Below are 55,123 nucleotides of genomic sequence, written 5' to 3'. Positions count from 1 at the left end.
CGTCGTCCGCGAACGTGGTGTGGGTCGCGGCCGGCCAGGAGTGGAAGGACGACGCCTGGTCCTGCCCGTCGTGCGGTGGTGTGATGCAGCGCCCCGGCGACGACTGGTTCTGCGGCGAGTGCGGCTTCCGCCGTCCGATGCCCAGCTGGGCGCTGTCCGGTGATCACGTCCTGGACCCGCACGGCAGCGCCTGGCCGATCAAGCTGCAGCTGCCCGGCCGCGCCAACAAGGCGAACGCCACCACCTCCGCCGCGGTCGCCGCCGCCTTCGGGGTGCCGCCTCAGGTGGCCCTGGAGCGGATGTTCTCGGTGCAGGCGGTGGCCGGCCGCTATGACGTGGTCACGTTCATGGAGCGCGAGCTGCGACTGCTGCTGGCGAAGAACCCGGCCGGCTGGCTGGAGACGTTCTCGCTGATCGACCCGCCGCCGACCCCGGTGATCATGTCGGTGAACGCGCGCGGCGCGGACGGTACGGACACCTCCTGGCTGTGGGACGTCGACTACACCCGGCTGGCCGGACACCCGCTCTTCGTGATCGGCGACCGCAAGCTGGACCTGGCGGTGCGGCTGGAGGTCGCCGGGCTCGACTTCCAGGTGTGCGAGAGCGTCGACGAGGCGGTGCGGATGGCACCGCCCGGCCGGATCGAGGTCATCGCCAACTACACGGCCTTCCAGGACCTGCGCCGTCGCGTGGGCAACTGAGCGCGATGCGCGGACAAGGACGAGCGAGAATGAGTGACAACAGCCTGCGCCTGGTGTGGGTCTACCCGGATCTGCTGAGCACGTACGGCGACCAGGGAAACGCCCTGGTGGTGGAGCGGCGGGCGCGCCAGCGCGGTCTGGACGTCCAGCGGCTGGACGTACGGTCCGACCAGCAGATTCCCACCTCCGGTGACATCTATCTGATCGGCGGCGGGGAGGACCGGCCGCAGCGGCTGGCCTCCGAGCGGCTGATCCGCGACGGCGGACTGTCCCGCGCGGTCTCCAACGGCGCGATCGTCTTCTCGGTGTGTGCCGGCTACCAGATCCTGGGCCATGAGTTCATCAACGACCTGGGCGAGCGGCAGCAGGGCCTGGGGCTGCTGGACGTGGTCAGCACCCGCGGCGAGGGCGAGCGCTGCGTCGGCGACGTACTGGCCGACATCGACCCGAAGTTGGGGCTGCCGCCGCTGACCGGCTTCGAGAACCACCAGGGCGTCACGCACCTGGGCAAGACCGCCCGGCCGTTCGCCAAGGTGCGGTTCGGCAAGGGCAACGGCGTCGGCGACGGCTACGAGGGCGCGTACAACGACACCGTCTTCGGCACGTACATGCACGGCCCGGTGATGGCCCGCAACCCGCACATCGCCGACCTGCTGATCAAGCTGGCACTGGACGTCAACGCGCTGCCCCCGGTGGACGACCGCTGGTACGAGGCGCTGCGCCAGGAGCGGATCGCCGCGGCGACCCAGCCCGCTTAACCCGCTTCACCCGGTTCATCCCCTTTTCGTACGCCCGCAGTCCCGCACTGCGGGCGTACGTGTACCCGCGGCCTTCGCGCTTGTAGGGTGAGCGGAATCCAACCGGACGACGGGGTCCGGGCCCCCGGTTGAGTTGCAGAGGTTTTTCGAGCAATGCGCATTGGTGTACTCACCTCCGGCGGCGACTGCCCCGGACTGAACGCCGTCATCCGCTCCGTCGTCCACCGCGCCACCGCCGATCACGGCGATGAGGTGATCGGCTTCCGCGATGGCTGGAAGGGCCTGCTGGAGGCCGACTACCGCAAGCTCGACCTCGACGCCGTCGGCGGCATCCTGGCGCGCGGCGGCACCATCCTGGGGTCGTCGCGGGTGCAGCCCGCCCACCTTCGGGACGGCGTCGAGCGGGCCCGCGGCCATGTCGCGGAGCTGGGCCTGGACGCGATCATCCCGATCGGCGGCGAGGGCACGCTCAAGGCGGCGCGGCTGCTGTCGGACGCCGGGCTGCCGATCGTCGGCGTACCGAAGACCATCGACAACGACATCGCGGTCACGGATGTGACGTTCGGCTTCGACACCGCGGTGGGCGTCGCCACCGAGGCGCTCGACCGGCTCAAGACCACCGCCGAGTCGCACCAGCGGGTGATGATCGTCGAGGTGATGGGGCGGCACACCGGCTGGATCGCACTGCACTCGGGCATGGCGGCCGGTGCGCACGCGATCGTGGTGCCGGAGCGGCCCTTCGACATCGATGAGCTGACGGCGCGGGTCTCCGCCCGGTTCGAGGCCGGCAAGAAGTTCGCCATCGTGGTGGTCGCCGAGGGCGCCAAGCCGCGCGAGGGCACGATGTCCTTCGACGTCGGCGGCAAGGACATCTACGGGCACGAGCGGTTCGCCGGCGTCGCCCGCCAGCTCTCCGTCGAGCTGGAGAACCGCCTCGGCAAGGAGGCCCGCCCGGTGATCCTGGGCCACGTCCAGCGCGGCGGCACCCCGACCGCGTACGACCGGGTCCTCGCCACCCGCTTCGGCTGGCACGCCGTCGAGGCCGCACACCGCGGCGACTTCGGGATGATGACCGCGCTGCGCGGCACGGACATCACGCTGGTGCCGCTGGCCGAGGCCGTGGAGACCCTCAAGACCGTGCCCTCGGAGCGCTACGACGAGGCGGAATGCGTGCTGTGACCCGGCGCTAGCCCCACGGCGCGCGAACCGCCCCCGGCCGCTGTGACGGCCGGGGGCGGTTCTACTCTTGTCGCCGGAGCATTGGTACGAATCAGGAGCGAGCGGATGGATCACAGCGGGCACGGCATGGACGGCATGAACATGGATCTGCCGCCGTTCACGCTGGGGCGGGGCCTGGAGTTCGGTGGTGATCCGTTCTTTCTGGTCGGCTGCCTGCTGGCGCTCGGGCTGTACGGCTGGGCCGTGGTCCGGCTGCGGCGGCGCGGTGACGCCTGGCCGACGGGCCGGATCGTCGGCTGGGTGCTGGGCGTGCTGACGGTGGCACTGTCGATGTGCACCAAGCTGAACGACTACGGCATGTTGATGTTCAGCGTGCACATGGTCCAGCACATGATCGTCAGCATGCTCTCGCCGATCCTGCTGCTCCTGGGGGCGCCGATGACGCTGGCGCTGCGCGCGCTGCCGGCCGCCGGGCGCGGCCGCAAGGGCCCGCGCGAACTGCTGGTGGGTCTGCTGCACAGCCGCTACATGCGGATCATCACGCACCCCGCGTTCACCATCCCGCTGTTCATCGCGAGCCTCTACGCGCTGTACTTCTCACCGCTGTTCGACTTCCTGATGGAGTCCAGGGCCGGGCACATCGGGATGATGGTGCACTTCCTCGCGGTCGGCCTGGTCTTCTTCTGGCCGATCATGGGCGTCGACCCGGGGCCGCACCGGCCCGGCTATGTGATGCGGATGCTGGAGCTGTTCGCGGGCATGCCGTTCCACGCGTTCTTCGGTATCGCGCTGATGATGGCGTCGGAGCCGATGGTCGACACCTTCGTCCACCCGCCGGCCTCCCTGGGCATCGAGGCGCTGACCGACCAGCAGGCCGCCGGCGGGATCGCCTGGGCCTTCAGCGAGATCCCGTCCGTCGTGGTGCTGATCGCCCTGGTCTACCAGTGGTACAAGTCCGAGGCGCGCCAGTCGCAGCGCGCGGACCGGGCCGCCGAGCGCAACGGCGACAAGGATCTGGCCGACTACAACGCCTATCTCGCCTCGCTCAACGCGCGGGGGCGGTAACGCGGGTCGCCCATCTGGCGGTACGGGCCGCGGCCGGGGACGATGGTCCCATGGCCGCGGCCCGTGGCGTGTGAGGGGACGAAGCGAGCACGCCATTCCGAGGCCGCCATGAGGAGGTTGCGGGTATGCCCGGATCTGCTAGGACGATGGCCGTGATGACGGTGGGCGGGCTGGTGGTGGCCACCGCCTACACCGTGGCGCTGGGGTCCAATGGCTGGCTCTGGTTCTCTTGGGTGGTGCTGGCGCTGGTGACGATCGGGGTCGTGGCGGCACGGCCGGCCTGAGCGCGCGGACGCGTCCAGGCCCCCGCGGTGTCTCTCCGGGGCCTGGAAGCCTTCAGAAGCCCTTGGGAGGCCCTGGAGCCCCTGGTGCCCTCAGAAGCGGAAGACGGGCCCGGTGGCGGAATCCATCGTGCAGAGGTTGGCGAACTCCTGGTGCCAGTCCACCGCGGCGCCCCGGAAGGTGCCCCGCGCGCTGACCGTGACCGGGGCGAACTGCTTGGTGCAGCCGTGCGGCTCGCCGGGCAGCGCGTCGAGGTCCCCGCGCGCCCAGGTCAGCGCGTTGCACGCGGCCAGGGCGTGCGGATGTCTGCCGTAGGTGTCCGGGCAGCCGAGCCGCACCCCGCGGATCCAGGTGTTGCCGTCCCCGGACACGGTCAGCAGCAGGCCCTGATCGGCTGCGGCCGGCTTCGGCCCGGCGGCGGCGGGCGGCTTCGGCTCGGCGGCGGCGGGCGGCTTCGGCTCGGCGGCGGCGGGCGGCTTCGGCTCGGCGGCGGCGGGCGGCTTCGGCTCGGCGGCGGCGGGCGGCTTCGGCTCGGCGGCGGCGGGCGGCGGCGGCTCGGCGGCGCCCGCCGGGGTGGGCAGGAAGGTGCCGGCCAGCGCCGCGGACACGGTGGCGAGCACGGCGGCGGGCAGGGCGGCACGGGCGGAGGTGTGTCGGCGGTGTCGGCGGCGCACGGGCATCGGTGTCTCCTCAGAACCCTCGGTGGGTTCAGGCCACCTCGCCCGGCGCCGGCGCACAAGCGGCCACGCCGCGAAGTCGCCCGTACGGGCCGCGGGGTGTCCGCAAAGTCCGTCGTCCGCCCGTAGGGCCAGGCGGGACCTTGCGGACGCGCCCGCGCACACGACAAGGTGACCGGCGGCGGAGGAGGCGGCTCCGCCACCGGTCACCGGACCGGGACTACCCGACGCGCTCGATCCGGGCGCGGCGGATCAGGAACTTGCCCTCCTCACGTACCTGCTCGAAGGCGGCGTTGTTGAGCAGTACGCAGCTGCCGGACGTCGAGGTCACGGACACGGTCGTCGACTTGTTGTTGTCCAGGTTGGTCACCTTCAGCTTCGTCCCGGCGGGGAACTGGTCGCTGGAGGCCGCCGGTGCGCCGCCCTCGCCGGAGAGCGTCACCGTCGAGCCGGGGCAGACCACGTCGCCGTCCCCGGCGGGCGGGGCGGCGGAGGCGGACGGGTCGTCGGACGCGGGCGGCTCCGCCGAGCCCGGCGGCTCCTCGGCGGCGGGTGGCGTGCTGGCGGCGGGCGGCTCCTGGGCCTGGGGTGGAGCGCCCGCGGCATCACCCCCGTCCGCTCCCCCGCTGCAGCCGGCGGCTTTCTGCTTGGCCTGGATCTCCTTGATCACGGCCTGCCGGTTGGCGATCCGCGCCGCCGACTGGGCGTCGGGGCGGGCCTGCTGATCGGCGATGAACTTCTGGTTGTTGCTCAGGGCGGTGGCCAGTCCGTCGCACGCCACCGATGCCTGGCTGGTGCCCGTCGTCGCGATGGCGATGCCGCCGACCAGCGCCGCGGCACTGACCCCGACGACGATCTTCTGACGACGCGTCACTCTTCTCTTTCGGGACATGTATGACTCCTGCCTTCGGCCTGGAACCTGGGGTTCAGGCTCGGTTGCCGGGCAGTACGGTGCGCCGGGTCGGCCTCGTTCAGGGGGAGTCGAAAGTTGTCCGCGGATGCCAAAGCGACGGTGGCGGCGGTCCGGCCGGCTCCGGTGGCCGCCGGGCGGCGTGATCCGGGCGGGGGTGTTACCACCGGCGGCGGTTGCCCATACACTCACCTCCCATCCGGGAGCCCTCGTGACCTGGAACGACGCAGCCCCCGAGACGATCCGACGGGAGAGGGAGCCGCCCCGTGTTCTATCAGGTGCTGAAGTACTTCCTGCTGGGGCCGTTACTGCGGCTGGTGTTCCGGCCGCGGATCGAGGGGCTGGAGCACATCCCGGAAGAGGGCGCGGCGATCATCGCGGGCAACCACCTCTCGTTCGCGGACCACTTCGTGATGCCGGCGATCGTGCCGCGCCGGGTGACGTTCCTGGCCAAGGCCGAGTACTTCACCGGGCCGGGTCTGAAGGGGCGGTTGACCGCGGCGTTCTTCCGCGGCGTCGGGCAGATCCCGGTGGACCGCTCCGGCGGCCGGGCCTCACAGGCGGCGATCTCCTCGGGGCTCGCCGTCCTGCGCAAGGGCCGCCTGCTGGGGATCTACCCGGAGGGCACCCGCTCGCACGACGGGCGGCTCTACAAGGGGCGTACCGGGGTCGCCTCGATGGCCATCCAGGCGGGGGTGCCGGTGGTGCCGTGCGCGATGATCGGCACGTTCGAGGCGCAGCCGACCGGCCGGCGACTGCCGCGAGCCATGCGGATCACGATCCGCTTCGGCGCGCCGCTGGACTTCTCGCGGTACGCGGGGATGGCCGACGAGCGCATCGCGCTGCGTGCCGTCACCGACGAGATCATGTACGCGATCCTCACGCTGTCCGGCCAGGAGTACGTGGACAAGTACGCGGGCGAGGCCAAGGCCGAGGCCCAGGCGCAGGCCCGCCCCCACGGGCGGCGCGGGCACGGCGGCGGGCAGGCGGGGTAGGTGGCCGGACCTCGGGGACGGGCCCGGGCGGCGGCTCCGCGGTGCGGAAACTCGGATGCCGAGCGGGCCTCCGGTTGGCAGAGTGGCGTCATGTACTGCGAGCTCAACGACGTCCCCGGCCTTCTGCGGAGAGCCGCGTGACGAACTGGATCACCACGCCCATCGAACCGCGCATGCTGCGCGGCGCCCTCGATGTGGAACACACCGCGCAGGGCCTGCTGCCGCACCGGCTGCCCGCCTGGGCCCGTAAGCAGTTCCCCGACGAGAACTTGGCGATGACCGAGGCCAAGCCCGCCGGGGTGCGGCTGGTCTTCCGGACCGGGGCCACCGTCGTCGAGCTGGACACGCTGCCCACCAAGCGGGTCTACGAGGGCGTTCCGCCGCTGCCCGACGGTAGGTACGACCTGCTCGTCGACGGCCGTCTCATGGGCCGGGCCACCGCGTCCGGCGGCAATGTGCAGACCGTCGACATGACCGCCCAGTCCGTGGTCACCCGGCCCGGCCCGGCGGGCACCGTCCGGTTCGACGCGCTGCCGGCGGGGGTGAAGGACGTCGAGATCTGGCTGCCGCACAACGAGATCACCGAGCTGATCGCCCTGCGCACCGACGCCCCGGTCGAGGCCGCGCCGGACCACGGACGCCGGGTGTGGCTGCACCACGGCAGTTCGCTCAGCCACGGCTCCAACGCCGAATGCCCGACGGAGACCTGGCCGGCGCTGGTCGCCGCCCGGGCGGGCGTGGAGCTGATCAACCTGGGGTTCGGCGGCAACGCGCTGCTCGACCCGTTCACCGCGCGTGCCATGCGGGACACCCCCGCCGACCTGATCAGCGTCAAGATCGGCATCAATGTGGTGAACAGCGACGTGATGCGGCTCCGTGCCTTCGGCCCGGCGGTCCACGGCTTCCTCGACACCCTCCGCGAGGGCCACCCGAGCACGCCACTGCTGGTCGTCTCCTCCGTCCTGTGCCCCGTCCAGGAGGACACCCCGGGTCCGCTCGCACCGGACTTCAGCGCCGGAAGGCTGCGGTTCCGGGCCGTCGGGGACCCGGCGGAGCGCGCCGCCGGTCGGCTGACGCTGAACGTCATCCGCGACGAACTCCACCGCATCACCGCGCAGCGGGCGACCGACGACCCCAACCTGCACTACCTCGACGGCCGCTCGCTCTACGGCGAGGCGGACTTCGCCGAACTGCCCCTGCCCGACGGGGTCCATCCGGACGCCGCCGGTCACCGCCGTATCGGTGAGCGCTTCGCCGAGTTGGCCTTCGGTGCCGGTGGGCCGTTCGCCGTGGCAGCCGACTGAGTGTCATGGCCCCCGGGCGGCAGGCTCGGGGCCTCGCCGCCCGGGGCCTGCCTGCCGCAATGCGGCGCACAGGGCCGATCCCAGCCCGTTCTACAGCGACCGGGTGATCCTCTCGCCCGGTGTGCCGGTGTTCCGGGACGACCGGGGCACGCTGTTGGAAGTGCCGTACGAGGCGGGGTTCGTGACGGCCGCGGCGCCCAACGCGGGAGTGATCGCACGGCAGCGGCCGGACGAGGCTGCGCGGGTGCCGGCGGCGCTGACGGCGCGGGCGGAGCGGGTGCTGGAGGTCGCGGCGGCCGGCGGGCACCGCCAGCTGGTGCTCGGTGCCTGGGGCTGCGGGGTCTTCCAGAACGAACCGGCCGATGTGGCAGGGGCGTTCGCCGCCGCGCTGCTCGCCGACGGCCGTTTCGCGGGCTGGTTCGACCGGGTGGTGTTCGCCGTGCTGGACCGCCGGGCGGACTCCCCCACCAGGGCCGCCTTCGCGGAGGTCTTCACGGTGTGACGCGCCGGGAGCGCGAGAAGGGGCGGCCCGGAGGGATCCCGGCCGCCCCTTCGTGTCATCGCTGCGCCACTACGGCGCGGCCGGAAGGTCGGCCGCACCCTTGGCGGCGGCCTTCGCCGTCGACTTGCCCGGCTTCGGCGTGGCGTGCGGGGCGCACGTCACGTCCTCGGCGTCGGTCTTGCCCTCCAGGAAGTAGGCGTCGACCCGGTCGTTGATGCAGGGGTTGACCTGCCCGGTGACACCGTGCGACCCGGCGTTCTTCTCGGTGATCAGACGCGAGCCCGCGAACCGCTTGTGCAGCTCGACGGCGCCACCGTACGGCGTGGCCGCGTCCCGCTCGCTCTGCACGATCAGCACGCTCGGCAGGCCCTTGCCGGTGGCGACCTCCACCGGGCGCTGCTGCTTGACCGGCCAGGTGGCGCAGGGCAGGTTCATCCAGGCGTTGGACCAGGTCATGAACGGTGCCTGCTGGTGGATGCGGGTGTTGTCCCGGTCCCACTTCCGCCAGCTGGTGGGCCACTTGGTGTCGGTGCACTCGACGGCCGTGTAGACGGCGTTGCCGTTCTCCGAGGCGATGTTGCCCGCGGTGTCCTTCAGGTTCGGACCGGCGTTCTCGACCAGCGGCTTGCTGTCACCGGCGAGGTAGGCGCTCCAGACCTCGGCGACCGAGGTCCACATCGAGTCGTAGTACGGCGCGTTCTGGAAGAAGCCGGTCAGCTCGGCGGGGCCGACGACACCACCGATGGGGTTCTTCTTCGCGGTCGCCCGCAGCTTCTCCCAGGCGGCCTGGACCTTCTCGGGGGTGTCCCCGATGTGGTAGGCCGCGTCGTTCTTGGCGACCCACTTCTTCCAGTCGCCCCAGCGGGTCTCGAAGGCGAGGTCCTGGTCGAGGTTCGCCTGGTACCAGACCTTCTCGCGGGACGGGTCGACGACACTGTCGACGAGCATCCGGCGGACATGGTCCGGGAAGAGCGTCGCGTAGACGGCGCCGAGGTAGGTGCCGTAGGAGACGCCCAGGTAGTTGAGCTTCTTCTCGCCGAGCGCGGCACGCACCACATCGAGGTCGCGGGCGGTGTTCGCGGTCGTCATGTACGGCAGGAGGTCGCCGCTGCGCTCGGCGCAGCCCTGTGCGTACTCCTTGGCGAGCTTGCGCTGGGCGCGCTTGTCCGCCTCGCTGTCCGGCACCGGGTCGGCCTTGGGGGCCTTGACGAACTCCTGCGGGTCCATGCAGGAGATGGCTGCGGAGTGGCCCACTCCCCGCGGGTCGAAGCCGACGAAGTCGTACGCCTTCGCGGTCTTGGCCCACAGCGGGTTCTTGGTGGTGATGCGGGTCGGGAACTTCATGCCCGAACCACCGGGTCCACCGGGGTTGTACAGGAGTGAGCCCTGTCGCTCCTCCTTGCCGCCGGTGCTGACGGCCCGGTCGACGGCGATCTTGATGGTGCGGCCGTTGGGCCGGGCGTAGTCGACCGGGACGGTGACATAGCCGCACTGGACGGGCGACTTCAGGCCCCAGTCCGCGGGGCAGTCCTGCCAGTCGATGCCCTTCTTGGCCGCGCGTGCGGCGGCGGTCTGAACACCGCGCGCTTCGGCCGTCTTGGTCTTCGGGTGCTCGCCGGCGCTGGCGGGCGTGGCGGCTATCGCTCCGGTGAGGAGCGCGCCGGTCACCAGGGTGCCGGCGGCGCCGAACGCTGCTTTTCTTCTCACGTGGTGGTTTCCCCCTGCTCGGTTGCCACTTGTGGCGGCGTTGATCACAGGTCTACGGAGGGATCCTGTCGTCTTACCGCCCCTCCTGAACAGGTTTGACCGGCAATTCTTTACCAAGCCGTAGGTTTTGAGGCCGGATGGGCCCTACAGGAGGAACGGCCGGACATCGCGGTGGAACCGCATTATTTCGGCCAAGGCGAGCGGTCGGTGGAACGAGGCGCAGGGCTCGGCACGCCGCACTCGGAGAGCCCCAACCGAAGCCGCACACGGGGCAGTTGACGTGCCGGAACGCGAACCGCCGCGAGGCCGGTCGGCTCGCATGCCGCCGCATTCCGGCGGGGCGGGGCCCGGCTCGATGGCCTCCGGAGGGCCACGCATGGGCGAGAACACGTCAATTGCCAGAGACCTGCCCAGGAGGCATGTGCCCAACGCGCACCTTCAGTAACCTTCCGTGAAGGCTCTCCCACACGCTGCCACAACGGGAGGGCTTCGGCGTTTTCGCGCCGTACCCGCCCCCGTCCGCAGCCGTCGCGAAGGAGTTCCGAAGTGCCGGGTATCGATCAGGTCTTGTCCCAAGCGATGGGGATCCCGGGCGTCCTGGGCGCCGGGCTGATCGACTGGACCAGCGGGCTGACGCTCGGCACCGCCGGACAGGCCCCGCACGGCGACCACGACGCGGCCGCGGCGGACACCGCCGATGTCGTGCAGGCCGTGGCGCGCAACGCCACCTTCGACACCGGCGGCGCGTCCGGTCCGGCCCTGGAGGACCTGATCATCACGGCCGCCGGCAGCTACCACCTGATCCGTTTCGTGCACACCGCCTTCGACAGCCAGACCTATCTCTACCTCTGGCTGGACCGTGCGCAGGCCAATCTCGCCGTCGCCCGGCTGCGGCTGCGCGACCTGGCGGCGGAGCTGGTCCCGTCCTGACACCGCTGCTCCGCCCCTCGCACGAACGGTTAGGGAACCAGCCATGGGCCTGCCCATACCTCCTCGCCCACCCGCCCCGGACGGGCTGCTCGACCGGTTCGCCGCGCAGCGCGTCACCGGCGTCCTGCGTGGCCCGCACGGCTCGGTCTACCTCCTCGACGGGGCGGTCACCTGCGTCGAGGGCGCCGCCGCACCCGGGCTCGACGTACGCCTCACCGCGGCCGGCAAGGTGCCCGAGCAGGGCTGGGGGCAGGCCGTGGACGCCGCCGGGCCGCAGCACCGCGTCGGCCAGTTCCTGGTCCGCGAGGGCTGGCTGACGCAGGGCGAACTGGAGATCTGCCATCTGGCGGCCCTCCTCGACGCCGCCTTCTTCGCCCTGCCGCTGCCCCCCGAGGCCACCTCCTTCACCCCCGGGACCGCCCATTGGCTGGGGGCCGTGCGCCAGATCAGCGCCACCGCCCTGCAGCAGGCGACGGCTCGCCGCCGGGCGCAGCTGGACCGGCTGCGGCCCTGGGCCGCGGTCGACAGCTCGCCGGTCGTGCCCGTACGCCCCAGCGGCCGGGCCCGCACCACGGCCGGGCAACGGCGGCTGCTGGAACGGGCCGACGGTCGGCACACCCCGTACGAACTCGCCCGCTCACTGGGCCAGTCCGCGTTCGTGACGCTGCTGGACATCCGCCGCCTGGCCGCGGCCGGTCTCGTGCGCGTGCCGTCGCCGGCCGCGCTCCCCCGGCGGCGGCCCGGGGCCTGCCTCGACGGGCCCCCGCCGGGCCCCGCCCACGGGCGCGACACCCCGACCTGGCAACTACCGGTACCGGATCTCCTCGATACCGCCGATCCGGATATTGCCCTCCTGATCCGATTGCGTACGGCGCTGGAGGAAAACCTGTGAACCCCTGCGCGCGAAGACCGTGCACGGCATGAGGCGCGCCATCAAAAGACTGGCCGCGAAAAGGAGACTGATGACGATCGAACCCCGGATACGGGACGAACTACTCACACTGCGGGATCAGGTGAGGCATTTCCAGGGCGGCATGGTGGCGAGCGTGGACGGCATGGTCATCGCCCACGACCTTCCGGACATCGAACCGGACGGTCTGGCCGCGCTCACCGCGGCGGCCATAGGGGTCGCCAAGCGCCTCACCGAGGCGACCGGTCAGGGGTCTTTCGAGGAGTCCCTGACACGCGGCACCGGTGGCTACATCGCCGCCTACTCGGCCGGCCGCCGCGCCGTCCTGACGGCCGTGGCCAGCCCGGACACCAACGTGGGCCGGCTTCATCTGCAGGCCCGCCGGGCAGCCGAACGCATCGGCGCCCTGGTCGACTCACCACCACGCCAGCAGTAGCGCCGCCACGGGACCTCCTTCAACGCACCCGTCCCATACGACCTCGACCCAACCCGGCACGCACCACGCAACAAGCAAACAACTCACCACGCACAACGCAGCAACACCTTCAAAGAACGGAAAGGTCACTCCCCTCATGGCTCAGATGGAATCCGCCCTCGCCGATGCCATGTCGACCATCGAAGGCGCCATAGGCGTCGCCCTGGTCGACTACACCAGCGGTATGGCGCTGGCCACGCTCGGCGACAACCTGGCCCTGGACCTCAATATCGCCGCGGCCGGCAACACCGACGTCGTCCGCGCGAAGATGCGCACCATGGAGATGCTGGAACTCCAGGGCTCCATCGAGGACATGCTCATCACCCTGACCGCGCAGTACCACATCATCCGTCCGGTCACCGGCAAGAGCGGCAGCGGCCTCTTCCTCTATCTGGTGCTGGACCGCAAGCGCGCCAATCTCGCGCTGGCCCGCCACCGCCTCGCGCGGCTGGAGGCCGACCTGGAGGTGTGAGCCTCACCCGGCGGCGGCGCCGCGGGCGGCCTCGTCCAGCAGGCGCCGCAGCCGTAGTGCGTCCGGGGCGAGGGCCGTGGCCAGCACCGCGTCACCGGCGAGCGGCGCCAGGACCCCCTGGCCCGCGCCGTCGGCGGACCGCTCACCCGCCTCCGCCCCGAGGAGCCGTACCTCGGGCGGCCCGGACTCCTCCTGCCGGTCCACCACCAGGAGTTGACCGACGGCCCGGTGGCCGCCCAGTACGGCCGGGGTGTCCCAGCCGGGGACCCCGGGCCCGTACGCGGTCTCCTGGTCGAGCAGGGTACGGCCGGCCCGGCGCACGGTGAGCCGGCTGCGCAACGTCCCGGTCTGCTCGCCGCTGCGTCCCAGGACCTGCTCCTCACGGAGCACCAGGCGTGCGGTGGGGGCCAGTTCGACGGTCGTGGTCATCCGCAGATCGCTGCCCGCGGCGGAGATCAGCGGCTCGGGCAGCCAGTCGAGCCGTGCGCCGTCGCCCACCGTCAGGTGCACGTCGTAGGTGGCCGGTTCGCCGGTGCGGCCGGGCAGCGCGACGGTCGCCGCGGCGGCCGTGATGTGCAGTGCGCTGCCCGCCTCGGCCGTGGCCTCGATGCGCAGCCGGTCGCCGCCGAGCGGTGCGCTCATGGCGCCGACGACGCAGACCCGGGCCTGGTCGCCGTGTGCGCGGATACGGCGCAGCGCGAGCGGGCCGTCGCCGTCGAGGACCGGCAGCCGGGTGGTGCCCGACCCGTCGTCGGAGCGCGCGACGATCCGGGCGGTGGCGCGCAGGCCGGCCGCCGGGACCGCGGTGGGCTGCGGCGGCAGCGCCTGCTTCGGGAGCGCGAGGGTCATGCCGGGCCCGCGGTCCACTCCGCCAGCCGGGCGCGGACCCAGTCCGATACCGGCTTGACGCCGTTCGGCGTCTTCAGTGCCGTGAAAGCGACGGGCAGTTCGCCACGCTGGGCCTTGGCGTCGCGAGCCATGCCTTCCAGGTCGACGCCGACGTAGGGCGCGAGGTCGGTCTTGTTGATGACGAGGAGATCGGCGGTGGTGACGCCGGGGCCTCCCTTGCGGGGGATGTCGTCGCCGCCGGCCACGTCGATGACGAAGATCTGGGCGTCGACCAGGCCCTTGGAGAAGGTGGCGGTGAGATTGTCGCCGCCGGATTCGACCAGTACGAGATCGAGGCCGCCGAGCGGGCCGAACGCCTCCTCCAGGTCCTCGACGGCTTCGAGGTTGGCGGAGATGTCGTCGCGGATCGCGGTGTGCGGGCAGGCGCCGGTCTCGACGGCCGTGATGCGCTCGGCGGGCAGCACCGCCTCACGGAGCAGGAACTCGGCATCCTCGCGGGTGTAGATGTCGTTGGTCACGACGGCGATGGACAACTCGTCGCGCAGCGCGCGGCACAGCGCGGCGACGGTGGCGGTCTTGCCGGTGCCCACCGGACCGCCCAGGCCGAGGCGCAGGGCGCGGCGCGTTCCGTCGGCGCGTACCGGGTCGGCGGCACTGTAGGTGTACCGCTCGGGGAAGGTGTCCTTGTGGTCGAGGTGCATACGGGCTCCGGGGCTTGGTGAGGGGTCGGGGGCAGGGTCTGTTGTGGCGCGTGGTGGTCAGGAGGCGAAGAGGCGTACCGGCCAGGCGGCGTGCTGCTGGGCGGTGATGTCCAGCAGGGGCGCGGAGGCGGCGGGCAGCGCGTCGACCCCTTCGGTGGGCACCCGCCGTGCCGCCTCGGCCGCCCGGCCGGCGACCTGATCGAGGTCGGCGGCCAGGTGGGCGAGCACCGCGGTGGCGTCGAAGGGGTCCAGGCTCAACAGCCGGACGGCCGCGGTGGCCGGGCCGCTGACGTTCTCGTACGCCACCGCGTACGCGGCGTCCAGCGGCTCCAGCCCCGCCGACCGCGCGGCCAGCCCGAGCACGACGGGCTGGTGGGCGCCCCGCGGCCGGGCCGCGGCCAGCGCGTCCAGTTCGGGTGACGGCCAGGTGGCGCGGGCGGCCCGCATCATCTGCCGCCCCAGCTTGCGGGCGGTGGTCCGCAGCGCGGGCACCGGTGTCCGGGCGTCGGCCGCGTCGTCCAGCGCGAGCGGATCGTGTCCCGCGGCGGCCGCGGCGGACAGCGCCGCCGCGACCAGGCCCGCGGTGTGCAGCCGCCCCCGGCAGAAGCTCTCCAGGCTCGCGGCGTCCTTGATGCGTCCCGCCGTGACGGCCGGTTCGGCGCCGCCCGAGTGGGCGTGCCCACCGGCCGGGAACCGTCCGTCGGCGAGGACCAGCAGCGCCGCCCGGCTCATCGGCGCCGCTCCGGTGTGTTGCGGGTGTGCTCTCCTGGTGCGTTCATGGCGGCGCTCAGAAGAGGAAGTACCGCTGGGTCATGGGGAGTTCGGCGGCGGGAGCGGGTTCGACCACTTCGCCGTCGATGGTCACCGTGAAGCGGTCGGGGTCGACATGGACGCGCGGCAGGGCGTCGTTGTTGCGCATGTCCGCCTTGGTCACGCCCCGGGTGCTGCGGATCGCCTCGTACGGCTTGGCCAGCGCGAGGCGCTCGGAGATGCCGTCCTCGATCGCCTGTTGGGAGACGAAGTTGACCGAGTTGCTGCCCGGGGCCCGGCCGGTGGCGCCGAACATCGGGCGGGGCAGGATCGGCTGCGGGGTGGGGATGGAGGCGTTGGCGTCGCCCATCTGCGCATAGGCGATCTGGCCGCCCTTGATGACGAGCTGCGGCTTGACGCCGAAGAACGCCGGGTCCCACAGCACGAGGTCGGCGAGCTTGCCGTCCTCGACGGAGCCGACGAGATGGTCGATGCCCTGGGCGATGGCCGCGTTGATGGTGTACTTGGCGACATAGCGGCGGGCCCGGTGGTTGTCCGCGCCACCGTCGCCGGGCAGGGCGCCACGGCGCCGCTTCATCACATGCGCGGTCTGCCAGGTACGCATCACGACCTCGCCGATCCGGCCCATGGCCTGGGCGTCGGAGGACATGATCGAGATGGCGCCCAGGTCGTGCAGGATGTCCTCGGCCGCGATGGTGGAGGGCCGGATCCGGGATTCGGCGAAGGCCAGGTCCTCGGGGACGGCGGGGTTGAGGTGGTGGCAGACCATCAGCATGTCGAGGTGCTCCTCGACGGTGTTGACGGTGTGCGGCCGGGTGGGGTTGGTGGACGCGGGCAGCACGTTCGGCTCGGACACCATGGCGATCATGTCGGGGGCGTGGCCGCCGCCGGCGCCTTCGACGTGGAAGGCGTGGATCGAGCGGCCGGCGATGGCGGCGAGGGTGTCGCCGAGGAATCCGGCCTCGTTGAGGGTGTCGGTGTGGATCGCGAGCTGGGCGCCGCTCTCCTCGCAGATGTTCAGACAGGCGTCGATGACGGCCGGGGTGGCCCCCCAGTCCTCGTGGATCTTGAATCCGAGGATGCCGGCCCGCAGCTGGTCGCGCATCGAGGCCAGGGACGTGGTGTTGCCCTTGCCGAGCAGCCCGACGTTGACGGGCAGGGAGTCCATCGACTCGAACATCCGGGCAATGTGCCAGGCGCCCGGGGTGATGGTGGTGGCCTTGCTCCCCTCGGCCGGCCCGGTGCCGCCGCCGACCATCGTGGTGACGCCGGAGGCCAGCGCCTCGTCCGCCTGCTGGGGACAGATGAAGTGGACGTGGGTGTCGATGGCGCCGGCCGTGAGGATCTTGCCGTTGCCGGCGATGACCTCGGTCTCGGGGCCGATGACGAGGTCGGGGTGGACTCCGTCCATCGTGTCGGGGTTGCCGGCCTTGCCGAGCGCGACGATCCTGCCGTCGCGGATGCCGACGTCGGCCTTGACGATGCCCCAGTGGTCGAGCACGACGGCCCCGGTGATCACGGTGTCGGGGGTGCCCTCGGCGCGGGTGGCGCGGGACTGGCCCATCGACTCGCGGATCACCTTGCCGCCGCCGAAGACCGCCTCGTCGCCGGCCCGTCCGGGTCCGCCCGAACGGTCCTCGGTGATCTCGATGACCAGGTCGGTGTCGGCCAGCCGGATCCGGTCGCCGGCGGTCGGGCCGAAGAGATCGGCGTACGCCCGGCGGGTCAGTTCAGCCATCGAGAGTGCCTCCGGTCTCGCCCCGAAGGCCCTCGACGATCCGCTTGCCACCGATGGGCACGAGTTCGACCTCGGTGGGAATGCCGGGCTCGAAGCGCACGGCGGAGCCGGCCGCGACGTTCAGCCGCTTGCCGTGCGCGGCCACGCGGTCGAAGTCGAGGCCGGGGTTGGCCTCGGCGAAGTGGTAGTGGGAGCCGACCTGCACGGGGCGGTCGGCCGCGTTGAGAACCGTCAGGCGGGTGAGGGGGAGGCCTTCGTTGAGGCGCACCGGCTCATCGGCGTGGAGGATCTGTCCCGGGATCATCTGCTGTGCTCCCGCCGTCAGTTGATGGGTTCGTGAACGGTGACGAGCTTGGTGCCGTCCGGGAAGGTGGCCTCGACCTGCACATCGTGGATCATCTCGGGCACGCCCTCCATCACCTCGTCGCGGGTGAGGACCTTGCGGCCGGAGGACATCAGCTCGGCGACGGTGCGGCCGTCCCGGGCCCCTTCGAGGATGTGCACGGTCAGCAGCGCGATCGACTCCGGGTGGTTGAGTTTCAACCCCCGAGAACGGCGCTTTTCAGCCACGTCTGCCGCCACATGAATCATCAGGCGTTCCTGTTCATGCGGGGTCAGTTGCATACGTTCCACCTCACAGTCTTCCCGCCCGGACGCGTATGCCCAGGTCACGGGCGTGAGCACACCCACGAATTAGGTGTACCACGCAGCATTTAAAGGAGGAGCAAACCGACTTCCAGCACTTGGCCATCAAGCGCCCCACACCCGGAGGCTAGTTCGGCGGGATTTCGGCGACGTTACAGCCAGGGACACGTCAGCGCCTCGCCGTACGCCCCGTGTAACACGAGGTCTTCGCGCCCGTTACGGCGCGGCAACCGCTGTCCCGCGATCGCGGGAAGGATCACGCTCCCCTTGACCGCACGCGGAATCGAGTGGCGAATTCCGCACCCCGAAGGCGCCACCACCGCACGAAACAGACCCCCCGCCACTCCCCCAATTCCCCACCATCAGCACAAAAGAGACACACTCCGCTCCGCGAACACACCTGTCCGATATGCGCTCTTGACGTTCTCCGCGGTGATCGCGATCCTCATGTGCGCGTCAAAACGCTCCGCACCAACCCCCCACACCAGTATCGGAGCCACACAGTGTCTCGTTCTGTACGAATACGTCGGGTCGCGCTGGCCACCGGCACCGCCACCGCCCTGGCCGCCACCCTCTTCGTCGCGGCCGGCGCCCACGCCGACCCCGCGCCGGCGGCCGCCCCCGACATCGACGTCAAGGCCGTCCAGGCCGACCTGGGCCAACTGCAGTCGATCGCCGACGCCAACGGCGGCAACCGCGCCCACGGACAGCCGGGCTACAAGGCGTCCATCGACTACGTCAAGGGCAAGCTGGACAAGGCCGGGTTCACCACCGAGGTCCAGGAGTTCGACAACAACGGCGCCAAGGGCTACAACCTGGTCGCCGACTGGCCCGGCGGCGACGAGAGCAAGACCGTGATGGCCGGAGCCCACCTGGACTCGGTCGACGCGGGCCCCGGCATCAACGACAACGGTTCCGGTTCGGCCGGAATCCTGGAGGTCGCGCTCGCGGTCGCCAAGGCGGACCTCAAGCCCACCAAGCACCTGCGGTTCGGCTGGTGGGGCGACGAGGAGGACGGCATGGTCGGCTCGCGCCACTACGTCGACACCCTCGGCGCGGGCAAGTCGAAGCTCGACTCGTATCTGAACTTCGACATGATCGGCTCGCCGAACCCGGGCTACTTCGTCTACGACGACGACACCCGCCTGGAGAAGGTCTTCAAGGACTTCTTCGCCACCAAGAACCTCGCCACCGAGAAGGAGACCGAGGGCGACGGCAGGTCGGACCACGCCTCCTTCAAGGACGCGGGCGTCCCGGTCGGCGGCCTCTTCTCCGGCGCGGACTACATCAAGACCGAGGAGCAGGCGAAGAACTGGGGCGGCGAGGCGGGCAAGGCGTTCGACGCCTGCTACCACCAGTCCTGCGACACCTCGAAGAACATCGACGAGAAGGCGCTGGACAACAACACCGACGCCATCGCGCACGCCATCTGGGAGCTCAGCTCCTGAACCGGTCCTCCTGACATAAGGTCAGCGCCCACCTGAGACGGGTCGGCGCCGACCGACCGGTCACCTCTCCCGACCCGGTCGCCGATCCCCGGCGGCCGGGTCGCGGTGTTCTGCGGCGATGCCGAAGCGCCGCCGTTCGCCCGGAGCGGACGGCAGCTGGCGGACGGTGGAGACCGTACTGATCACCTGCTCCTCCTCCGCACCCTGCTCACGCCGCCCCAGCTCTTCGAGAAGCTGCAGGTCAGCGGCGGATACCAGCGCCACCAGCGGTTTGCCGTGCCGGGTGACGACCACCCGTTCACCGCCGTAGACGACGCGGTTGATCAGATCGGCGAGCTCCGCTCGGGCTTGCGTCACCGGAATTTCGTAGGCCATGCTGCCATTCTAACGGGATGTACATCCTGTACATTTTTTACAGAAGAGAGGAGCAGCCATGCTGCGACCTACGGCTCGCTATGTCCTGCCGGAGTTCACCGAGCGCACCTCGCAGGGGACGCGCACCATGGACCCGTACTCCAAGCTGCTCAGCGAGCGCATCATCTTCTTGGGCACCCCGGTGGACGACGCCTCCGCCAACGACGTCATGGCGCAGCTCATCCACCTCGAACACGCCGCGCCGGAGCAGGACATCTCGCTCTACATCAACTCCCCCGGCGGCTCCCTCACCGCGATGACCGCCATCTACGACACGATGCGCTTCGTGTCGTGCGACGTGGCGACGGTGTGCCTGGGGCAGGCCGCGTCCGCCGCCGCGGTACTGCTGGCCGCAGGCGCCCCCGGCAAGCGGCTGGCGCTGCCCGGCGCCCGGGTACTGATCCACCAGCCCTCGCTCCACGAACCCATCCAGGGACAGGCCACCGACCTGCAGATCCAGGCGGAGGAGATGCTGCGCAGCCGCGACATGCTGGTGGAGATGCTGGCGCGGCACACCGGGCAGACCCCCGAGCGGATCGCCGCCGACATCGAGCGCGACAAGATCTTCGACGCGCCCGCCGCCCAGGCGTACGGCCTGATCGACGGGCTCACCCGCAACCGCAAGCAGTCGGCCCTCCAGCCCGTCACGCGGTGAGCCGGATGCTGCCGCCGGAGCCGCCGCCGCTGCCCGCCCTGACCCGTGCCGAGGGCGAACTGATCGACCGCTACCTGGAGGTGCTCGACCTGCTGGGCCGCATCAACCCGGCCCGCGGCGGCCACACCTACAGCGGCCTGCGGGCCGCGCAGGCGCTCGTCGGCAAGGCCGCCGGACTGCGGGACGCCCTGACGCTGATGCACAACCGGGGCGAGAGCGAGCTGCACCACGACACGCTCGCCCGAGCGCTGCGGGTCCTGGACGGCGAGCGCCGGGCCCAACTGGTCACCCTGCCGCCCGGGGAGCGGTGACCCGACACGCCCGACCCACCCTGCCCGGACGGCGTAGCGCCCAGGCCGTTTACGAGGAGGTGACGAATTGCGCGGGACGGAGAGAATTCCTCGGGTCCCCATGTTTCGCCCCAGGTCCCGGGGCCGCGACACCAGCCATCCCGCCACCTGAAGGAACAATTCACCCCATTTAGCCCAAATGTGACCCATCTCACATACGGCATTTTCAGCTCGGAATTCAGGTGGTGGGTGCGTGACGATCCCTTCGACGACAAGACCCCGCCACAGCGACGGGGCGGTCCGGACGGGCGCCTAATCCCGCCGCCGTACCGGATGTCCGGTCGACGGTGTGGACCGGCGGGAGCGGAGGACCCAAGCAGGACGGGGTCCGGGCCATGACGGCCGTCGGACTCCTTGGGGTGAAGCCGTACGCACGGCCGGGCATCTTCGCCTGCCCGAACCCGACAGGCCTTCCTTCGCAGGCGGCTGACGAAGGGTTCGCGCATGACCATGCGCACGCACACGCCGCAACTGCTGGCCCGCGCCGCCACCGTCTCCGCTCTGACGATGGTCACCCTCGGCGCCACCACCCTCGCCCCGGGGGCGACCACCGACGCCGAGGCCGCGTCCGTCGCCGCGCATGCGGTGCGGGTCGCGGCCTCCAAGCAGGGCTCCCCCTACGAGTTCGGCGCCGAGGGGCCGTACCGTTTCGACTGCTCGGGGCTGACGCTGTATTCGTTCAAGCGCGTCGGCCGGGCCCTGCCACGCAGCGCCGCCGCGCAGTACAACCACACCCGGCACATCCCGACCTCCTTCCGAAGACGCGGGGACCTGGTCTTCTTCCACTCGCCCCGCGGGGTCTACCACGTCGGCATCTACGCGGGCCGCGACCGGATGTGGCATGCGCCCAAGACCGGCGACGTGGTGCGGTTGGCGAGGATCTGGAGCTCCACGGTCTCGTATGGACGAGTGGGCTGACCTGGGGCGTTGCCTGACGCCCGATCAATTGTCGGTGGCCTCCGATAGTTTGACGGTGTGACGACCTGCCAACTGAGCGAGCTGCTGGCGGCCGCGGTGCGGGGGAGGCTCCCGCCCGCGGACGGATCGGTGACGGTGCTGCCCTGTTACGGCGGCCGCGGCTGAGCTGCGGCCGGCACACGCGGGCCGCGGCCGGGCCCGCGCACGCCTTCCCCCGGGACCGACGGACTCCCCTCAGCCGAGCAGCAGCTCGACGAGCAGGATGCCGCCCAGGGCGCTGAGCAGTGCGCCGGTGACGGCTTCCAGGACGCGGGCGACCCGCGGGCGGCGCAGCCAGGTGCCCAGCCGGTCGACGAGCAGTGCGACGGCGGGGAACCACACCAGCGCCAGCACGACGACCATCGTGGCCAGCAGCAGCGTACGGGGCAGCGCCGGCTGGCCCGCGGGAACGAACTGCGGCAGCAGGCTGAGGAAGAGCACCGGGGCCTTGGGATTGAGCGCGTTGGTCAAGAAGCCCTGGCGCAGCCCCTGCGCGGCGCCCAGCAGGGCGGCCGGCCGGCCGTCGACGGAGGGAGCGACACCGGCGGCAGCGGCGGCCGGGCCGGTCGGCGGCTCCGCGTCGGCGGCGCCCGGGCGGCGGGCCGCGATCAGCGCGCGCCCTCCCAGGTACAGCAGATAGCCGCCGCCGAGGAGTTGGACGGCGCCGAAGAGTCCGGGCACGGCGACCAGCACCGCGGCGAGCCCGGCGACCGCCAGCGCGGTGTGCACCAAGAGCCCGCCCGCGACCCCCACGGCGGTCGCCACCCCCGCCCGGCGCGAGTCGAGGGCGTTGCGCACCACGACCGCGAAGTCCGCGCCCGGCATGGTGACCATGCCCGCGGCGACTCCGGTGAAGGCGATCAGCTGTCCGTCCATAGGAGCAGCTTGGCCGGCCAGAGCCTTTAATGGGTATGGGCAATCTTCTGGGAGGGCCTAAAGAGGTGGTGATGTACGACCCCACGCGGCTGGCCGCGCTGGTGGCGGTGGCGGAGGCCGGTTCGATCACCCGGGCGGCCGCCCGACTGGGCTACACCGCGCCCGCGCTCTCCCAGCAGCTCGCCAAGCTGGAGCGGGAGGCCGGGGCCGCGCTGCTGGTGCGCCACCATCGCGGGACGCGGCTGACGGCGGCCGGTGAGCTGCTGCTCGTACGCGCGCGGCGGGTGCTCGACGAGCTGGAGCAGGCCCGGCACGAGCTGTCCGTGCTGACGGGGCTGTCCGGCGGGCGACTGCGGATCGGCACGTTCATGACGGCGGGCACCCATCTGCTGCCGCCCGCGCTCAGCTCGTTCCGCCGCGCGCACCCCGATGTGGAGCTGAGCGTGACGGAGTACGTACCGCCGCAGGCCACCGAGGCGGTGGCGCTGGGCGAGGTCGATCTTGCGCTGACGCACGAGTATGTGCCGGGTGCGGCGATGCCGCCGCCGGACGGGGTGCTGCTGGAGCCCCTGCTGACCGAGGAGCTGGTACTGGTCACCGCGCCGGGCCATGCCCTGACGGCGGGCTCCGGACGGCTGCCGCTGACCGAGCTGGCCGGTCAGCCGCTGGTCAGCATGGCCCCGGCGAATCCCAACCGGCGCGAGGTGGAGGCGGCGCTGGCGGCCGCCGGGGCGAGTGTGGCGGTGCGCTGCGAGTCACCGAGCTATGCGGTGGTGTGTGCGCTGGTGAGCGCGGGACTCGGGGTGGCGGTGGTCCCGGAGATGATGGCGGAGGGCTCGATGACCCCGCTGGGCGTCCGCCGGCTGGACCCGCCGGAGCTGCGCCGCCGGATCTCGGTGGCCTACCGCCCCGGCGGCGGCACCCCCGCCGCGGACACCTTGCGCGCCCTGCTGCACGGAGCCTTCAGCCGCCACTCCGCCGCCCCGTAAGGCTTGCCCCGGTGCGCGACCGGCGCCGGTGAGACGGCCGAGCGACCGGCATGATCCCGAAAACCGCCCACCCGTGCGCCCACTCACGGATAATGACGCTCGGCCGAATGGGCGCGGAGGCGGCGGCGCCCCCACGGATCGGCGGCCGATGACCGCTCATCTCGACCGGGGGACGAACCATGCGTATCGGTGTGTACCTTGCCCACCCTCGCCCAGGCAGCTTCAACCACGCACTCTTCGACGCCGTCGTGGCGGAGCTGGGCGACCGCGGGTGCGAGGTGCTCGCGCACGACCTCTGCGCGGAGGGTTTCGCACCGCCGCTCTCCGCCGAGGAGACGGAGACGGTCCGGTCGGCGCCGTCCTCCCAGGACGCGCAGGTGTCGCTGCATCGAGCGGAGGTGGCCACCCTCGACTCCCTGGTGTTCATCCATCCGAACTGGTGGGGCATGCCGCCCGCGGTCCTCACGGGCTGGGTGCAGCGGGTACTCGCACCCGGCGTCGCCTACAAACTGGGCACCGCGGGGGGAGAGCCCGCGGGGCTGCTGCACGCCCGCCGGGCCCTCGTCCTGAACACCTCCGACACCCCCGCCGACCGCGAGGAGAGCGAGTTCGGCGACCCGTTGCAACGGATCTGGGCGGCATGCGTACTGCCGTACGTGGGCGTCACCGACGTGCGCCGGTTCGTCTTCCGTACCGTCACCGACTCGACCGAGGAGACCCGCGCGGCCTGGCTGCACCAGGCGCGCCGGCAGGCCGCCGCGCTGCTGGCCTGACCGTGGCGGAGGGCCCCGCAGCCCGCAGCCCGCAGCCCGCAGCCCGCAGCCCGCAGCCCGCAGCCCGCAGCGAAAGGTTCCTGCAGTGCAGCGCAGCGGCCGTCAGCGGGCCGTGACCTGCCACGGCATCGTGATCCACACCGTCTTGCCGCCGGACTCGGTGGGGACGACCGAGAGTCGGCCGCCGGCCTCCGCGGCGAGGCAGCGGATGATGACCATGCCCCGGCCGTTGTCCTGCTGGACCGCGGCGGGCAGCCGGCGCGGCCGGCGTGGATGGCTGTCGGTGACGCCGACCCGCAACACCTCGTCCCGGTCGAGCCGCAGCTCGACGGTGAACGTCGGGGACTGGCCGAAGGTGTGCTGGACGGCGTTGGTCGCGAGTTCGGAGACGATCAGCCGGACGGAGTCGGCGGCTTCGGTCCCGGCGGCGAGTCCCCATTCGGCGAGCACCGCCAGGGTGTGCCGGCGGGCGAGGACGACCGAGTCCGGGGCGCTCGGCAGGGTGAGTGACGATTCTTGGTGGTCTGCCATCGCGACGCCGTCCCTTTCCCACCGAGGCCGGCTCCGGTCCGCTGACCAGGATGTGGGGATGCCGCTCGGGACACCGATTCGGCCTCGGACTTCTGCTGTGCGCCAGACTGCCACCCATGCTGCCGGTGTGGTGCTCGATCCACCAACTTATACAGATTTCTGTCGCTCAATGCGGTGAACTCTGCCACGGGAGACCGGATTTGGGGCGCGTGGGACCCCTGTGACGAGGCCCGCGGAAGCTGTCGGTCCGGCCGCCTCAGCCCGTAGGCGCCGTGGCCACGATCGTCCCGACCGCCCGATCGATCTGAGCATCCGTCAGATCTGCCCGGGCCGTGAGCCGCAGCCGGGAGATCCCGTCGGGTACGGACGGCGGCCGGAAGCAGCCGACCGCGAGGCCGGCGGCACGGCAGTCGGCGGCCCAGCCGACCGCGGCCTCCGGCGACGGGGCGCGCACCGAGACCACCGCGGCGTCCGGGCGCACGGCCGCCAGGCCCGCCGCGGTGAGCCGGTCGTGCAGCTCGCGGGCGACCTGTCCGGCGCGAGCGGCACGCTGCGGTTCGCGGCGCAGCAGCCGTAGCGCGGCGAGCGCACCGCCGGCCGCCGCCGGGGCGAGGCCGGTGTCGAAGATGAACGAGCGGGCGGTGTTGACCAGGTGCTCGATCACCCGGGCGGGGCCGAGCACCGCACCGCCCTGCGAGCCGAGCGACTTGGAGAGGGTCACCGTGGCCACCACATCGCCGTCACCGGCCAGTCCGGCCGCCGACAGCGCGCCGCGGCCCCCGTCACCGAGGACACCCAGGCCGTGTGCGTCGTCGACGAGCAGCGCGGCGCCCCTGGTCCGGCAGGCCTCGGCGAGCGCGGGCAGCGGCGCGGCATCGCCGTCGACCGAGAACACCGAGTCGGTGACGGCCAGCGCCCGGCCGTCGTGGCCGGTCAGCGCGGCGCGTACGGCCTCGGGATCGGCGTGCGGGGCGACTTCGGTACGGGCCCGGGAGAGGCGGCAGCCGTCGATGAGGGAGGCGTGGTTGCCCGCGTCGGAGACGACCAGGGTGCCGGGAGCGGTGAGTGCGGTGACGGCGGCGAGATTCGCCGCATAGCCGGACGACAGCACCAAAGCGGCCTCGAAGCCGCAGAACGCGGCGAGTTCCGCCTCCAGCAGGGCATGCAGCTCGGTGCTGCCGGTGACCAGGCGCGAGCCGGTCGCGCCCGCGCCCCAGCGGTGCGCGGCCTCGGCCGCGCCGTGGGTGACCTCGGGGTGGCGGGCGAGTCCGAGGTAGTCGTTACTGGCCAGATCGAGCAGCGGGGAGTCGGCGGGCCGCGGGCGCAGGGTGCGGACGAGTCCGGCCCGTTGACGCTCGGCGCGTGCCGCGTCGATCCAGTCGAAGGCCGTGTGGTACCCCTTGCCGGACGGTGCGGACGAGTGCCCGGCGCGGGGCGCGGGCGGGGCTTCGCGGAGCAGCGGCGGGGCGGAGTCCTGCGGCATCGGCGTCCTTAGTCGTTCGGCCTCGATTGTGGGCTGTCGATAGACGTTAGCGGTCGTTCCGCACGCACACAGTGTGGCGATACACACACCCCGATCGCCGCTCGTTGTGGGAATCCTCCTTGGCCGAGGGCGGTGGCGTACGTCAGGATCAACGCCATGGACCTGCTGAACGCATTGGTGGACAAGGGACTGCGGCGCGAGTTGCCGACCCGCGAAGAGGCGCTGGCCGTGCTGGCGACTTCCGATGACGAACTGCTCGATGTCGTGGCCGCGGCCGGAAAGGTGCGCCGCCAGTGGTTCGGGCGGCGGGTCAAGCTCAACTATCTGGTCAACCTCAAGTCGGGCCTGTGCCCCGAGGACTGCTCGTACTGCTCCCAGCGACTGGGGTCGAAGGCCGAGATCCTCAAGTACACCTGGCTCAAGCCCGATGAGGCCTCCAAGGCGGCCGCAGCCGGAGTGGCCGGCGGCGCCAAGCGGGTCTGCCTGGTGGCCAGTGGGCGCGGCCCCACCGACCGGGACGTGGACCGGGTCTCGGAGACCATCTCCGCGATCAAGGAGCAGAACGAGGGCGTGGAGGTGTGTGCCTGCCTGGGGCTGCTCTCCGACGGCCAGGCCGGCCGGCTGCGCTCGGCGGGCGCCGATGCGTACAACCACAACCTCAACACCTCAGAAGCCACCTACGGCGACATCTGCACCACACACGACTTCTCCGACCGGGTCTCCACCGTCCAGCAGGCCCAGGCGGCGGGCATGTCCGCCTGCTCCGGGCTGATCGCCGGCATGGGTGAGAGCGACGCCGACCTCGTCGATGTGGTCTTCGCGCTCCGTGAACTGGACCCCGACTCCGTCCCGGTGAACTTCCTGATCCCCTTCGAGGGCACCCCGCTCGCCAAGGAGTGGAACCTCACCCCGCAGCGTGCGCTGCGCATCCTGGCGATGGTCCGGTTCGTCTGCCCGGACATCGAGGTGCGGCTGGCCGGCGGCCGCGAGGTCCATCTGCGCACCCTGCAGCCGCTGGCCCTGCACCTGGTCAACTCCATCTTCCTCGGCGACTACCTGACCAGTGAGGGTCAGGCCGGCAAGGACGATCTGGCGATGATCGAGGACGCCGGGTTCGAGGTCGAGGGCGCGGACACCACGACGCTGCCCGAGCACCGCCGGCAGCACGGAGACGACGGCGCGGAGCCGGCGCAGACCGCGGACGCCGAAGCCGACGCCGAGGCACCCGCCACGACCGTCCCCGCGCCGTCCGACGAGAACCGCCGCGACCTGGTGGCGGTGCGCCGCCGCGGTGCCGGTACCGACCTGCCGCCCAATGCCTGAGCCGCTCGCTCCCCGCGAACTGCTCGCACTCGACCGGCAGCACGTGTGGCATCCGTACGGGCCGATGCCCGGCCGGGCCGCGCCGCTGCTGGTCGAGTCGGCGTCCGGCGTCCGGCTGCGACTGGCCGAACCGGCCGAGGGCCGGGACGAGTTGGTCGACGGGATGTCCTCCTGGTGGTCGGCGGTGCACGGCCACAACCACCCGGTGCTCAACGACGCCGCACGCGGCCAGCTGGAGCGGATGAGTCATGTGATGTTCGGCGGGCTCACCCACGAGCCCGCCGTGCGGCTGGCCAAGCGGCTGGTCGACATCACCCCGGAGCCGCTTCGGCACGTCTTCCTCGCCGACTCCGGTTCGGTGTCCGTCGAGGTCGCCGTCAAGATGTGCCTGCAGTACTGGCGCTCGCTCGGAAAGCCCCGCAAACAACGCCTGTTGACCTGGCGGGGCGGCTATCACGGCGACACCTGGCAGCCGATGTCGGTATGCGACCCGGAGGGTGGCATGCACGAGCTGTGGCAGGGCGCGCTGCCGCGGCAGGTCTTCGCGGACGCGCCGCCGGCCGGCTTCGACGCCGCCCCCGACGAGGCGTACGCGGACCACCTCCGCCAGCTGATCGGCCGGCACGCCGAGGAGCTGGCCGCGGTGATCGTGGAGCCCGTGGTGCAGGGAGCGGGCGGAATGTCCTTCCACTCCCCCGAGTATCTGCGGGTGCTGCGGGAGGCCTGCGACGCGCACGGCGTCCTGCTCGTGTTCGACGAGATCGCCACCGGCTTCGGGCGTACGGGCGCCCTCTTCGCCGCGGACCACGCGGGCGTCTCGCCCGACGTGATGTGCGTCGGCAAGGCGCTGACCGGCGGGTATCTCACCCTGGCCGCGACGTTGTGCACGGCGGCCGTCGCGGACGGCATCTCGCGCGGCGAACTGCCGGTGCTGGCGCACGGCCCCACCTTCATGGGCAATCCGCTGGCCGCGGCCGTCGCCGACGCCTCGATCGAGCTGCTGCTGTCCCAGGACTGGGCGCAGGAGGTCAAGCGGATCGAGGCCGGGCTGCGGCACGGACTGGCGGCGGCGGAGAGCGTCCCCGGGGTGCGCGAGGTACGCGTACTCGGCGCGATCGGCGTCGTCCAGCTCGACCACGCGGTGGACATGGCGGCCGCGACCCGGGCGGCGGTCCGGGAGGGCGTCTGGCTGCGCCCGTTCCGCGATCTGATCTACACCATGCCGCCGTACATCACCGGTGACGACGATGTGGCGCGCATCTGCGCCGCGGTGTGCGCGGCGGCGCGCGAGGGCTGAGAGGAAATCCAGAGATGTCAGTGCTGTTCGTGTCGGGCACCGGCACGGAGATCGGCAAGACCGTGACCACGGCCGCGATCGCCGCGGCCGCGATCGCCGCGGGCCGTTCGGTGGCGGTGCTCAAGCCCGCCCAGACCGGCGTCGCGGCGGGCGAGGCCGGCGATGTGGCGGACGTCGAGCGGCTGGCCGGTCGGGTCACCACCGTCGAACTCGCCCGCTATCCCGAGCCGTTGGCGCCCGGGACAGCCGCGCTGCGGGCCGGTCTGCCGCCGGTGCGACCGCACGAGATCGCCGAGGCCGTCGCGAAGTTGGACGCCTCGCACGACCTGGTGCTGGTCGAGGGCGCGGGCGGGCTGCTCGTACGCTTCGACGCGGACGGCAACACGCTGGCCGACGCCGCTCGCCTGGCGCAGGCCCCCGTCCTGGTGGTCGTCCAGGCCGGTCTGGGCACCCTGAACACCACCGCCCTCACCGCGCTGGCGCTGCGCACCCACGGGCTCGACTGCCCCGGCGTCGTCGTCGGCAGCTGGCCGTCCGAGCCCGATCTGGCGTCCCGCTGCAACCTGGAGGACCTCCCCGACGCCGCGGGCGCCCCCCTGCTCGGCGTCATCCCCGAGGGCTCCGGCACGCTCCCCCCGGACGCGTTCCGCGCGGCGGCACCGGGGTGGTTGTCCCCGACGCTCAGCGGGTCTCGTCGACCCTAAGCGGCTCCCACGTTGCTGCGCTTGGCCTGCTTCCCACGTTGTCGGCTTTCCCGCCGTGGTGGTTTCTCGCCGTTTCGCCTGCGGCGGGTGTGGTTTGTCGGCTGCGGCGCCGTGGTGGTTGTTCGCCGTTTCGCCTGCGGCGGGCGTGGGTTGTCGGGTGCGGTGACAGCCCTACGGACTCCGTCCTACGGTCTGTCCCCTCCCGTGGGTGGGGGGAAGAGGCCGGTGGGGGCGGGCCTGATCCGTCGGCTACCGGCACACGAAGGCTGACGTTCAACCCCACCGGTCTTTTCCCACCCTCAACGGGAGGGGGCGGGCCGGAGGGGTAGGGGTGTGGGACGTAAAGCGCAGCAGTCCCACACCCCTACCCCTCCGGCCCGTCACCGGCAGCCGAACAGCCCCGCGCAGCGGCAACAGCCCGCCGCAGGCGCCACGGCGCGTAAGTCGAACACGTCGGCCGCAGCAAAGCGCAGCGGACGGGCCCGCCGCAGGCGAACCACGCGAACCCCCACGGCGGGAAAGCCGAAAACGTGGGAAACAAGCCCAAGCGCAGCTATACGGTCCAAGCCCGCAGTTCCTCCGCGATCGCATGGACATCCGCCGTGCCGTCCTTCACCAGGCGGGCCAGGTCGCGGACCTGTTCCGGGGAGGTGGCGATCTTCAGGCCGCTGGCGACGAGGTATCCATACGCGACGGCGGTCGCGAACATCGCGTTCGAGCGCTCCAACGCCGGTACCTGGAGCAGGAGTTGGAGCAGACAGGCCGCGCGATCATGCGGCTCGGGATACACCGGCACGCCGAATATCTCGGCTTCGTGCCGGCTGACCGCGGCCACCAGGGCGCCCCAGTCGGTGACCTGGGGGTCTCCGGGGGTGTGGTGTTCGGCGATGAGCAGGAGCCAGGCGAGGTCGATGCGCAGGTTCACGTGGTGCCCGGCAGCCCTTCGTGGCTGTCGGCGGGGGCCGTACGGCCAGGGGCACCGCGGGTTTCCAGGCCGAATTCCTCGGCGAAGACCCGTTCGTACTGCTTCATGAAGTCCGAGGCGGCCTCGACGAAGGTCTGGCCGACCTCGCCGGCGTCCTTGAGGACGAGCTCCTCGATATAGCGGTTCATGCTCACTCCCCGCTGCAGGGCGCGCTCCCGCGCCGCTTCGGCGGTGGCCTCGTCCACCCGGACGTTCAGCTGTGTCTTCGCCACCCCTCCACGCTAGCGCGCATCCGCTAGCACCGGCAAGCATCGCCGCCGGTCCCGGGCGCGGAGCCGGGTGGCTCGTGTGCCAGGCGCCCGCGTGCCGTGCGCCCGCGCGCCGCTGCCGATGCTGCCGGAGCGAATGCCGCACGATGTGATCCGTCGGACGACTGACCGGACCGCCCGCGACCGCTCGGCCCTCAGGAGGACCACCGCAGTGTCCGTCCCCGCACCCGTCCCGCATCTGAAGCGCAGTCTGCGCCGCTTCGACATCATGGCGATGGGCGTCGCCGCCGTGATCTCCTTCGATGTGATCGGGCAGATCGCCTCCGGCGGCGGCCAGGCGGTCACCTGGATCGCCGTCATCGCGGTGGCGTTCCTGCTGCCGTACGCCCTGATGTTCGCCGAGACCGGGGCCGCGTTCCCGCAGGAGGGCGGCCCGTACGTCTGGGTGGAGGTGGCGTTCGGGCGGCTGGCGGCCGCGCTGACCACCATGTTCTATTGGGTCACCAATCCGGTGTGGCTGGGCGGCTCGCTGGTCTTCGTGGCGGCGGAGGCCTGGAACGGCTTCGTCTTCCCGCTCGGCTCGGGGACGGTGGCCGACTACGCCTTCAAGCTGGTGTTCATCTGGGTCGCCATTCTCACCGCGGTGGTCTCGCTGCGCCGCGGCAAGTGGATCACCACGGCCGGTGCGGGCGCCAAGGTCCTGGCGCTGGCGTTCTTCACCGCGACGGCGGTGGCGTACGGCGTCCAGCACGGCTTCCGGGGACTGGAGAGCGCCGTCTTCTCCCCCAGCGGCGCCGGGTTCCTGGCGCTGGTGCCGGTCCTGCTGTTCGCGTTCGTGGGGTTCGAGGCGCCCAATGCGGCGGGGGACGAGATGCTCGATCCGCAGCACGATGTGCCGGTCGCGATCGCGCTGTCCGGGGCCATCGCCACCTGCTGCTATCTGCTGCCGATCCTGGCCATCGTCTGTGTCGCCCCGGCCGGGCAGGTCACCGGCGTCGGCGGCTTCATGGATGCCGCGCGGCTGGTCTTCGGGATCTACGGGAGCTGGCGCGGGCCGCTGCTGTCCTTCGTCGCCGTGCTGTTCGCGGTGGCGCTGGTGACGCAGGGCAGCGCCTGGATGATCGTCGCCGACCGGATGCAGGCGATGGCCGCCGCCGACGGCGGGTTCTTCAGCCGGGCCCTGGGCGTCTTCCATCCCCGGCTGGGCACCCCGGTCCGGATGAACCTGCTGTCGGGTGTCACCGCCACCGTGTTCATGGCCGCGGCGATGAACCTGGCGAGCGGGGACGCCTCGGCGATCTTCGGAGTGGTGCTGACCGTCGCGATCACCACACTGCTGCTCTCCTATATCGCCGTGATCCCCGCGCTGCTGGCGCTGCGGCTGCGCCACGGCGAGGTGCCCCGCCCCTACCGGGTCCCCTTCGGAACCCCGGGCTTCACCCTCGCGAACCTGCTCGTCTACGCGTGGATCCTGCTCGGCGCGTGGGTGGCGCTGTTTCCCGGCACCCTGGAGGCGCTCGTCGGCATTCCGTACGACTTCCGGGCGACCTGGGGCGTCTCCCGCTTCGCCTTCGAGACCTTCACCCTCGGCACGGTCGCGCTGCTCCTGGCCGTCGCCGCCGCCGGGTACGTCGTCCAGCGCATGCGCCCGCAGCCGGGTCACGATCAGCCCGAGCCCGGTCCGGGCCGGTAGGGCGGTGTTCACCGGGCAACGGGCCCTGTGGTCTTCGGTGTTCGGGCCGATCGAGGAGCAGGCGCTGGACGTGCCGACGCTGCTGATCGGCACGCCCCGGCAGATGGCCGAGCAACTGCGGGAGCGCCGTGAGCGCTTCGGCTTCTCCTACATCACCGTCCTGGACCCGTTCCTGGAGGCCTTCGCACCGGTGCTGGAAGAGCTGGCGGGCAGCTGACGCCCTGGGGCCGTGGTCGGTCGGGTTCGCCGGCCGGCCACCGCTCCATGCGCCGAAAGGGCGGATTCCGGGAGCGATGCGCTCTCCCCGGGCAGCGCAGTGGAAGACCTTCCGGCGGCGCTGCGGAACCGCGCAGCCTTGCTGTCCCGACCGGGGAAGGTAGAAACAATGCTGACGAAGAGACATGTCGCCACGGTGCTCACGGCCGTCATGGCGGCCGGCTGTGTGTCCATGGGCGGCGCTTGGGCCGCCAAGCCGAGCCCGGCCACCTCGCACCGCGCGAGCCACTACGCGGAGGGCAACCGCCACTGCCAGGTACCCGAGCAGCAGCAGAGCGGCAGTACCGGCCTCCTCGGCCACATCGTGACCGGCGGTGTGATCGGCGAGACGATCGAACGGGCCCATCTCTGCCGCATCGACCTCACCCTGCTCGACAGCAGTGAACCGGCGCCGCGCACCGGCGGCGCCGTCTGAGGGGCCGCGGAACTCGCCCGTCCTCGCCTCCAGGTCCGGCTCCGGGCCTGGGGGCAGCGCCGTATCGGAGCGGGTGCCCCGGGAAACCACTGGCGGACCGGGGCGGGCTGGTGCTTGGCTCGATACCGTGATCGACATAGATATTCGCCCGGCCGTTCCCGCGGACGCGGGGGCCGTGCTCGACTTCTGGAAGACCGCCGCCGAGGGGACCAGCATCAGCGACGACGTCGCCGGGGTGACGCGCCTGGTCCAACGGGACCCCGGTGCGCTGCTCCTGGCCGAGTCGGACGGAGTCCTGGTCGGAACGGTGATCGCCGGCTGGGACGGCTGGCGGGCCTCGCTGTACCGACTCGCCGTGCACCCGTCCCGGCGCCGGCAGGGCCTCTCCAGGGCCCTCCTGGATGCCGCCGAGGAGCGCTTTGTGGCGCTGGGCGGGCGCCGCGGTGACGCCATGGTGCTGGAGGCGAACGAGCCGGCCCACCACGCCTGGGCCGCGGCGGGGTACCGGCGTGAGGATCACTGGCGACGATGGACGAAGCCGCTGGCCTGAGGGGGCGGGCCCGGCCAAGACGGGCCGCCGGATCGCCGGGGAGCGTTGCCGTCGGCACGCCCGGCGCCCACCCCCACCGGAGGAATGCCGGAGCCCGTCCCGGCCTGCGGGGCGGGCTCCTCCGTCACCATCACCTTTGCCAAGCCTTTACCATGGTGGTTCCGCTACTCCAGTGAAAGGTGTGTGAGCGTCCAACCATGGGCGAGCCTCCCAGTTGTCGAGCAACCCGGCGATATTGCGCAAACCTCCCGATCGTGTTCGATCATGGGACGGAGGTGACTCGATGACCGACCTGCTCCTGTTGGGCGTGGCGCTCCTCCTGACCCTGGCCTGTGGTGTCTTCGTCGCGGCCGAGTTCTCGCTGACGACCGTGGAACGCAGCGAGCTCGAACGCGCCGCCGAGCGCGGCGAGCGGGGCGCGGACAGCGCGCTGAAAGCGGTCCGCGGTCTGACCTTCCAGCTCTCCGGCGCCCAGCTCGGCATCACGGTCACCGGCCTGGTCATCGGCATGCTGTCCAAACCGGCGATCGCCACCCTGCTGGCGGGTCCGCTGGACGCGATGGGGCTGCCGCGCTCGGCCGCACAGTCGCTGGCCCTGGTGCTCGGTACGGCGATCTCCACGGTCGTCCTGATGGTCGTCGGTGAGCTGGTCCCCAAGAACTGGGCCATCTCCAGTCCGCTGGCCATCGCCAAGAACGTCGCCACGGCCCAGCGCGGCTTCAGCGCCACGTTCAAGCCGTTCATCAGGCACCTCAACAACACCGCGAACCACATGGTCCGCCGGATGGGCCTGGAACCCGCCGAGGAACTCGCCTCGGCGCGGGGCCCGCAGGAACTGGTGGCGCTGGCCCGGCACTCCGCGAGGGAGGGCGCGCTGGAGGCCGACACCGCGGAGCTGTTCGTCCGCACCCTCAACCTCCCCGATCTGACCGCGGAGAACGTCATGACGCCGCGCGTGCAGGTGATGGCGCTGGACGTGCAGTCCACCGCGGAGGACGTCGCCAACGCCACCCGGGCGACCGGCCTGTCGAGGTTCCCCGTCTACCGCGGCAGCCTGGACAGCGTCGTCGGGGTGGCGCACATCAAGGACGTGCTGACCATCCCGGCCGAGCACCGCCCCCGCCATCCGGTGTCCGAGCTGCTGCGCGAACCGCTGCTGGTCCCCACGACGCTGACCGTGGACCGGCTGCTGGACCGGCTCTCCGGCAAGCGCACGATGGCGGTGGTCATCGACGAGTACGGCGGCACGGCCGGCGTGGCGACCCTGGAGGACATCGTCGAGGAGGTGGTCGGCGAGGTCCGCGACGAACACGACCCGATGGAGACCCCCGACCTCGCACCGGCCGGCACCGACGCCGAGGGCCGCGAGGTCTATCAGGCCGACGGCGCGGCGCGCACCGACCAGCTGGAGCGGATCGGCCTACGGCTGCCGGAGGGCCCTTACGAGACCCTCGCCGGCCTGATCGCCAGCGAGCTGGGCCGGATACCGGTCACCGGCGACCGCCTGGAGGTGGCCGGCTGGTCGATGGACGTACTGGACGCCTCCGGCCATCGGGCGGCGCGGGTGCTGTTGCACGCCCCGCCGCCCGGCAGCAGCGCCGAGCGGGAGACGGGAGGCGGACGATGACCGCGCTCCAGCTCTTCGTGGGTCTGCTGACGCTGGTCGTCAACGCCTTCTTCGTGGGTGCCGAGTTCGGCCTGATCTCGGTGCGCCGCAGCCAGATCGAGCCGTACGCCGAGCGCGGTGACCGCCGGGCGGCGAGCGTGCTGTGGGGGCTGCAGCACGTCTCGGCCCTGCTGGCGGCCGCTCAGCTGGGCATCACGCTGTGCACGCTGGTGCTGGGCGCGGTCGCCGAGCCGGCCATCGCGCACCTCCTCGAACCGGTCTTCCAGGCCGTGGGGATCTCGCACACGCTGATCCACCCGATCTCGTTCGTGATCGCGTTGTCGCTGGCCACGTACCTGCACATGCTCTTCGGCGAGATGGTGCCGAAGAACGTCGCACTGGCCGAGCCGGTGCGCACCGCGCTGATCCTGGGACCGCCGCTGATCGCGCTCACCCGGGCGCTGCGACCGGTGATCTTCGGCGTCAACGCGCTCGCCAACGGGCTGCTCAAGCTGCTGCGGGTGGAGACCAGGGACGAGGTGACCGCGACCTTCTCGGACGACCAGCTCGCGAAGATGGTCGAGGACTCCCAGCAGGCCGGGCTGCTCGACGAGCGCGCCCGGGAGCGGCTGCGGGACGCCCTGGAGCTGGGCCGCCGCCCGGTCAGGGACGTGGTCCTGCCGGCCGAAAGAGTCGTCTCCGCGCGGATCGGGACCACCCCCGAGGAGCTGGAGCAGTTGGCCGCCGACTCCGGCTTCTCGCGCTTCCCGGTCCTCGACGACACCCGTCGCATCCTGGGCTATCTGCACGTCAAGGATGCCCTGGACGCCTCCCCGCGCCGACTGCCGTTCCCGGTCGCCGCGCTGCGCCCGATCGCCCGCGTCAAGGCCGCGACGCCGCTGGACGACGTGCTGACGGCGATGCGCGGATCGCGTACGCATCTGGCCGCGGTGATCGGCGACGACGGGCGGCTGGCCGGACTGGTGACGATGGAGGACGTGCTCAGGGAGCTGGTGCTGCAGCGGCCCGCCGGCTGACGGGAGAGGACGAGCCGGGGGGCGGATTCCGACGCGCCTGACCGATCGGTTAGATTGCTGACCGATCGGTTACAGGCGCGTTGAGGGGGGCATGCACATGGACCGCACCACCTGCTGCATCGTGGGCGGGGGACCGGCCGGAATGATGCTGGGACTGCTGCTGGCCAGGGCCGGCGTCGAGGTGACCGTCCTGGAGAAGCACGGGGACTTCCTGCGCGACTTCCGCGGCGACACCATCCACCCGTCGACCCTGCGGCTACTGGACGAGCTGGGCCTCGGGGAGGCGTTCGCGCGGCTGCCGTTCGCCAAGCTGGCCGAGATGCGGGCGCGGATCGGCGGCACGACGGTCGTGATGGGCGATCTGCGGCGCATCCCGGGCCGGCACAAGTACATCGCCATGGTGCCGCAGTGGGACTTCCTCGACCTGCTCGCGGGCGCGGGCGCCGAGGAGCCGGGCTTCACCCTGCGGATGCGCACCGAGGTCACCGGACTGCGCACCGACGGCGGCCGGGTGACCGGGGTGCGGTTCACCGACGAGCACGGGGCGCCCGGCGAGCTGACCGCGGATCTGACGGTCGCCTGCGACGGACGGGACTCGGTGGTGCGTCAAGCGGCCGGGCTGCGGCAGCAGCAGTTCGAGGTGCCAATGGACGTCTGGCAGGTGCGCGTGGACGCCCCCGCCGACGGCCTCAAGGACGGACGGGTCTTCGCCCGCTTCGGCGGCGGCCAGGCGGCCGTCACCATGGACCGCGGCACGTACTACCAGACCTCCTACCTGATCGAGAAGGGCCGGGACGCCGAGCTGCGCGCCCACGACGTCCAGTGGCTGCGGGACCGGCTGGGCGCGCTGTTCGACTGGGACGAGGAGGTGACCGGTGCCATCCGCTCCTGGGACGACGTCAAGCTGCTGGAGGTGACGTTCGGCCGACTGCGGCGCTGGCACCGGCCGGGGCTGCTGTGCATCGGGGACGCCGCGCACACCATGTCGCCGGTCGGGGGCGTCGGGGTCAATCTGGCGCTGCAGGACGCGGTCGCCGCGGCCCGGATCCTGGCGGAGCCGCTGCGCCGGGGCCGGGTCGGGGTGGCGGAGCTGGCTCGGGTGCAGCGGCGGCGGGAGCTGCCGATGGCGGTGGTGCAGAGGTCCCAGCGGGCCGAGCACACGATGATCCGCTCCGCGCTGGCCGGCACGCTCGACGGCGACCGCCTGCCGGTGCCGATGCGGCTGCTGCGGTGGGTGCCGCCGCTGCGGACCGTGACCGGCTATCTGGGCGGAATCGGCGTCCGCCCCGAGCGCGCGCCCGCCTTCGCCCGGCGGATCAGTCCCGCCGCTCGATCGCGTGGAGCGTGAACTCCACCAGCTCCGCCGCGGCGGCGTCCAGGTCGATCTCCGGGTGGACCAGCCAGTGGGCGATCACCCCGTCGATCGCCCCACCGATCGCCAGCGCGATGGTCGGAGCGTGGAACTCCCGCAGCACACCCGCCTGCTGACCCTCCGTCAGCATGACGGCCAGGGTCTGCCAGCGGTCGTTGGTGTCGTGCGAGCCCGGCGTCTTGAGGCGGGTGCCTCCCTCGTCGTCGAGCAGCATCTCGGTGATCACGCGGACATGGCGGCGATTGGCCTGCTGATAGCCGATCATCGCCCGCACATAGGCGATGACCGCTTCGCGGGGGCCGGGTGCCTGCGCCAGCCGCTCGGTGACATAGGCACCGAACTCCCCCATCACCTGCTCCAGCGCCGCCCGGGTCAGGTTGTCCTTGGAGGAGAAGTGGTAGAGCACCGCGGCCTTGGACAGCCCGGCCCGCTCGGCGATCGCCGACAGCGAGGTCGCGGGGTAGCCGCGGGTGGAGACCAGATCGATGGTGGCCTCGATGAGCTGCTGCCGCCGGGCCCGCTCGGTGAACGTCAGCGCGTCGGGGCCGTCGCCCCGGCGGGGAGTCATCGCGCGTCCACCTGTCCCTTTCCTGGGTGTTCGGAGCATCTCAGACCGTACACCGCGGCCGGCCCGGTACGGCCGGGGGAGCTGAGGCCTGTGCCGGAAGTCCCACCTGCACCCCTCCGGGCGGACGACGGGACCTCCCACACGGGCCCTGGGCATACCGCTCGGTATGCCGGGCGGTAGGATCTCCCCGCCATGGAGACAAATGCCCCCTACACCAGTTTCGTCGCGGTCGGCGACAGCTTCACCGAGGGAATGTCGGACGGCCTGCCGGACGGCTCCTACCGCGGCTGGGCCGATCTGCTCGCCGCCCGGCTGGCGGCCCGCACCCCCGACTTCCGCTACGCCAACCTCGCGGTGCGCGGCAAGCTCATCGGGCAGATCGCCGACGAGCAGTGCGGGCCGGCCGCCTCGATGGGCGCGGACCTGGTGACCCTGGTCGGCGGCCTCAACGACGTGCTGCGGCCGCGCTGCGATGTGGCGGAGGTGTGCGCCACGCTGGAGAACGCGGCCGGGCTGCTGGCCAGGGGCGGCGGGCAGCTGGTGCTGATGCGCAGTCCGGGTCGGCGGGGTCCGGTGCTGGAGCGCTTCCGGCCGCGCATGGAGCGGCTGTTCGCGCGGATCGACGAGCTGGCCGCGCGGCACGGCGCGGTGGTCGTGGACCTGTACGCGTCGCGGGCGCTGGCCGATCCGCGGCTGTGGGCGGACGACCGGCTCCATCTGAACGCCGAGGGACACCGCCGGGTGGCGGAGGCCGTCTGGCAGGCGCTCGGCCTGCCGCCCGTATCGGACTGGGACACTCCGCTGCCGGCCGCCGCACCGCCGGGCTGGCGCGCACGGCGTACCGCGGATCTGCGGTTCGCCCGGGAGCATCTGGGTCCCTGGATAGGCCGTCGGCTGACCGGCCGGTCCTCAGGGGACGACCGGACCGGCGCCCATTTCGACGCCGAACTGGGCCAGGCCTTCTGGGTCACCCCCGAGGACCACGCGAACCCCGGTCCGGTGTCGGGCTGGCGAGGAGTGGGGACGTAACCCGGAGCCCCGCCCGGGGGCCGATCCGGCCGTACGTGCACCTGCGGCCACGTGGCAGGTGAGCCCCCGGCGTGCCGCTTGGAGGAAAACACAGCCGGGACCGGGGCGCTGGCCTGCGCGAACCGCCAGTAGACTCTCACCACGTGACTGCTGTGTCTGCGAAGCCTCGCATCCCCAATGTCCTGGCCGGCCGCTATGCCTCTACGGAGCTGGCCGTGCTGTGGTCCCCCGAGTACAAGGTCAAGCTGGAGCGGAAGCTGTGGCTCGCCGTGCTGCGTGCGCAGAAGGACCTGGGGGTGGAGGTCCCCGAGCAGGCGCTGGCCGACTACGAGCGGGTCCTGGAGACCGTCGACCTGGCCTCGATCGCCGAGCGCGAGAAGGTCACCCGGCACGACGTCAAGGCCCGCATCGAGGAGTTCAACGCCCTCGCCGGCCATGAGCAGGTCCACAAGGGCATGACCTCCCGCGATCTGACGGAGAACGTCGAGCAGCTGCAGGTGCGGCTGTCGCTGGAGCTGATGCGGGACCGTACGGTCGCCGTGCTGGCGCGCCTGGGCTCGCTGGCGGCCCAGCACGCCGAGCTGGTGATGGCGGGCCGCTCGCACAACGTCGCCGCGCAGGCCACGACGCTGGGCAAGCGCTTCGCGACCGCGGCGGACGAGCTGCTGGCGGCCTTCGCCCGGCTGGAGGACCTGCTCTCCCGCTACCCGCTGCGCGGCATCAAGGGCCCGGTGGGCACCGCCCAGGACATGCTCGACCTGCTCGGCGGCGACGCGACCAAGCTCGCCGAGCTGGAGCAGCGGATCGCCGCGCACCTCGGCTTCGGCCGGGCCTTCACCTCCGTCGGCCAGGTCTACCCGCGCTCCCTGGACTACGACGTGGTCACCGCACTGGTGCAGCTGGCCGCCGCTCCGTCGTCGATCGCCAAGACCATTCGCCTGATGGCCGGCCACGAGCTGGTGACCGAGGGCTTCAAGCCCGGCCAGGTCGGCTCCTCGGCGATGCCGCACAAGATGAACACCCGCTCCTGCGAGCGCGTCAACGGCCTGATGGTCATCCTGCGCGGCTACGCCTCGATGGCCGGTGAGCTCTCCGGCGACCAGTGGAACGAGGGCGACGTCTCCTGTTCCGTGGTGCGCCGCGTCGCGCTGCCGGACTCCTTCTTCGCGCTGGACGGCCTGTTGGAGACCTTCCTGACCGTCCTCGACGAGTTCGGTGCCTTCCCCGCCGTCGTCGCCCGTGAGCTGGACCGCTATCTGCCCTTCCTCGCCACGACGAAGGTGCTGATGGGTGCCGTGCGCGCCGGTGTGGGCCGCGAGGAGGCCCACGAGGCGATCAAGGAGAACGCGGTCGCCTCGGCGCTGGCCATGCGCGAGCAGGGCGCCGAGCGCAACGAACTGCTCGACAAGCTGGCCGCGGACGCCCGGATCCCGCTGGACAAGGCGCAGCTGGACGCGCTGATGGCGGACAAGCTCTCCTTCACGGGTGCGGCGGCCGACCAGGTGGCGTCCGTCGTCTCCCGGATCGAGGAGATCGCCAAGCAGCACCCGGAAGCCGCGGCGTACGCGCCGGGCGCGATCCTCTGACGCGACCGCCGTGCGCTTCACCCCCGAAGAGCTGGCAGCCGCTCGCGACCGCCTCGTCCCGGACGTGGCCGCGAGCGGCCTGCGCGTGCTCTTCTGCGGGATCAACCCCGGTCTGATGTCGGCGGCGACGGGCCACCACTTCGCCCGACCCGGCAACCGCTTCTGGCCGGTGCTGCACGCCTCGGGCTTCACCCCCCGCCAGTTCAAGCCCGCCGAGCAGGACGAGCTGCTGGCGCACGGCCTCGGCATCACCAATGTCGTGGCCCGGGCGACCGCCAAGGCCGACGAGCTGACCGCGGCGGAGTACCGCGAGGGCGGCCGGCTGCTGGCCGAGAAGGTCGCCCGGCTGCGGCCGCGCTGGCTCGCCGTCGCCGGGGTCACGGCCTATCGCGTCGCCTTCGACGACAAGCACGCCGTGATCGGGCCGCAGGAGCGCACCCTGGGCGGCACCCGCATCTGGGCGCTGCCCAACCCCAGCGGCCTGAACGCCCACTGGACGCTGCAGACGATGGCGGAGGAGTACGGGCGGCTGCGGGCGGCGGCCTTCGCGCCGGACGACCCGGCCGACAACGAGCCCTCGGCCGCCCTCTAACCGGCCGGCGACGAGTCCGCGGGCGCCCGCTAGGGCCCGCACGCCGCCTCCCCCACCGCGACCAGCAGCTGGAACGGCAGTTCGCGGTCTCCCTGTCCGCGCTGACCCGCAGATCGGCTATGTGGAAGCCCGGACCGCTCTCGACCAGGCCGGAGCGGGTCCGCTGCGCGGGGAACGCCCGCAGGCGCAACGCGTCGATCGTGGTCAGCTGCTCGTCAAGCGTCATGCCGTCAGTAAACCTGCCGGGTCTGACAATTGACGTTCCCTCGCGGCGCTCAGACGTCCCGGCGCAGCAGCGACCACAGCCCGGCCGCCGCCGCGAGCGCCGCCCACCCGGCCAGTACCGCGATGCCGGGCCACGGCCCCAGCGCACCCTCGGGCGCCAGATGCAGAATCTGCTGCCCCGCCCGGTCGGGCAGGAACTGGCCCACCTCCCTGGTGGCCTTCAGCGAGCCGAGCATCGGGCCGAGGGAGAGGAAGAACGGGATGAGGAGGCTCAGCGCGCCGACGGGGCTGCGCAGCAGCGTGCCGATGCCGGCGGAGAACACCGCGAGCAGCCCGAAGTAGATCCCGCAGCCGACGGCCGACCGCAGCACGCCGGGCGACCCTAGGGACACCCCCTCGTCGCCGAGGAGCGCCTGTCCCCCGGCGACCGAAGCGAACCCGGCGACCAGCCCGACCGCGAGCGCGAGTGAGCCCACGGTGACGAGCTTGCCCGCGTACAGCAGCCCGCGTCGCGGGACCGCGGCCAGCGAGACCCGGATGGAGCCGCTGGACCACTCCCCCGCGACCGTGAGCACGCCGAAGACGATGGCCCCGAACTGCCCGATGTTCAGCCCGAAGTAGGCGTTGAACACCGGGTCGAAGTGCGCATCGCCGCCGTCGTAGCCGGAGCAGACGACGAAGCCGATCGCGACGGTCACCACCAGGAGCACGGCGAGGCTGTACGACAGGGAGCGCAGCGAGCGGATCTTCGTCCACTCGGAGCGGAGGACGGCGGTGAACTGCATGGCGTCAGACCTCCTGAGTCTGCGGGGCGGCGGAGACGAATTCGGTGGCTTCGGCGGTCAGCCGCAGGTAGGCCTCCTCCAACGAGGTCGCCTCGTCGGCGAGTTCGAGGAGCGCAATGCCATGCCGGGCGGCCAGCGCGCCGATGTCGGAGGGGTCGGCGCCCTCGACGAGCCAGCCCCCCGAGCCGTCCGGCGCCGCCTCCCAGCCGACCCGGGCCAGTTCGGCACGGAGCCGGGCCCCGTCGGTCGTCCGCACCCGCACCCGCCGTCCGGCGTGCTCGCGCAGGAAGTCGTCCATGGCGGTGTCGGCGAGCAGCCGGCCGCGTCCCAGCACGATCAGGTGGTCGGCGGTGAGCGCGGTCTCGGTCATCAGATGGCTGGAGATCAGCACCGTACGGCCGTCGGCGGCCAGGCGCTTGAGGAGCGTACGGATCCAGACGATCCCCTCCGCGTCGAGTCCATTGGCGGGCTCGTCCAGCATCAGCACGGCGGGGTCGCCGAGCAGCGCGGCCGCGATGCCGAGCCGCTGCCGCATCCCGAGGGAGAAGCTCCGCACCCGTCTGCGCGCCGCGGCCGACAGCCCGGTCTCGTCCAGCACCTGCGCCACCCGCCGGGCGGGGATGCGGTTGCTGTGTGCGAGCGCGAGCAGATGGTCGCGGGCGCGGCGGCCCCCATGGGCGGCGCCGGCGTCGAGCATCGCCCCCACGTGCCGCAGGGGGTCCGCCAGCTCCCGGAACGTCCGGCCGCCCACGGTGGCGGTCCCCGAGGTGGGGTGGTCCAGGCCGACGACCATCCTCATGGTGGTGGACTTGCCGGCTCCGTTGGGGCCGAGGAACCCGGTGACCCGGCCCGGCTCCACCCGGAAGGTGAGGTCGTCCACGGCCCGCACGGCGCCGTAGACCTTCGTCAGCTGTTGCACTTCGATCGCGGTCATGCCTCCAGGCTGGCGTCCTCCTCGGGCCTCTGACCTCCCCCGCCGCGGTGAACGCTTCCCCCGCTCGGGGGAGGTGGGATGTCAGTGGCCGCTGGCACGATGACGGGGTGTCCCTATCCCTCGCGGCCATCCGCCGCCCCCTGTTCAAGCCGCTCCTCCGGCCCGTCACGTACAGCCGTTGGCTGCATCTGCTGACCGGCTGCGTGGCCGGGGTCCTGATGGGGTTTCTGCGCAGCGGGACGTTCCGGCCGGGCCATGGCGGGCCGTGGCTGTCGTTCGCGGTATTACCCGTGCCGATCCTTCTGCTGGCCGCGCTGGTGCCCGCGGTCCGGCGCATCGAGGGCCTGCAGGCCCAGCTGCTGCTGATTCCCGGCCGGTCCGGCACCGGCGAGCGCGGCTCCCAGATCGCCACCTCACCGTCGGCCACCTGGCCCGACCGCGGCCGTACGGCCGTATGGCTGCTGCTCCGGCTCGAAGCCGGTGTGGCGATGACGGCCCTGACCCTCCAATTGCCCGCGCTGACCGTGGTGTTGGCCCGGGCCGCCATGGGACACGCCACGGGCGTCACCGGCTGGCCTTCGATCGACACCCCCCGCTGGTGGTACGGCCTGCTCGCGCCGCTCCCCCTCGTGGTGCTGCTGACCGTCGTCGTCGGGGCGGGCGCGCTGATGACCGGTGCTGCACGGCTGCTGCTGGGCCCCTCGGCGGCCGAGCGGCTGGCCGCGCTCGAAGCCCGTACGGAGCGCATCCTGGAACACAACCGGCTGGCCCAGGAGTTGCACGATTCGGTCGGGCATGCGCTGACCGTCACGGTGATACAGGCGGGCGCGGCCCGCGCCGCAGGTTCGCCCGAGTTCACCGACCGGGCGCTGGCCGCCATCGAGGACACCGGCCGCCAGGCGCTCGCCGACCTGGAGCGGGCGCTGCGGCTGCTCCGCGAGGACGCTCCCAGGCCCGCCGACCGGCCATCGCTCACCGATGCCGACCGCCTGCTGGAGTCGGCGCGGGCGGCCGGGGCGGCGGTCCGCGCCGAGGTGACCGGCCCGCTGGAGGCCCTGCCCGGACCGGTGTCACGGGAGGGCTACCGCATGGTGCAGGAGGCGCTGACCAATGTGCTGCGGCACGCGGGCCCGGTGCCGGTGTCGGTGCGGATAGCGGCCGACGCCGACGCGCTGGAGCTGGAGATACGCAACGGCTTACCCGCCGCGTCGGAGTCGAGCGGCGGCGGCCGCGGTCTGCGCGGTATCCGCGAACGGGCCACGCTCCTCGGCGGCGAGGCCGAAACCGGGCCGGAAGGCGACGAATGGCGGGTCCACGCCCGTCTCCCACTGCGCCGATTAGGGTGATCCCGTGCCGATATCCGTACTCCTCGTCGATGACGAACCGCTGGTCCGGGCCGGTCTGCGGGCCATCCTGGAAGCCCAACCCGATATCGAGGTGGCCGGCGAGGCGGCCGACGGCGCCTCCGTGGTCCCGATGGTGCGCCAGCTGCGGCCGGACGTGATCGCCATGGACGTACGGATGCCGCTGCTGGACGGCATCGAGGCGACCCGTGCGGTACTCCGCTCGGTGGCCGAGCCGCCCCGGATCCTCGTCGTGACCACCTTCGAGGACGACGACTACGTCTACGAGGCCCTGCGAGCCGGCGCGGACGGCTTCCTGCTCAAGCGCGCCCGGCCCGCCGAGATCGTGCACGCGGTGCGGCTCGTCGCCGAGGGCGGCTCGCTGCTGCTGCCGGCGACGCTGCGCACCATGGCGGCCGGCCGCAGCAACGCACGGGCCCGGGCGGACTTCGAGCGGGCCGCGCTCACCGAACGGGAGCGGCAGGTGCTGCGGCTGATGTCCCGGGGCCTGTCGAACGCGGAGATCGCCGGGGAGCTCGTCCTGGGCGCGGAGACCATCAAGACCCACGTCAGCGCGGTGCTGGGGAAACTGGGGGCCCGGGACCGCACGCAGGCGGTCATCGCGGCGTACGAATCGGGGTTCGTCGCGCCCGGCTGACCGCGGCGGGCGCCCCGTCCGGGGCTCGCCGCACACCTTCTGACCGGCTACGATCCGCCACAAACGGACAGAGCGAGGGAGACGGACGTTGGGGCGGCTCACCGGCGGGGACCCCTCCCTGTTGCGACGGATCAACTCCGCGGTGGTGCTGCATGCGCTGCGCGCCGCGGACTCCGCCACGCTCACCCACCTCGTCCAGGTGACGGGCCTGTCCCGGCCGACGGTCGAGGGCGTGGTCGAGGGACTCATCGAGACCGGGCTGGTGGTCGAGGCGCCCGCCGAGGAGGGCGAGGCCCGCCGCCAGGGGCGTCCGGCCCGCCGGTTCCGGTTCCGTACCGAGGCCGGGCATCTGCTGGGCGTCGAGATCGGCCCGCATCGCGTCTCGGCCCTGCTGTCCGACCTGAGCGGACGGGTGCTGGACACCGCGCAGCGCCCGGTCCTGGAGACGGCGTCGGCCGACGAGCGGCTGGAGCGGGTCCGATCCGTGGTGGCCGAACTGCTGCGCCGCACGGGCGTGGCGCGCGGTTCGCTGCGGGCCGTCGGTGTGGCCACCCCCGGCATCGTGGAGGCGGACGGCACCGTACGGCTGGGCACCGCGCTGCCGGGCTGGACGGGACTGCCGCTGGGCGAGCGGCTGCGGCGGTCGTTCCGCTGCCCGGTGCTGGTCGAGAACGACGCCAACGCCGCCGCGGTCGCCGAGCACTGGCAGGGTGCGGCGGCCGGCTCGGACGACGTCGTGTTCGTCCTTGCCGGGCTCAGCCCGGGAGCGGGCTCGCTGATCGGCGGCCGGCTGCACCGCGGGTTCGGCGGGGCCGCCGGGGAGATCGGCGCGCTGCATCTGCTGGGGCGCGAGGCGACGCCGGAGAAGCTGCTGTCGACGACCGGTGAGCCGCTGCACCCTCTGGACGAGGCGCAGGTCGCCGCGGTCTTCGCGGCGGCGCGGGACGGCGACGCGGGGGCCCGGGACGCCGTTGACCGCTTCATCCGGCGGCTGGTGCACGATGTCGCGGCCCTGGTGCTGGCGCTCGATCCGGAGCTGGTCGTGATCGGCGGTTGGGCGGCGGGCCTGGCCGGTGTACTGGAGCCGCTGCGCGGGGAGTTGGCGCGCTACTGTCTGCGCCCTCCGCAGGTGGCGCTCTCCCTGCTGGGCGAGGCCGCGATCGCCACCGGTGCGCTGCGGCTGGCCCTGGACCATGTGGAGGGCGAGCTCTTCGCGGTGGAGGGCACGGCGACCGCCCGCCGTTGAGCCTCTCGGGGCCCCGAAACGCGGTGGCCCGCACCGGAACCGAGCATCCGGTGCGGGCACCTTGAGAGCACAGGGCCGACGGCTCAGCCCGCCAGCAGCGACACCTCGTCGCTCGCGCCGAAGGTCAGCCGGCAGGTGTCCGCGCGGTACGTCGACACCGCGACGGCGGTGGTCCGTCCTCCGGAGACATAGCGGGTCGTCACGACGAGTACGGGCGCGCCGGGCAGCCGGTCCAGCTGGCGGGCGTCCTCCGCGCGGGCCGAGCCGAGCTCCACCGTGCGGTCCTGGCCCTCCAGCTCCAGTTCCTGCAACTCGTGCAGCACGGCGCGGGCGCGGGCCGGGGCGCTGCGCACGGGCCCCTCGGTGTGGCCGGGCACCGCGGCCGACGGCACGTACAGCAGCTCGGCGGCGACGGGCTGGCCGTTGGTGACCCGGGTGCGGCGCACGATGTGCACCTGCTCTCCGGGGACGGTCTGCAGCAGGCGGGCCACGGCGGCCGGGACGGTGTCGCTCTGTGTGGCGTCGACCGGCTGCCAGTCGTCGCCGGAGGCGCCGGGCCAGGTGTGGCGGGCGGGGGCGACGGCGACGCCGACGCGCGGCGGTGCGACGGTGGTGCCCACACCGCGGCGGCGCTGCAGCCTGCCCTCCAGCTCCAGCTGTTCGAGCGCCTGCCGAAGCGTGGCTCGGGCGACGCCGAACCGCGCCGCCAGCTCACGCTCGTTGGGCAGAATCTCGCCGACCGCGAACTCCGAGTCCAGCGCATCGCTGAGCACGGTCTTGAGGTGCCAGTACTTCGGCTCCGGCACCGTTTCGAGTTGCGTGGTCCCCACCCTGTCCTCCGCACTGGCCGTTGCCCTCGCAGGGCAGCGCCCCCATGGAACCCGGGCCCGCACACGGGCCCCTACGGATGCCGGCCCGCACGCGCCCCCGTTTATGAGCGCTTCTTTATTAAAGGTTGTTGCAGTATCCCGACGATATGACCGCCCCCACCCTTGGTCAAGACCAATCCCGTATGCGTTTCGCGGCCCGGTGCACGACGTGCCGTAGCGAAGAGGGGCGCCCCCTCGGGCGCCGAGGAAGGCGCGACCTGGCACCCCGTCACCTCGTACGCACCGAAATCCCCGTACGCACCGAACCCACGCCTCGTCACGCACCGCACCCGTCGGGCGGGCGAAGGCGCAGGGGACCACCGGGCACGGCGGGCCCGGCCGGCGGCATGCCGGTGCCGTCCGGCCCGCGGCCCGCTCTACCGGTGGCGGCTCAACCCGCCGCGAGTGCCCCGAGCTTGTCCGGGTTGCGCACGATGTAGACCGTCTGGACCCGGCCGTCCCGGATGCCGAGCTGGATGACGGAGTCCGGCACGTCGCCCTGGCGCACCAACATCGCGATGCCGCCGTTGAGTTCGGTGAAGGTGTACTCCAGGCCTGCCGGTGCGGCTCCGGCGACAGCGACGAGGAAGCGGGCGATCTTGTCCGCGGACTCGATGACCCGCAGCGGCGCCTTGGCCTTCCCTCCGCTGTCCCCGACCAGCCGGGCGTCCGCCGCCAGCATGCCGAGCAGCCCCTCCAGGTCGTCGCCGGCCGCCGCGGCCATGAACCGCTCGGTCAGGTCGCGCTGGCGCACGGGGTCGACCTCGAAGCGCGGTTTGCCCTCCTCCACGTGCCGCCGGGCCCGGCCCGCCAGCTGGCGCACCGCGGCCTCACTGCGGTCCAGGGCTTCGGCGATCTCCGCGTAGGGATAGCCGAAGGCCTCGCGCAGCACGAACACCGCGCGCTCCAGCGGGGAGAGCGACTCCATGGTGACGAGCACGGCGAGGGTGACGGACTCGGCGAACACCGTGCGCTCCGCGCTGTCCGGTGTGGTGCCGCCGAAGTCGGTCGCCAGGGGTTCCGGCAGCCAGGGCCCCACATACGACTCGCGCCGCGACTGGGCCTGCCGGAGCCGGTCGATGGCCAGCCGGGTGGTGATGCGTACGAGGAAGGCGCGCGGCTCGCGCACCCCCGACTGGTCCGCGCCCGACCAGCGCAACCAGGCGTCCTGGACCACGTCCTCGGCGTCGGCCACCCGGCCGAGCATGCGGTAGGCCACCCCGAACAGGACGGGGCGGTGTTCCTCGAAGACGTCGGTCGCGGATTCCTTCAGCACCCCTCCATCCCACCGGGCCGCACCCGCGTTGTCCAGCGGAAACGGCGGAGTGCGACGGGCGCCACCTTGTCGGCGGGCCGGCGCCGGATCGGCTGCCCCCAGGAGACGGTTCGGGCGCCCCGTGCGGGACGGGGGTGGCTCCGGGGGTCCAGGTGCCGTAAACGTTCCGGTGGTGTCCTGGCGATCGGCCGGTGGTGTTGCGACGATGAGCCGGGCCCGGCGCGGGACCGGTGAACACCATTCTGTTCACCGGCCGTTCCGCTGCGGGGCACCAGGCAGCGATACCAACGGGTCATCAGCAAGCTCGGTGACGGTATGGAGGTTTGACATGGCGCAGGGATCCGGTGGCGGCTTCGGACGGCGGTCGCTGCTGCAGGGCACGGCTGCGGGTTCCGCGGCGCTGGCACTGCCCGTGCTCTCCTGTGCCGCGCCGTCGCAGGCCCGCGGCGGGCGGCCGAGCGCCGACTGGGGCGTCCAGGTGGGGGACGTGACCACGTCCTCGGGGCTGGTGTGGGTGCGATCGAACCGGCCGGCCCGGATGGTGGTGCAGACCGCGGCGACCGAGTCGTTCCGCAACGCCAGGACGTGGCGCGGCCCGGTGATCGGAGCGGGCACGGACTTCACCGGCGTCACCTCGCTGCACGGCCTGCCGCCGGGCGAGCAGGTCCACTACCGGGTGCTGCTGGCCGACCCGGACGACCCCCGGCGCACCGGCGAACCGGTCTCCGGCACCTTCCGCACCGCGCCCGCCCACCGCCGCGAGGACGTCCGCTTCCACTGGTCGGGGGACCTCGCGGGCCAGGGCTGGGGCATCAACCCGGACCGCGGTGGCTACCGCATCTACGAGGAGATGCGGCGCCGGAATCCGGACTTCTTCCTGTGCAGCGGCGACAACATCTACGCGGACAACCCGATCACCGAGAAGGTGACCCTGCCGGACGGCCGGATCTGGCGGAATGTGACCACCGAGGAGAAGGCCAAGGTCGCCGAGACGCTCGCCGAGTTCCGGGGCGCGTTCCGCTACAACCTGCTGGACGACAATCTGCGCCGGTTCAACGCGCAGGTGCCGACGATCACCCAGTGGGACGACCACGAGGTGCACAACAACTGGTACCCGGGGCAGCTGCTCGACGACGACCGCTACACGGAGAAGGACGCTGATGTGCTCTCCGCGCGGTCGCTGCGCGCCTTCAGCGAGTACTTCCCCGTCCGTACGCTGCGGCCCGACCAGGGTGGCCGGGTCTACCGCGTGGTGCATCACGGGCCGCTGCTCGATGTGTTCGTGCTCGACATGCGCCGCTACCGCAACGCCAACTCGCCGGGCCGGCAGACCGACGACCAGCAGGGCATCTTGGGGGCCGAGCAGCTGCGCTGGCTCAAGCGGGAGCTGTCCCGCTCGCAGGCGGTGTGGAAGGTGATCGCCTCCGATATGCCGTTGGGCCTGGTCGTCCCCGACGGCAAGACGAACTTCGAGGCGGTGGCGCAGGGCGATCCCGGCGCCCCCCTGGGGCGCGAGCTGCAGCTGGCCGAGCTGCTGCGGCACATCAAGCACGCCCGGATCACCGGCACCGTATGGCTGACGACGGACGTCCACTACACGTCGGCGCAGCACTACGCGCCGGAGCGGGCGGCGTTCAAGGACTTCGAGCCGTTCTGGGAGTTCGTGTCGGGGCCGCTGAACGCGGGCGGGTTCCAGGCGCTGAAGCTCGATGGAACTTTCGGGCCCACCCAGCCGTTCATCAAGGCGCCGGACCGTGCCAACACCTCCCCTGCGGAGACTCCGCAGAACTTCGGCGAGATCGACATCGACGGGGGGAGCGGGGAGCTGACGGTGCGGCTGCGTCAGGAGGGCGGCGAAGTGTTGTTCAGCAAGGTGCTCCAACCGGGACGGGTAGGACAGTAGAGGCCAATGCGCCGATTGCGTCTTTTACTCGTCGGACACAAGGTGTTGGTGATCAGGCAACACCGGTCGGCAAGGCTTGTGTGCATGACTGAAGCTTCCTCTGCCCATTCCTCCCGCCGCCATCACTGGCGCCGGGACGTCGTCGAGCTGGCCGCGCTGTTCACGGCCGTGGCGGTGGCCGACGCCGTCGCCAACACCGTCGCGCACGGCCCGTCGGGCCCGGTGCTGCTGTGCGCCGCGGCGGTGGCCCTGCTCGCCACGGCCGGATTCCACGTCTGGTGGACACGACGCCACGAAAGCGCCCCACCACCAACCGATACCGGCGCCACGGCGCCGTCCCTCGCCGATCCGGCTCCCCGGGCCGGCCGTGAGGAGACGACGCTGTGGCGGATGCGGACCACGGTCCGTGACGAACCGGGCAGCCTGGCCGCGCTGTGCACGGCGCTGGCCGCGCAGCAGGTGGACATACTCAGCCTGCAGACCCACCCGCTATCCGAGGGCACGGTCGACGAGTTCCTGCTGCGCGCGCCCGGCTCGCTGGCGCCCGGCGAGCTGACCCGTACGGTGGCCGGCGCGGGCGGCACCCACAGCTGGCTGGAGCGCGCCGATGCGCACGACCTCGTCGACGGGCCGACCCGGATGCTGGGCCTGGCGACCCGTACGGCCCTCGACTCCGCCGAACTCCCCCTGGCGCTGCGCCAGTTGCTGGGGCGCTGCACGATCCATTCGGTCCCCGCGCGCTCGCTGACCGGTCAGCCGCTCGCCGAGCAGGTGCCCGCGGAAGGTGTTTTGGAGGAGCACGTGATGAAGTTCCGCGACCCCTCCGGGGGCTCGCTCACCATTGAAAGGCCGCAATTGCCGTTCACGCCCACGGAGTTCGCGCGGGTCCGGGCGCTGGTCGAGCTGGACGCCAGGCTCGGCCAGCGGGTGCCCCGGCGGCGCGATGTGCTGACGCTGCCGGAGGGCAACGAGATAACGGTCCGTCGCGCCGACACCTCCGACCTGGCCGCGGCGCGCGAGATGCACGACCGCTGCTCGACGCGGACGCTCGCGCTGCGCTACCACGGTCCGGTCGGTGACGCGGACCGCTACCTCAGGCATCTGCTGAGCCCGCGGTTCGGCCGCACCCTGGCCGTCGAGACCGCGTCCGGCCGGCTGGTGGCGCTCGGCCATCTGCTGTGGGACGGCGACGAGACCGAGGTCGCGCTGCTGGTCGAGGACGACTGGCAGCAGCGCGGGGTGGGCGCCGAGCTGCTGCGGCGGCTGGTGGCGATGGCGGCCGAGACCGGCTGCGAGAGCGTCTATGCGATCACGCAGGCCTCCAACACGGGAATGGTGGCGGCGATGCGCGGCCTCGGCCTGCCGTTGGACTACCAGATCGAGGAGGGCACGCTGGTGATCACCGCCCGTCCGGCGGGAGTTCCGGCCCGGCGGGAGCCCCACGAGAGCGTCCGCGTCCAGGACGGCACCGGCCGCCGCTGAGCCGGGCCCGGCGGTGATCCCTCGGACCCGCCTAGGGCCTGTGTCGGAAGTCCCGTCGTCCGCCCGCAGGGCGGGCCCCGCGGCGTCCGGTGCGTGCGATCGCAAGGCGGAGGGTCGCCCCGATACTGGGTGTATCGGGGCGTGCCCGACAACGCGGCGAGCGTGCGTGCCGGACGCCGCGGGGCAGGCGGGACTTCCGACACAGGCCCTAGCGGCCGGTCGGGCGTGGCGGCGCCCGGCCGGCCGTGTCGTATGGCAATGGCGCCGTAAAGCGACAGGAACGTCCGGCCTATTGATGGTGACGCGGCGGGGTGATCCGTACGAGGATGGCCAGCATGTCCAACACCACTACTTCCGAGGGCGGTCCGCTGCCCCGCCAGGTCGCCGACGCCCATGTCGACGCCCTCGTCGAACTGGACCCGATCACCGGGACCTTTCTCGGGATCCCCGAGAGCTCCGGCAAGCTCCCCGACTTCTCGCCGACGGGCCAGGAAGCGGTGGCCCAGCTCGCCCGTACGACGCTGGAGCGGCTCACCGAGGCCGAGGCCCGGCCGGGCGCGGACAGCCCCGCCGAGCGGATCTGCGCGCGGCTGCTGCGCGAGCGGCTGACCGCCGAGCTGGCGGTGCACGAGGCGGGCGAGGGCCTGCGCACGGTCAGCAACCTCAGCTCGCCGCTGCACCACGTGCGCGAGGTGTTCACGCTCACCCCCACCGAGACCGAGGAGCACTGGGCGGCGATCGTGCAGCGGCTGCGCGCGGTGCCCGCCGCGCTGGAGGGCTACCGCGCCGCGCTCGACGCCGGCCGCAAGCGCGACCTGCCCGCGGGTCCGCTCCAAGTCGCCACTGTCATCGGCCAGTTGGACGAGTGGATCGGCACCGACCGCAGCTGGTTCGCCGAGTTCACCGACCCGGGACCGGACGCGCTGCGCAAGGAGCTGACCGAGGCCGCTGAGGTGGCCACCGGCGCCCTGGTCGAGCTGCGCGACTGGTTCCGGGACAGCTACGCCCCGGCCATCGCGGGCGCACCGGACGTGGTGGGCCGCGAGCGCTACGCCCGCCTCGCCCGCTACTACAACGGCGCCGACCTCGACGCGGACGAGGCGTACGCGTACGGCTGGTCCGAATTCCACCGGCTGCTGGCCGAGATGGAGGCCGAGGCGGAGCGGGTGCTGCCCGGCGCGAAGACGCCGTGGGAGGCGCTGGCCTGGTGCGATGAGCACGGTGAGGCGGTCGAGGGGGTCGAGGAGACCCGGCAGTGGCTGCAGTCGCTGATGGACGAGGCCATCGAATCGCTGGACGGCACCCACTTCGAACTGGCCGAGCGGGTGCGCCGGGTGGAGTCGCGGATCGCCCCGCCCGGCAGCGCGGCCGCCCCGTACTACACCCAGCCGTCGCTGGACTTCTCCCGCCCCGGCCGTACATGGCTGCCGACGATGGGTGAGACCCGCTTCCCGGCGTACGACCTGGTCTCGACGTGGTACCACGAGGGGGTGCCGGGCCATCACCTCCAGCTGGCGCAGTGGGCCCATGTCGCCGATCGGCTCTCGCGCTACCAGACGACGGTGGGCATCGTCAGCGCCAACGCCGAGGGCTGGGCGCTGTACGCCGAGCGCCTCATGGACGAGCTGGGCTTCCTGACGAACGCCGAGCGGCGCCTGGGCTATCTGGACGCGCAGATGATGCGCGCCGTCCGCGTCATCATCGACATCGGCATGCACCTGGAACTGGAGATCCCGGCGGACTCCCCCTTCCACCCGGGCGAGCGCTGGACACCGCAGCTGGCGCACGAGTTCTTCGCGCGCCACTCCAGTCGCCCGGCCGACTTCGTCGAGAGCGAGATCATCCGCTATCAGGGCATGGCCGGTCAGGCCATCGGCTACAAGCTCGGCGAGCGGGTCTGGCTGCAGGGCCGGGAGGCGGCCCGCGCCCGGCACGGCGCGGACTTCGACCTCAAGGCCTGGCACATGGCCGCGCTGTCGCAGGGCTCGCTCGGCCTGGACGATCTGCTGAGCGAGCTGTCGGCGCTCTGACCAGGGACCTTGGGACCGGTGGCCGGTCCGTGCAGAACGGTGTTGTGGCCGGCCGCCGCCGTCCGTAGGGTCCGCTGATATGACAGTGGACCTCGCGGCGGACCGGCCGCTTCTGGTGTTCTCCGGCGATCCGCTGCGCCCGCGGCGCACGGACCCGCACTTCGCGGCCGAGGCCGCCGCGGCGCGGTCGGCCGCCGCGGCGATCGCGGTGCTCGATCATGAGGCGCTGCTCGCCGGGGACACCGACGCGGCGGTGTCCCGGGTGCCCCGCGAGGCCGGACCGGTCTGGTACCGCGGCTGGATGCTGCCGGCCGAGCGCTACGCCGCGTTGGCGGCGGCGCTCGCCGCCCGCGGCTGCCCCCTGCTGACCTCGCCCGCCGCCTACCGCACCGCCCATGAACTCCCCGGCTGGTACGACACGTTCCGCGCGCTCACCCCGCACAGCGCCTGGCTCCCCTGTGCGCCCGGCCGTCCGCCGGAGCGCGCGGCGCTGGCCGGGCTCGCCGCACCGTTCACCGCCCCGGGGCAGCGCCGTCCGCTCGTCGTCAAGGACTGGGTCAAGTCCCGTAAGCACGAGTGGGAGGCGGCGGCCTACGTCCCGGACGCGGCCGACACCGAGCGGCTGGCGGCGGTCGTCGGCCGTTTCGTCGCGCTCCAGGAGGAGTTCCTGACCGGTGGTGTGGTGCTGCGGGCCTTCGAGTCCTACGCGCGGGAGGTGGGCGAGGCACGGGTGTGGTGGGTGGACGGCGAACCGGTGCTGATCGGCCCGCACCCCGACACACCGGGGCTGCGCCCGATGCCCGATCTCGTCCAGGTGGCCCCGGCCGTACGGGAGTTGGGCGCACGCTTCGTCACCACGGATCTGGCACTGCGCGCGGACGGTGTCTGGCGGGTGGTGGAGGTCGGCGACGGCCAGGTCAGCGGGCTGCCCGCGGGCACGGACCACCGTCCGCTGTACGAGGCGCTGGTCACCACGGGCGCCGGCTACCCCCTGCGGCTCACCGAGGGCCGGGTGACGCTGCGCGCGCTGCTGCCGGCCACGGCGGCCCGGGTGGCGGACGGCGAGACGGCGGGCTTCGACTG

At 72.2% G+C, this 55,123-nt stretch carries 57 protein-coding genes, 1 pseudogene and 1 riboswitch (2 of these 59 only partly in view); of the genes and pseudogenes, 38 read left to right on the top strand and 20 right to left on the bottom strand.

Annotated features, from left to right (window positions below; all coding sequences use genetic code 11):
- From WAB15_RS36965 to WAB15_RS36945, 5 genes are all read left to right on the top strand, one after another.
- On the top strand, positions 1–701 hold the 3' portion of the coding sequence (locus WAB15_RS36965) for a MurT ligase domain-containing protein (RefSeq protein WP_407288974.1). Its footprint begins 538 nt before the window's first position; only the last 701 of its 1,239 coding nucleotides appear in the window; the start codon falls outside the window, past its left edge; its stop codon occupies positions 699–701.
- A gap of 29 nt (positions 702–730) precedes the next feature.
- Positions 731–1,459 (top strand): type 1 glutamine amidotransferase, encoded by a 729-nt coding sequence (locus WAB15_RS36960; RefSeq protein WP_384434810.1) that lies wholly within the window; start codon positions 731–733, stop codon positions 1,457–1,459.
- Between the two features lie 153 nt (positions 1,460–1,612).
- Complete coding sequence (locus WAB15_RS36955) at positions 1,613–2,638, top strand: 6-phosphofructokinase (protein ID WP_399148098.1); 1,026 nt, start codon at positions 1,613–1,615, stop codon at positions 2,636–2,638.
- Between the two features lie 105 nt (positions 2,639–2,743).
- Complete coding sequence (locus WAB15_RS36950; RefSeq protein ID WP_407288973.1) at positions 2,744–3,703, top strand: cytochrome c oxidase assembly protein; 960 nt, start codon at positions 2,744–2,746, stop codon at positions 3,701–3,703.
- A 125-nt stretch (positions 3,704–3,828) separates the two neighbouring features.
- Entirely contained in the window at positions 3,829–3,987 is a 159-nt protein-coding gene (locus WAB15_RS36945) for a hypothetical protein (RefSeq protein WP_399148096.1), read from the top strand.
- Between the two features lie 90 nt (positions 3,988–4,077).
- Here the strand turns inward: WAB15_RS36945 and WAB15_RS36940 are convergent, their stop codons facing one another.
- Together WAB15_RS36940 and WAB15_RS36935 are read right to left on the bottom strand one after the other, a co-directional pair.
- On the bottom strand, positions 4,078–4,665 hold the full coding sequence (locus tag WAB15_RS36940; protein WP_407288972.1) for an SSI family serine proteinase inhibitor: 588 nt from the start codon (positions 4,663–4,665) through the stop codon (positions 4,078–4,080).
- 217 nt (positions 4,666–4,882) lie between these two features.
- Positions 4,883–5,554, bottom strand: a complete 672-nt coding sequence (locus tag WAB15_RS36935; protein ID WP_399148094.1) for a hypothetical protein — start codon at positions 5,552–5,554, stop codon at positions 4,883–4,885.
- 284 nt (positions 5,555–5,838) lie between these two features.
- On the opposite strand from WAB15_RS36935, the gene WAB15_RS36930 reads away from it, so the two are divergent.
- The 3 genes and pseudogenes from WAB15_RS36930 to WAB15_RS36920 form a co-directional block, all read left to right on the top strand.
- Positions 5,839–6,567: a lysophospholipid acyltransferase family protein gene (locus WAB15_RS36930; protein WP_407288971.1), complete on the top strand. Its 729-nt coding sequence runs from the start codon at positions 5,839–5,841 to the stop codon at positions 6,565–6,567.
- 173 nt (positions 6,568–6,740) lie between these two features.
- The gene (locus tag WAB15_RS36925) at positions 6,741–7,871 is read left to right on the top strand and encodes a GDSL-type esterase/lipase family protein (RefSeq protein WP_399148170.1); all 1,131 of its coding nucleotides are present in this window, start codon (positions 6,741–6,743) and stop codon (positions 7,869–7,871) included.
- Positions 7,872–7,932: 61 nt separating this feature from the next.
- Positions 7,933–8,373: pseudogene (locus tag WAB15_RS36920) on the top strand (TIGR02452 family protein); the annotation flags it as partial.
- Positions 8,374–8,442: 69 nt separating this feature from the next.
- Here the strand turns inward: WAB15_RS36920 and WAB15_RS36915 are convergent.
- Positions 8,443–10,080 carry an alpha/beta hydrolase gene (locus WAB15_RS36915; protein WP_407288970.1) on the bottom strand — a complete coding sequence of 546 codons (1,638 nt, stop codon included), beginning with the start codon at positions 10,078–10,080 and terminating at the stop codon, positions 8,443–8,445.
- A 546-nt stretch (positions 10,081–10,626) separates the two neighbouring features.
- Between WAB15_RS36915 and WAB15_RS36910 the strand changes: the two genes are divergently transcribed.
- The 4 genes from WAB15_RS36910 (at position 10,627) to WAB15_RS36895 (ending at position 12,867) form a co-directional block, all read left to right on the top strand.
- Positions 10,627–11,010, top strand: coding sequence for a hypothetical protein (locus WAB15_RS36910; RefSeq protein ID WP_407288969.1), 384 nt, complete (start codon positions 10,627–10,629; stop codon positions 11,008–11,010).
- Between the two features lie 43 nt (positions 11,011–11,053).
- Positions 11,054–11,902, top strand: coding sequence for a hypothetical protein (locus WAB15_RS36905; RefSeq protein ID WP_407288968.1), 849 nt, complete (start codon positions 11,054–11,056; stop codon positions 11,900–11,902).
- Positions 11,903–11,972: 70 nt separating this feature from the next.
- Entirely contained in the window at positions 11,973–12,356 is a 384-nt protein-coding gene (locus tag WAB15_RS36900; protein WP_399148089.1) for a roadblock/LC7 domain-containing protein, read from the top strand.
- A 136-nt stretch (positions 12,357–12,492) separates the two neighbouring features.
- Positions 12,493–12,867, top strand: coding sequence for a hypothetical protein (locus WAB15_RS36895; RefSeq protein WP_393500838.1), 375 nt, complete (start codon positions 12,493–12,495; stop codon positions 12,865–12,867).
- Positions 12,868–12,870: 3 nt separating this feature from the next.
- On the opposite strand, the gene WAB15_RS36890 is transcribed toward WAB15_RS36895, so the two are convergent.
- The 6 genes from WAB15_RS36890 to WAB15_RS36865 are packed head-to-tail and all read right to left on the bottom strand — an operon-like array spanning position 12,871 to position 17,550.
- Positions 12,871–13,716 carry an urease accessory protein UreD gene (locus WAB15_RS36890; RefSeq protein ID WP_407288967.1) on the bottom strand — a complete coding sequence of 282 codons (846 nt, stop codon included), beginning with the start codon at positions 13,714–13,716 and terminating at the stop codon, positions 12,871–12,873.
- Complete coding sequence (gene ureG / locus WAB15_RS36885) at positions 13,713–14,417, bottom strand: urease accessory protein UreG (protein ID WP_399148087.1); 705 nt, start codon at positions 14,415–14,417, stop codon at positions 13,713–13,715. Before ureG ends, WAB15_RS36890 begins: the two co-directional genes overlap by 4 nt.
- A 57-nt stretch (positions 14,418–14,474) precedes the next feature.
- Entirely contained in the window at positions 14,475–15,149 is a 675-nt protein-coding gene (locus WAB15_RS36880; RefSeq protein ID WP_407288966.1) for an urease accessory protein UreF, read from the bottom strand.
- Positions 15,150–15,204: 55 nt separating this feature from the next.
- Positions 15,205–16,926: an urease subunit alpha gene (locus tag WAB15_RS36875; RefSeq protein ID WP_407288965.1), complete on the bottom strand. Its 1,722-nt coding sequence runs from the start codon at positions 16,924–16,926 to the stop codon at positions 15,205–15,207.
- Positions 16,919–17,230: an urease subunit beta gene (locus tag WAB15_RS36870; RefSeq protein ID WP_399148084.1), complete on the bottom strand. Its 312-nt coding sequence runs from the start codon at positions 17,228–17,230 to the stop codon at positions 16,919–16,921. Before WAB15_RS36870 ends, WAB15_RS36875 begins: the two co-directional genes overlap by 8 nt.
- Positions 17,231–17,247: 17 nt before the next feature.
- Positions 17,248–17,550 carry an urease subunit gamma gene (locus WAB15_RS36865; RefSeq protein ID WP_360957481.1) on the bottom strand — a complete coding sequence of 101 codons (303 nt, stop codon included), beginning with the start codon at positions 17,548–17,550 and terminating at the stop codon, positions 17,248–17,250.
- Between the two features lie 524 nt (positions 17,551–18,074).
- On the opposite strand from WAB15_RS36865, the gene WAB15_RS36860 reads away from it, so the two are divergent.
- Positions 18,075–19,019, top strand: coding sequence for a M28 family metallopeptidase (locus tag WAB15_RS36860; RefSeq protein ID WP_399148083.1), 945 nt, complete (start codon positions 18,075–18,077; stop codon positions 19,017–19,019).
- A 60-nt stretch (positions 19,020–19,079) separates the two neighbouring features.
- Here the strand turns inward: WAB15_RS36860 and WAB15_RS36855 are convergent, their stop codons facing one another.
- A complete protein-coding gene (locus WAB15_RS36855) occupies positions 19,080–19,394 on the bottom strand; it encodes a type II toxin-antitoxin system Phd/YefM family antitoxin (RefSeq protein ID WP_393500857.1) in 315 nt (104 codons plus the stop codon).
- Between the two features lie 58 nt (positions 19,395–19,452).
- On the opposite strand from WAB15_RS36855, the gene WAB15_RS36850 reads away from it, so the two are divergent.
- The 3 genes from WAB15_RS36850 (at position 19,453) to WAB15_RS36840 (ending at position 21,356) form a co-directional block, all read left to right on the top strand.
- Positions 19,453–20,088 (top strand): ATP-dependent Clp protease proteolytic subunit, encoded by a 636-nt coding sequence (locus tag WAB15_RS36850; RefSeq protein WP_399151152.1) that lies wholly within the window; start codon positions 19,453–19,455, stop codon positions 20,086–20,088.
- Positions 20,089–20,093: 5 nt separating this feature from the next.
- The gene (locus tag WAB15_RS36845) at positions 20,094–20,399 is read left to right on the top strand and encodes a hypothetical protein (RefSeq protein WP_399151153.1); all 306 of its coding nucleotides are present in this window, start codon (positions 20,094–20,096) and stop codon (positions 20,397–20,399) included.
- 278 nt (positions 20,400–20,677) lie between these two features.
- A riboswitch (cyclic di-AMP (ydaO/yuaA leader) is annotated at positions 20,678–20,878 on the top strand.
- Between the two features lie 4 nt (positions 20,879–20,882).
- Positions 20,883–21,356 (top strand): C40 family peptidase, encoded by a 474-nt coding sequence (locus tag WAB15_RS36840; protein ID WP_399151154.1) that lies wholly within the window; start codon positions 20,883–20,885, stop codon positions 21,354–21,356.
- 234 nt (positions 21,357–21,590) lie between these two features.
- Here WAB15_RS36840 and WAB15_RS36835 read toward each other — a convergent pair whose 3' ends face one another.
- Positions 21,591–22,271: a LysE family translocator gene (locus WAB15_RS36835; protein ID WP_407288964.1), complete on the bottom strand. Its 681-nt coding sequence runs from the start codon at positions 22,269–22,271 to the stop codon at positions 21,591–21,593.
- A gap of 71 nt (positions 22,272–22,342) precedes the next feature.
- Here WAB15_RS36835 and WAB15_RS36830 point away from each other — a divergent pair, with 71 nt between their 5' ends.
- Positions 22,343–23,260, top strand: coding sequence for a LysR family transcriptional regulator (locus WAB15_RS36830; RefSeq protein WP_407288963.1), 918 nt, complete (start codon positions 22,343–22,345; stop codon positions 23,258–23,260).
- A gap of 179 nt (positions 23,261–23,439) precedes the next feature.
- On the top strand, positions 23,440–24,033 hold the full coding sequence (locus tag WAB15_RS36825) for an NAD(P)H-dependent oxidoreductase (RefSeq protein WP_407288962.1): 594 nt from the start codon (positions 23,440–23,442) through the stop codon (positions 24,031–24,033).
- A 102-nt stretch (positions 24,034–24,135) separates the two neighbouring features.
- Here the strand turns inward: WAB15_RS36825 and WAB15_RS36820 are convergent, their stop codons facing one another.
- Positions 24,136–24,564, bottom strand: a complete 429-nt coding sequence (locus WAB15_RS36820) for an ATP-binding protein (protein ID WP_399151158.1) — start codon at positions 24,562–24,564, stop codon at positions 24,136–24,138.
- A gap of 256 nt (positions 24,565–24,820) precedes the next feature.
- Positions 24,821–26,047 (bottom strand): 8-amino-7-oxononanoate synthase, encoded by a 1,227-nt coding sequence (locus WAB15_RS36815; protein ID WP_399151159.1) that lies wholly within the window; start codon positions 26,045–26,047, stop codon positions 24,821–24,823.
- A 156-nt stretch (positions 26,048–26,203) separates the two neighbouring features.
- Here WAB15_RS36815 and bioB point away from each other — a divergent pair, with 156 nt between their 5' ends.
- From bioB to bioD, 3 genes are read left to right on the top strand one after another with little or no spacing between them, the layout of a single operon-like run.
- Complete coding sequence (gene bioB, locus WAB15_RS36810; protein ID WP_407288961.1) at positions 26,204–27,370, top strand: biotin synthase BioB; 1,167 nt, start codon at positions 26,204–26,206, stop codon at positions 27,368–27,370.
- On the top strand, positions 27,363–28,667 hold the full coding sequence (locus WAB15_RS36805; protein ID WP_407288960.1) for an adenosylmethionine--8-amino-7-oxononanoate transaminase: 1,305 nt from the start codon (positions 27,363–27,365) through the stop codon (positions 28,665–28,667). The genes bioB and WAB15_RS36805 overlap by 8 nt, the downstream gene beginning before the upstream one ends.
- Positions 28,668–28,681: 14 nt before the next feature.
- A complete protein-coding gene (gene bioD, locus WAB15_RS36800; protein WP_407288959.1) occupies positions 28,682–29,371 on the top strand; it encodes a dethiobiotin synthase in 690 nt (229 codons plus the stop codon).
- Positions 29,372–29,924: 553 nt separating this feature from the next.
- Here bioD and WAB15_RS36795 read toward each other — a convergent pair.
- Together WAB15_RS36795 and WAB15_RS36790 are read right to left on the bottom strand one after the other, a co-directional pair.
- Positions 29,925–30,296 carry a fic family toxin-antitoxin system, toxin component gene (locus WAB15_RS36795; RefSeq protein ID WP_407288958.1) on the bottom strand — a complete coding sequence of 124 codons (372 nt, stop codon included), beginning with the start codon at positions 30,294–30,296 and terminating at the stop codon, positions 29,925–29,927.
- A complete protein-coding gene (locus WAB15_RS36790) occupies positions 30,293–30,568 on the bottom strand; it encodes a toxin-antitoxin system HicB family antitoxin (protein ID WP_393490776.1) in 276 nt (91 codons plus the stop codon). The genes WAB15_RS36795 and WAB15_RS36790 overlap by 4 nt, the downstream gene beginning before the upstream one ends.
- Before the next feature lie 208 nt (positions 30,569–30,776).
- On the opposite strand from WAB15_RS36790, the gene WAB15_RS36785 reads away from it, so the two are divergent.
- From WAB15_RS36785 to WAB15_RS36755, 7 genes are all read left to right on the top strand, one after another.
- The gene (locus tag WAB15_RS36785; RefSeq protein WP_407288957.1) at positions 30,777–32,258 is read left to right on the top strand and encodes an APC family permease; all 1,482 of its coding nucleotides are present in this window, start codon (positions 30,777–30,779) and stop codon (positions 32,256–32,258) included.
- 4 nt (positions 32,259–32,262) lie between these two features.
- A complete protein-coding gene (locus tag WAB15_RS36780; RefSeq protein ID WP_407288956.1) occupies positions 32,263–32,475 on the top strand; it encodes a hypothetical protein in 213 nt (70 codons plus the stop codon).
- A gap of 168 nt (positions 32,476–32,643) precedes the next feature.
- A complete protein-coding gene (locus tag WAB15_RS36775) occupies positions 32,644–32,949 on the top strand; it encodes a hypothetical protein (RefSeq protein ID WP_399147248.1) in 306 nt (101 codons plus the stop codon).
- Between the two features lie 127 nt (positions 32,950–33,076).
- Positions 33,077–33,499 (top strand): GNAT family N-acetyltransferase, encoded by a 423-nt coding sequence (locus WAB15_RS36770; RefSeq protein WP_407288955.1) that lies wholly within the window; start codon positions 33,077–33,079, stop codon positions 33,497–33,499.
- Between the two features lie 283 nt (positions 33,500–33,782).
- A complete protein-coding gene (locus WAB15_RS36765; protein WP_407288954.1) occupies positions 33,783–35,126 on the top strand; it encodes a hemolysin family protein in 1,344 nt (447 codons plus the stop codon).
- Positions 35,123–36,142, top strand: a complete 1,020-nt coding sequence (locus WAB15_RS36760) for a hemolysin family protein (RefSeq protein ID WP_399147251.1) — start codon at positions 35,123–35,125, stop codon at positions 36,140–36,142. The genes WAB15_RS36765 and WAB15_RS36760 overlap by 4 nt, the downstream gene beginning before the upstream one ends.
- A gap of 97 nt (positions 36,143–36,239) precedes the next feature.
- Complete coding sequence (locus WAB15_RS36755; protein ID WP_407288953.1) at positions 36,240–37,490, top strand: FAD-dependent oxidoreductase; 1,251 nt, start codon at positions 36,240–36,242, stop codon at positions 37,488–37,490.
- On the opposite strand, the gene WAB15_RS36750 is transcribed toward WAB15_RS36755, so the two are convergent.
- Complete coding sequence (locus tag WAB15_RS36750) at positions 37,459–38,082, bottom strand: TetR/AcrR family transcriptional regulator (protein WP_399147253.1); 624 nt, start codon at positions 38,080–38,082, stop codon at positions 37,459–37,461. The genes WAB15_RS36755 and WAB15_RS36750 overlap by 32 nt on opposite strands.
- Positions 38,083–38,274: 192 nt before the next feature.
- On the opposite strand from WAB15_RS36750, the gene WAB15_RS36745 reads away from it, so the two are divergent.
- The 3 genes from WAB15_RS36745 to mug all read left to right on the top strand — a co-directional run bounded on the left by WAB15_RS36745 (position 38,275) and on the right by mug (position 41,289).
- Positions 38,275–39,111, top strand: a complete 837-nt coding sequence (locus tag WAB15_RS36745; RefSeq protein WP_399147254.1) for an SGNH/GDSL hydrolase family protein — start codon at positions 38,275–38,277, stop codon at positions 39,109–39,111.
- Between the two features lie 152 nt (positions 39,112–39,263).
- A complete protein-coding gene (gene purB / locus WAB15_RS36740; protein WP_407289355.1) occupies positions 39,264–40,697 on the top strand; it encodes an adenylosuccinate lyase in 1,434 nt (477 codons plus the stop codon).
- A 10-nt stretch (positions 40,698–40,707) separates the two neighbouring features.
- Positions 40,708–41,289, top strand: a complete 582-nt coding sequence (gene mug, locus WAB15_RS36735; RefSeq protein WP_407288952.1) for a G/U mismatch-specific DNA glycosylase — start codon at positions 40,708–40,710, stop codon at positions 41,287–41,289.
- A gap of 275 nt (positions 41,290–41,564) precedes the next feature.
- Here the strand turns inward: mug and WAB15_RS36730 are convergent, their stop codons facing one another.
- Both WAB15_RS36730 and WAB15_RS36725 read right to left on the bottom strand, forming a co-directional pair.
- A complete protein-coding gene (locus tag WAB15_RS36730) occupies positions 41,565–42,299 on the bottom strand; it encodes an ABC transporter permease (RefSeq protein ID WP_399147278.1) in 735 nt (244 codons plus the stop codon).
- Positions 42,300–42,303: 4 nt separating this feature from the next.
- The gene (locus WAB15_RS36725) at positions 42,304–43,233 is read right to left on the bottom strand and encodes an ATP-binding cassette domain-containing protein (RefSeq protein WP_407288951.1); all 930 of its coding nucleotides are present in this window, start codon (positions 43,231–43,233) and stop codon (positions 42,304–42,306) included.
- A 107-nt stretch (positions 43,234–43,340) separates the two neighbouring features.
- Between WAB15_RS36725 and WAB15_RS36720 the strand changes: the two genes are divergently transcribed.
- From WAB15_RS36720 to WAB15_RS36710, 3 genes are all read left to right on the top strand, one after another.
- Positions 43,341–44,579, top strand: a complete 1,239-nt coding sequence (locus WAB15_RS36720) for a sensor histidine kinase (RefSeq protein ID WP_407288950.1) — start codon at positions 43,341–43,343, stop codon at positions 44,577–44,579.
- Positions 44,580–44,583: 4 nt separating this feature from the next.
- The gene (locus tag WAB15_RS36715; RefSeq protein WP_407288949.1) at positions 44,584–45,234 is read left to right on the top strand and encodes a response regulator; all 651 of its coding nucleotides are present in this window, start codon (positions 44,584–44,586) and stop codon (positions 45,232–45,234) included.
- 88 nt (positions 45,235–45,322) lie between these two features.
- On the top strand, positions 45,323–46,480 hold the full coding sequence (locus WAB15_RS36710) for an ROK family transcriptional regulator (protein ID WP_399147282.1): 1,158 nt from the start codon (positions 45,323–45,325) through the stop codon (positions 46,478–46,480).
- A gap of 83 nt (positions 46,481–46,563) precedes the next feature.
- On the opposite strand, the gene WAB15_RS36705 is transcribed toward WAB15_RS36710, so the two are convergent.
- Both WAB15_RS36705 and WAB15_RS36700 read right to left on the bottom strand, forming a co-directional pair.
- Positions 46,564–47,310, bottom strand: a complete 747-nt coding sequence (locus tag WAB15_RS36705) for a GntR family transcriptional regulator (protein ID WP_407288948.1) — start codon at positions 47,308–47,310, stop codon at positions 46,564–46,566.
- 430 nt (positions 47,311–47,740) lie between these two features.
- Positions 47,741–48,625: an RNA polymerase sigma-70 factor gene (locus WAB15_RS36700; RefSeq protein WP_407288947.1), complete on the bottom strand. Its 885-nt coding sequence runs from the start codon at positions 48,623–48,625 to the stop codon at positions 47,741–47,743.
- Positions 48,626–48,953: 328 nt separating this feature from the next.
- Between WAB15_RS36700 and WAB15_RS36695 the strand changes: the two genes are divergently transcribed.
- The 4 genes from WAB15_RS36695 to WAB15_RS36680 form a co-directional block, all read left to right on the top strand.
- The gene (locus tag WAB15_RS36695) at positions 48,954–50,528 is read left to right on the top strand and encodes an alkaline phosphatase D family protein (protein ID WP_407288946.1); all 1,575 of its coding nucleotides are present in this window, start codon (positions 48,954–48,956) and stop codon (positions 50,526–50,528) included.
- Between the two features lie 84 nt (positions 50,529–50,612).
- Entirely contained in the window at positions 50,613–52,010 is a 1,398-nt protein-coding gene (locus WAB15_RS36690; protein WP_407288945.1) for a GNAT family N-acetyltransferase, read from the top strand.
- A gap of 335 nt (positions 52,011–52,345) precedes the next feature.
- Complete coding sequence (locus WAB15_RS36685; RefSeq protein WP_399147287.1) at positions 52,346–54,040, top strand: DUF885 domain-containing protein; 1,695 nt, start codon at positions 52,346–52,348, stop codon at positions 54,038–54,040.
- Positions 54,041–54,119: 79 nt separating this feature from the next.
- A protein-coding gene (locus WAB15_RS36680; RefSeq protein ID WP_407288944.1) for a GNAT family N-acetyltransferase crosses the window boundary here: on the top strand, positions 54,120–55,123 show its 5' portion. It continues 427 nt past the right edge of the window; the window shows 1,004 of its 1,431 coding nt (coding positions 1–1,004); it begins with the start codon at positions 54,120–54,122; its stop codon lies off the right edge, out of view.

The organism is Streptomyces sirii, from assembly GCF_045690365.1.
Classification (GTDB): Bacteria; Actinomycetota; Actinomycetes; order Streptomycetales; family Streptomycetaceae; genus Streptomyces; species Streptomyces sirii.
The sequence above is the reverse complement of the archived record's forward strand: the minus strand, read 5'-3'. Positions and strand labels throughout refer to the sequence as shown.

Bases quoted from the DNA above. Each gene is read 5' to 3' on its own strand.
- WAB15_RS36830 (WP_407288963.1), top strand. From the start codon at position 22,343: ATGTACGACCCCACGCGGCTGGCCGCGCTGGTGGCGGTGGCGGAGGCC.
- WAB15_RS36895 (WP_393500838.1), top strand. From the start codon at position 12,493: ATGGCTCAGATGGAATCCGCCCTCGCCGATGCCATGTCGACCATCGAA.
- WAB15_RS36960 (WP_384434810.1), top strand. From the start codon at position 731: ATGAGTGACAACAGCCTGCGCCTGGTGTGGGTCTACCCGGATCTGCTG.
- WAB15_RS36875 (WP_407288965.1), bottom strand. From the start codon at position 16,926: ATGGCTGAACTGACCCGCCGGGCGTACGCCGATCTCTTCGGCCCGACC.
- WAB15_RS36685 (WP_399147287.1), top strand. From the start codon at position 52,346: ATGTCCAACACCACTACTTCCGAGGGCGGTCCGCTGCCCCGCCAGGTC.
- ureG (WP_399148087.1), bottom strand. From the start codon at position 14,417: ATGCACCTCGACCACAAGGACACCTTCCCCGAGCGGTACACCTACAGT.
- WAB15_RS36925 (WP_399148170.1), top strand. From the start codon at position 6,741: ATGCTGCGCGGCGCCCTCGATGTGGAACACACCGCGCAGGGCCTGCTG.
- WAB15_RS36750 (WP_399147253.1), bottom strand. From the start codon at position 38,082: ATGACTCCCCGCCGGGGCGACGGCCCCGACGCGCTGACGTTCACCGAG.
- WAB15_RS36745 (WP_399147254.1), top strand. From the start codon at position 38,275: ATGGAGACAAATGCCCCCTACACCAGTTTCGTCGCGGTCGGCGACAGC.
- WAB15_RS36900 (WP_399148089.1), top strand. From the start codon at position 11,973: ATGACGATCGAACCCCGGATACGGGACGAACTACTCACACTGCGGGAT.
- WAB15_RS36815 (WP_399151159.1), bottom strand. From the start codon at position 26,047: ATGCCGCAGGACTCCGCCCCGCCGCTGCTCCGCGAAGCCCCGCCCGCG.
- WAB15_RS36955 (WP_399148098.1), top strand. From the start codon at position 1,613: ATGCGCATTGGTGTACTCACCTCCGGCGGCGACTGCCCCGGACTGAAC.
- WAB15_RS36865 (WP_360957481.1), bottom strand. From the start codon at position 17,550: ATGCAACTGACCCCGCATGAACAGGAACGCCTGATGATTCATGTGGCG.
- WAB15_RS36755 (WP_407288953.1), top strand. From the start codon at position 36,240: ATGGACCGCACCACCTGCTGCATCGTGGGCGGGGGACCGGCCGGAATG.
- WAB15_RS36950 (WP_407288973.1), top strand. From the start codon at position 2,744: ATGGATCACAGCGGGCACGGCATGGACGGCATGAACATGGATCTGCCG.
- WAB15_RS36820 (WP_399151158.1), bottom strand. From the start codon at position 24,564: ATGGCAGACCACCAAGAATCGTCACTCACCCTGCCGAGCGCCCCGGAC.
- WAB15_RS36845 (WP_399151153.1), top strand. From the start codon at position 20,094: ATGCTGCCGCCGGAGCCGCCGCCGCTGCCCGCCCTGACCCGTGCCGAG.
- WAB15_RS36825 (WP_407288962.1), top strand. From the start codon at position 23,440: ATGCGTATCGGTGTGTACCTTGCCCACCCTCGCCCAGGCAGCTTCAAC.
- WAB15_RS36870 (WP_399148084.1), bottom strand. From the start codon at position 17,230: ATGATCCCGGGACAGATCCTCCACGCCGATGAGCCGGTGCGCCTCAAC.
- WAB15_RS36855 (WP_393500857.1), bottom strand. From the start codon at position 19,394: ATGGCCTACGAAATTCCGGTGACGCAAGCCCGAGCGGAGCTCGCCGAT.
- WAB15_RS36880 (WP_407288966.1), bottom strand. From the start codon at position 15,149: ATGAGCCGGGCGGCGCTGCTGGTCCTCGCCGACGGACGGTTCCCGGCC.
- WAB15_RS36760 (WP_399147251.1), top strand. From the start codon at position 35,123: ATGACCGCGCTCCAGCTCTTCGTGGGTCTGCTGACGCTGGTCGTCAAC.
- WAB15_RS36935 (WP_399148094.1), bottom strand. From the start codon at position 5,554: ATGTCCCGAAAGAGAAGAGTGACGCGTCGTCAGAAGATCGTCGTCGGG.
- bioD (WP_407288959.1), top strand. From the start codon at position 28,682: ATGTCAGTGCTGTTCGTGTCGGGCACCGGCACGGAGATCGGCAAGACC.
- WAB15_RS36940 (WP_407288972.1), bottom strand. From the start codon at position 4,665: ATGCCCGTGCGCCGCCGACACCGCCGACACACCTCCGCCCGTGCCGCC.
- WAB15_RS36695 (WP_407288946.1), top strand. From the start codon at position 48,954: ATGGCGCAGGGATCCGGTGGCGGCTTCGGACGGCGGTCGCTGCTGCAG.
- WAB15_RS36835 (WP_407288964.1), bottom strand. From the start codon at position 22,271: ATGGACGGACAGCTGATCGCCTTCACCGGAGTCGCCGCGGGCATGGTC.
- WAB15_RS36725 (WP_407288951.1), bottom strand. From the start codon at position 43,233: ATGACCGCGATCGAAGTGCAACAGCTGACGAAGGTCTACGGCGCCGTG.
- WAB15_RS36775 (WP_399147248.1), top strand. From the start codon at position 32,644: ATGCTGACGAAGAGACATGTCGCCACGGTGCTCACGGCCGTCATGGCG.
- WAB15_RS36905 (WP_407288968.1), top strand. From the start codon at position 11,054: ATGGGCCTGCCCATACCTCCTCGCCCACCCGCCCCGGACGGGCTGCTC.
- WAB15_RS36890 (WP_407288967.1), bottom strand. From the start codon at position 13,716: ATGACCCTCGCGCTCCCGAAGCAGGCGCTGCCGCCGCAGCCCACCGCG.
- WAB15_RS36765 (WP_407288954.1), top strand. From the start codon at position 33,783: ATGACCGACCTGCTCCTGTTGGGCGTGGCGCTCCTCCTGACCCTGGCC.
- WAB15_RS36730 (WP_399147278.1), bottom strand. From the start codon at position 42,299: ATGCAGTTCACCGCCGTCCTCCGCTCCGAGTGGACGAAGATCCGCTCG.
- bioB (WP_407288961.1), top strand. From the start codon at position 26,204: ATGGACCTGCTGAACGCATTGGTGGACAAGGGACTGCGGCGCGAGTTG.
- WAB15_RS36690 (WP_407288945.1), top strand. From the start codon at position 50,613: ATGACTGAAGCTTCCTCTGCCCATTCCTCCCGCCGCCATCACTGGCGC.
- WAB15_RS36840 (WP_399151154.1), top strand. From the start codon at position 20,883: ATGACCATGCGCACGCACACGCCGCAACTGCTGGCCCGCGCCGCCACC.
- WAB15_RS36945 (WP_399148096.1), top strand. From the start codon at position 3,829: ATGCCCGGATCTGCTAGGACGATGGCCGTGATGACGGTGGGCGGGCTG.
- WAB15_RS36805 (WP_407288960.1), top strand. From the start codon at position 27,363: ATGCCTGAGCCGCTCGCTCCCCGCGAACTGCTCGCACTCGACCGGCAG.
- WAB15_RS36850 (WP_399151152.1), top strand. From the start codon at position 19,453: ATGCTGCGACCTACGGCTCGCTATGTCCTGCCGGAGTTCACCGAGCGC.